53 protein-coding genes, 1 tRNA gene and 2 pseudogenes (2 of these 56 cut by a window edge) are annotated in these 55,589 nt (G+C 64.9%); 33 read left to right on the forward strand and 23 right to left on the reverse strand.

Features of this window, described 5'->3' with window-relative positions; translation table 11 throughout:
• The 3 genes from FG93_RS26630 to FG93_RS26640 all read left to right on the forward strand — a co-directional run.
• Nucleotides 1-228, forward strand: the end of a protein-coding gene (locus FG93_RS26630) for a MarR family winged helix-turn-helix transcriptional regulator (RefSeq protein ID WP_052514244.1). Its footprint begins 273 nt before the window's first position; the window shows 228 of its 501 coding nt (coding positions 274-501); its start codon lies beyond the left edge, outside the window; the stop codon is at nucleotides 226-228.
• Nucleotides 229-409: 181 nt separating this feature from the next.
• On the forward strand, nucleotides 410-1,576 hold the full coding sequence (locus FG93_RS26635) for a DUF2865 domain-containing protein (RefSeq protein ID WP_161783893.1): 1,167 nt from the start codon (nucleotides 410-412) through the stop codon (nucleotides 1,574-1,576).
• 233 nt (nucleotides 1,577-1,809) lie between these two features.
• Entirely contained in the window at nucleotides 1,810-3,129 is a 1,320-nt protein-coding gene (locus FG93_RS26640; RefSeq protein WP_043240788.1) for an MFS transporter, read from the forward strand.
• Nucleotides 3,130-3,281: 152 nt separating this feature from the next.
• On the opposite strand, the gene gltX is transcribed toward FG93_RS26640, so the two are convergent.
• The 3 genes from gltX to FG93_RS26655 form a co-directional block, all read right to left on the reverse strand.
• Nucleotides 3,282-4,622 carry a glutamate--tRNA ligase gene (gene gltX, locus FG93_RS26645; RefSeq protein WP_043240791.1) on the reverse strand — a complete coding sequence of 447 codons (1,341 nt, stop codon included), beginning with the start codon at nucleotides 4,620-4,622 and terminating at the stop codon, nucleotides 3,282-3,284.
• Between the two features lie 41 nt (nucleotides 4,623-4,663).
• Entirely contained in the window at nucleotides 4,664-6,403 is a 1,740-nt protein-coding gene (locus FG93_RS26650) for an NAD+ synthase (RefSeq protein ID WP_043240794.1), read from the reverse strand.
• A gap of 84 nt (nucleotides 6,404-6,487) precedes the next feature.
• Nucleotides 6,488-6,781 (reverse strand): Dabb family protein, encoded by a 294-nt coding sequence (locus tag FG93_RS26655; protein ID WP_043240797.1) that lies wholly within the window; start codon nucleotides 6,779-6,781, stop codon nucleotides 6,488-6,490.
• A gap of 173 nt (nucleotides 6,782-6,954) precedes the next feature.
• Between FG93_RS26655 and FG93_RS26660 the strand changes: the two genes are divergently transcribed.
• Nucleotides 6,955-7,833 carry an outer membrane protein gene (locus FG93_RS26660; protein ID WP_043240800.1) on the forward strand — a complete coding sequence of 293 codons (879 nt, stop codon included), beginning with the start codon at nucleotides 6,955-6,957 and terminating at the stop codon, nucleotides 7,831-7,833.
• A gap of 95 nt (nucleotides 7,834-7,928) precedes the next feature.
• Here FG93_RS26660 and FG93_RS26665 read toward each other — a convergent pair whose 3' ends face one another.
• The 3 genes from FG93_RS26665 to FG93_RS26675 form a co-directional block, all read right to left on the reverse strand.
• Entirely contained in the window at nucleotides 7,929-9,314 is a 1,386-nt protein-coding gene (locus tag FG93_RS26665; protein ID WP_043240804.1) for a class II 3-deoxy-7-phosphoheptulonate synthase, read from the reverse strand.
• 246 nt (nucleotides 9,315-9,560) lie between these two features.
• Nucleotides 9,561-10,925 (reverse strand): glutathione-disulfide reductase, encoded by a 1,365-nt coding sequence (gene gor, locus FG93_RS26670; protein WP_043240807.1) that lies wholly within the window; start codon nucleotides 10,923-10,925, stop codon nucleotides 9,561-9,563.
• Nucleotides 10,918-12,201, reverse strand: a complete 1,284-nt coding sequence (locus FG93_RS26675) for an O-antigen ligase family protein (protein ID WP_052514246.1) — start codon at nucleotides 12,199-12,201, stop codon at nucleotides 10,918-10,920. The genes gor and FG93_RS26675 overlap by 8 nt, the downstream gene beginning before the upstream one ends.
• 281 nt (nucleotides 12,202-12,482) lie before the next feature.
• Between FG93_RS26675 and FG93_RS26680 the strand changes: the two genes are divergently transcribed.
• The 4 genes from FG93_RS26680 to FG93_RS26695 all read left to right on the forward strand — a co-directional run bounded on the left by FG93_RS26680 (nucleotide 12,483) and on the right by FG93_RS26695 (nucleotide 16,973).
• Nucleotides 12,483-13,355 (forward strand): tripartite tricarboxylate transporter substrate binding protein, encoded by an 873-nt coding sequence (locus FG93_RS26680; RefSeq protein ID WP_244448757.1) that lies wholly within the window; start codon nucleotides 12,483-12,485, stop codon nucleotides 13,353-13,355.
• A gap of 92 nt (nucleotides 13,356-13,447) precedes the next feature.
• A complete protein-coding gene (locus tag FG93_RS26685) occupies nucleotides 13,448-13,924 on the forward strand; it encodes a tripartite tricarboxylate transporter TctB family protein (protein WP_043240814.1) in 477 nt (158 codons plus the stop codon).
• A gap of 12 nt (nucleotides 13,925-13,936) precedes the next feature.
• A complete protein-coding gene (locus FG93_RS26690; RefSeq protein WP_043240817.1) occupies nucleotides 13,937-15,436 on the forward strand; it encodes a tripartite tricarboxylate transporter permease in 1,500 nt (499 codons plus the stop codon).
• 118 nt (nucleotides 15,437-15,554) lie between these two features.
• Complete coding sequence (locus FG93_RS26695) at nucleotides 15,555-16,973, forward strand: APC family permease (RefSeq protein ID WP_043240818.1); 1,419 nt, start codon at nucleotides 15,555-15,557, stop codon at nucleotides 16,971-16,973.
• A gap of 111 nt (nucleotides 16,974-17,084) precedes the next feature.
• Here FG93_RS26695 and FG93_RS26700 read toward each other — a convergent pair whose 3' ends face one another.
• From FG93_RS26700 to FG93_RS26715, 4 genes are all read right to left on the reverse strand, one after another.
• The gene (locus tag FG93_RS26700) at nucleotides 17,085-17,609 is read right to left on the reverse strand and encodes a DUF2059 domain-containing protein (protein ID WP_043241473.1); all 525 of its coding nucleotides are present in this window, start codon (nucleotides 17,607-17,609) and stop codon (nucleotides 17,085-17,087) included.
• Between the two features lie 185 nt (nucleotides 17,610-17,794).
• Entirely contained in the window at nucleotides 17,795-18,496 is a 702-nt protein-coding gene (gene rpiA / locus FG93_RS26705; RefSeq protein WP_043240820.1) for a ribose-5-phosphate isomerase RpiA, read from the reverse strand.
• A 17-nt stretch (nucleotides 18,497-18,513) separates the two neighbouring features.
• Nucleotides 18,514-19,965: an NAD-dependent succinate-semialdehyde dehydrogenase gene (locus FG93_RS26710; RefSeq protein WP_081881959.1), complete on the reverse strand. Its 1,452-nt coding sequence runs from the start codon at nucleotides 19,963-19,965 to the stop codon at nucleotides 18,514-18,516.
• A gap of 115 nt (nucleotides 19,966-20,080) precedes the next feature.
• Entirely contained in the window at nucleotides 20,081-20,485 is a 405-nt protein-coding gene (locus FG93_RS26715; RefSeq protein ID WP_081881914.1) for a hypothetical protein, read from the reverse strand.
• Between the two features lie 131 nt (nucleotides 20,486-20,616).
• On the opposite strand from FG93_RS26715, the gene gph reads away from it, so the two are divergent.
• The 4 genes and pseudogenes from gph (at nucleotide 20,617) to FG93_RS26735 (ending at nucleotide 24,918) form a co-directional block, all read left to right on the forward strand.
• On the forward strand, nucleotides 20,617-21,318 hold the full coding sequence (gene gph / locus FG93_RS26720) for a phosphoglycolate phosphatase (protein WP_043241478.1): 702 nt from the start codon (nucleotides 20,617-20,619) through the stop codon (nucleotides 21,316-21,318).
• A 644-nt stretch (nucleotides 21,319-21,962) separates the two neighbouring features.
• Nucleotides 21,963-22,788 (forward strand): annotated as a pseudogene (locus FG93_RS26730) (IS630 family transposase).
• A gap of 300 nt (nucleotides 22,789-23,088) precedes the next feature.
• Nucleotides 23,089-23,235, forward strand: coding sequence for a hypothetical protein (locus tag FG93_RS33045; RefSeq protein WP_161783894.1), 147 nt, complete (start codon nucleotides 23,089-23,091; stop codon nucleotides 23,233-23,235).
• A gap of 189 nt (nucleotides 23,236-23,424) precedes the next feature.
• On the forward strand, nucleotides 23,425-24,918 hold the full coding sequence (locus FG93_RS26735) for a D-glucuronyl C5-epimerase family protein (RefSeq protein ID WP_043240832.1): 1,494 nt from the start codon (nucleotides 23,425-23,427) through the stop codon (nucleotides 24,916-24,918).
• A 755-nt stretch (nucleotides 24,919-25,673) separates the two neighbouring features.
• Here FG93_RS26735 and FG93_RS26740 read toward each other — a convergent pair.
• The 3 genes from FG93_RS26740 to FG93_RS32670 form a co-directional block, all read right to left on the reverse strand.
• A complete protein-coding gene (locus tag FG93_RS26740) occupies nucleotides 25,674-25,877 on the reverse strand; it encodes a hypothetical protein (RefSeq protein WP_152579650.1) in 204 nt (67 codons plus the stop codon).
• A 102-nt stretch (nucleotides 25,878-25,979) separates the two neighbouring features.
• On the reverse strand, nucleotides 25,980-26,468 hold the full coding sequence (locus FG93_RS26745; RefSeq protein WP_081881917.1) for an HD domain-containing protein: 489 nt from the start codon (nucleotides 26,466-26,468) through the stop codon (nucleotides 25,980-25,982).
• 75 nt (nucleotides 26,469-26,543) lie between these two features.
• A complete protein-coding gene (locus FG93_RS32670; RefSeq protein ID WP_152579651.1) occupies nucleotides 26,544-27,017 on the reverse strand; it encodes a hypothetical protein in 474 nt (157 codons plus the stop codon).
• Nucleotides 27,018-27,285: 268 nt separating this feature from the next.
• Between FG93_RS32670 and FG93_RS33050 the strand changes: the two genes are divergently transcribed.
• On the forward strand, nucleotides 27,286-29,124 hold the full coding sequence (locus FG93_RS33050) for a hypothetical protein (RefSeq protein ID WP_052514249.1): 1,839 nt from the start codon (nucleotides 27,286-27,288) through the stop codon (nucleotides 29,122-29,124).
• An 84-nt stretch (nucleotides 29,125-29,208) separates the two neighbouring features.
• Nucleotides 29,209-29,688, forward strand: a pseudogene (locus FG93_RS33055) (IS481 family transposase); the annotation flags it as partial.
• A 123-nt stretch (nucleotides 29,689-29,811) separates the two neighbouring features.
• Here FG93_RS33055 and FG93_RS26760 read toward each other — a convergent pair.
• A tRNA-Val gene (locus tag FG93_RS26760) sits at nucleotides 29,812-29,886 on the reverse strand.
• A gap of 352 nt (nucleotides 29,887-30,238) precedes the next feature.
• On the opposite strand from FG93_RS26760, the gene FG93_RS26765 reads away from it, so the two are divergent.
• A complete protein-coding gene (locus FG93_RS26765; RefSeq protein WP_043240837.1) occupies nucleotides 30,239-30,544 on the forward strand; it encodes a hypothetical protein in 306 nt (101 codons plus the stop codon).
• A gap of 83 nt (nucleotides 30,545-30,627) precedes the next feature.
• Here FG93_RS26765 and FG93_RS33060 read toward each other — a convergent pair whose 3' ends face one another.
• On the reverse strand, nucleotides 30,628-30,780 hold the full coding sequence (locus FG93_RS33060; RefSeq protein WP_161783896.1) for a hypothetical protein: 153 nt from the start codon (nucleotides 30,778-30,780) through the stop codon (nucleotides 30,628-30,630).
• Nucleotides 30,781-30,884: 104 nt separating this feature from the next.
• Complete coding sequence (locus tag FG93_RS26775) at nucleotides 30,885-31,085, reverse strand: hypothetical protein (protein WP_043240842.1); 201 nt, start codon at nucleotides 31,083-31,085, stop codon at nucleotides 30,885-30,887.
• 117 nt (nucleotides 31,086-31,202) lie between these two features.
• Between FG93_RS26775 and FG93_RS26780 the strand changes: the two genes are divergently transcribed.
• On the forward strand, nucleotides 31,203-32,195 hold the full coding sequence (locus FG93_RS26780) for a lytic transglycosylase domain-containing protein (RefSeq protein WP_081881919.1): 993 nt from the start codon (nucleotides 31,203-31,205) through the stop codon (nucleotides 32,193-32,195).
• 171 nt (nucleotides 32,196-32,366) lie between these two features.
• On the forward strand, nucleotides 32,367-32,948 hold the full coding sequence (locus FG93_RS26785) for a L,D-transpeptidase (protein ID WP_043240846.1): 582 nt from the start codon (nucleotides 32,367-32,369) through the stop codon (nucleotides 32,946-32,948).
• Between the two features lie 204 nt (nucleotides 32,949-33,152).
• Here FG93_RS26785 and FG93_RS26790 read toward each other — a convergent pair whose 3' ends face one another.
• The gene (locus FG93_RS26790; RefSeq protein WP_043240849.1) at nucleotides 33,153-33,521 is read right to left on the reverse strand and encodes a gamma-butyrobetaine hydroxylase-like domain-containing protein; all 369 of its coding nucleotides are present in this window, start codon (nucleotides 33,519-33,521) and stop codon (nucleotides 33,153-33,155) included.
• Nucleotides 33,522-33,695: 174 nt separating this feature from the next.
• Between FG93_RS26790 and moaA the strand changes: the two genes are divergently transcribed.
• Complete coding sequence (moaA, locus tag FG93_RS26795; protein WP_052514304.1) at nucleotides 33,696-34,697, forward strand: GTP 3',8-cyclase MoaA; 1,002 nt, start codon at nucleotides 33,696-33,698, stop codon at nucleotides 34,695-34,697.
• Nucleotides 34,698-34,973: 276 nt separating this feature from the next.
• Here moaA and FG93_RS26800 read toward each other — a convergent pair whose 3' ends face one another.
• Nucleotides 34,974-36,746 (reverse strand): methyl-accepting chemotaxis protein, encoded by a 1,773-nt coding sequence (locus FG93_RS26800; RefSeq protein ID WP_081881921.1) that lies wholly within the window; start codon nucleotides 36,744-36,746, stop codon nucleotides 34,974-34,976.
• Nucleotides 36,747-36,958: 212 nt separating this feature from the next.
• Here FG93_RS26800 and solA point away from each other — a divergent pair, with 212 nt between their 5' ends.
• The 5 genes from solA to FG93_RS26825 all read left to right on the forward strand — a co-directional run bounded on the left by solA (nucleotide 36,959) and on the right by FG93_RS26825 (nucleotide 42,789).
• Nucleotides 36,959-38,101 carry an N-methyl-L-tryptophan oxidase gene (solA, locus tag FG93_RS26805; protein ID WP_043240856.1) on the forward strand — a complete coding sequence of 381 codons (1,143 nt, stop codon included), beginning with the start codon at nucleotides 36,959-36,961 and terminating at the stop codon, nucleotides 38,099-38,101.
• 63 nt (nucleotides 38,102-38,164) lie between these two features.
• Nucleotides 38,165-39,067: a DMT family transporter gene (locus FG93_RS26810; RefSeq protein WP_152579653.1), complete on the forward strand. Its 903-nt coding sequence runs from the start codon at nucleotides 38,165-38,167 to the stop codon at nucleotides 39,065-39,067.
• Nucleotides 39,064-40,254, forward strand: coding sequence for a multidrug effflux MFS transporter (locus FG93_RS26815; protein ID WP_081881922.1), 1,191 nt, complete (start codon nucleotides 39,064-39,066; stop codon nucleotides 40,252-40,254). Before FG93_RS26810 ends, FG93_RS26815 begins: the two co-directional genes overlap by 4 nt.
• 118 nt (nucleotides 40,255-40,372) lie before the next feature.
• A complete protein-coding gene (locus tag FG93_RS26820; RefSeq protein ID WP_043240859.1) occupies nucleotides 40,373-40,972 on the forward strand; it encodes a TRAP transporter small permease subunit in 600 nt (199 codons plus the stop codon).
• Nucleotides 40,973-41,100: 128 nt separating this feature from the next.
• Nucleotides 41,101-42,789, forward strand: coding sequence for a TRAP transporter large permease subunit (locus FG93_RS26825; RefSeq protein ID WP_152579674.1), 1,689 nt, complete (start codon nucleotides 41,101-41,103; stop codon nucleotides 42,787-42,789).
• Nucleotides 42,790-42,864: 75 nt separating this feature from the next.
• On the opposite strand, the gene FG93_RS26830 is transcribed toward FG93_RS26825, so the two are convergent.
• The 3 genes from FG93_RS26830 to FG93_RS26840 all read right to left on the reverse strand — a co-directional run bounded on the left by FG93_RS26830 (nucleotide 42,865) and on the right by FG93_RS26840 (nucleotide 45,975).
• The gene (locus tag FG93_RS26830) at nucleotides 42,865-43,245 is read right to left on the reverse strand and encodes a hypothetical protein (protein ID WP_043240864.1); all 381 of its coding nucleotides are present in this window, start codon (nucleotides 43,243-43,245) and stop codon (nucleotides 42,865-42,867) included.
• 258 nt (nucleotides 43,246-43,503) lie between these two features.
• Nucleotides 43,504-44,598 (reverse strand): TRAP transporter substrate-binding protein, encoded by a 1,095-nt coding sequence (locus tag FG93_RS26835; protein WP_043240868.1) that lies wholly within the window; start codon nucleotides 44,596-44,598, stop codon nucleotides 43,504-43,506.
• Nucleotides 44,599-44,889: 291 nt separating this feature from the next.
• Nucleotides 44,890-45,975, reverse strand: a complete 1,086-nt coding sequence (locus FG93_RS26840) for a TRAP transporter substrate-binding protein (RefSeq protein WP_043240871.1) — start codon at nucleotides 45,973-45,975, stop codon at nucleotides 44,890-44,892.
• A 326-nt stretch (nucleotides 45,976-46,301) separates the two neighbouring features.
• Between FG93_RS26840 and speB the strand changes: the two genes are divergently transcribed.
• From speB to FG93_RS26855, 3 genes are all read left to right on the forward strand, one after another.
• A complete protein-coding gene (speB, locus tag FG93_RS26845) occupies nucleotides 46,302-47,354 on the forward strand; it encodes an agmatinase (RefSeq protein ID WP_043240873.1) in 1,053 nt (350 codons plus the stop codon).
• On the forward strand, nucleotides 47,351-47,836 hold the full coding sequence (locus tag FG93_RS26850; RefSeq protein ID WP_043240876.1) for an Lrp/AsnC family transcriptional regulator: 486 nt from the start codon (nucleotides 47,351-47,353) through the stop codon (nucleotides 47,834-47,836). Before speB ends, FG93_RS26850 begins: the two co-directional genes overlap by 4 nt.
• Before the next feature lie 204 nt (nucleotides 47,837-48,040).
• Nucleotides 48,041-49,261 carry an MFS transporter gene (locus tag FG93_RS26855; protein WP_052514253.1) on the forward strand — a complete coding sequence of 407 codons (1,221 nt, stop codon included), beginning with the start codon at nucleotides 48,041-48,043 and terminating at the stop codon, nucleotides 49,259-49,261.
• A 30-nt stretch (nucleotides 49,262-49,291) separates the two neighbouring features.
• On the opposite strand, the gene FG93_RS26860 is transcribed toward FG93_RS26855, so the two are convergent.
• A complete protein-coding gene (locus FG93_RS26860; RefSeq protein ID WP_043240880.1) occupies nucleotides 49,292-49,894 on the reverse strand; it encodes a TetR/AcrR family transcriptional regulator in 603 nt (200 codons plus the stop codon).
• A gap of 103 nt (nucleotides 49,895-49,997) precedes the next feature.
• Between FG93_RS26860 and FG93_RS26865 the strand changes: the two genes are divergently transcribed.
• The 7 genes from FG93_RS26865 to FG93_RS32685 all read left to right on the forward strand — a co-directional run bounded on the left by FG93_RS26865 (nucleotide 49,998) and on the right by FG93_RS32685 (nucleotide 55,505).
• On the forward strand, nucleotides 49,998-50,216 hold the full coding sequence (locus tag FG93_RS26865) for a hypothetical protein (RefSeq protein ID WP_052514305.1): 219 nt from the start codon (nucleotides 49,998-50,000) through the stop codon (nucleotides 50,214-50,216).
• Between the two features lie 132 nt (nucleotides 50,217-50,348).
• A complete protein-coding gene (gene rocD, locus FG93_RS26870) occupies nucleotides 50,349-51,569 on the forward strand; it encodes an ornithine--oxo-acid transaminase (RefSeq protein ID WP_043240883.1) in 1,221 nt (406 codons plus the stop codon).
• A gap of 220 nt (nucleotides 51,570-51,789) precedes the next feature.
• A complete protein-coding gene (locus FG93_RS26875) occupies nucleotides 51,790-52,566 on the forward strand; it encodes a transporter substrate-binding domain-containing protein (protein WP_043240886.1) in 777 nt (258 codons plus the stop codon).
• Between the two features lie 80 nt (nucleotides 52,567-52,646).
• The gene (locus tag FG93_RS26880; protein ID WP_043240888.1) at nucleotides 52,647-53,375 is read left to right on the forward strand and encodes an ABC transporter permease; all 729 of its coding nucleotides are present in this window, start codon (nucleotides 52,647-52,649) and stop codon (nucleotides 53,373-53,375) included.
• Nucleotides 53,372-54,088 (forward strand): ABC transporter permease, encoded by a 717-nt coding sequence (locus tag FG93_RS26885; protein WP_043240891.1) that lies wholly within the window; start codon nucleotides 53,372-53,374, stop codon nucleotides 54,086-54,088. The genes FG93_RS26880 and FG93_RS26885 overlap by 4 nt, the downstream gene beginning before the upstream one ends.
• A gap of 123 nt (nucleotides 54,089-54,211) precedes the next feature.
• The gene (locus tag FG93_RS26890) at nucleotides 54,212-55,078 is read left to right on the forward strand and encodes an NAD(P)-dependent oxidoreductase (protein WP_043240894.1); all 867 of its coding nucleotides are present in this window, start codon (nucleotides 54,212-54,214) and stop codon (nucleotides 55,076-55,078) included.
• A gap of 40 nt (nucleotides 55,079-55,118) precedes the next feature.
• Nucleotides 55,119-55,505 carry a hypothetical protein gene (locus FG93_RS32685; protein ID WP_152579656.1) on the forward strand — a complete coding sequence of 129 codons (387 nt, stop codon included), beginning with the start codon at nucleotides 55,119-55,121 and terminating at the stop codon, nucleotides 55,503-55,505.
• Here FG93_RS32685 and FG93_RS26900 read toward each other — a convergent pair.
• Nucleotides 55,492-55,589: the final stretch of a uracil-DNA glycosylase family protein gene (locus FG93_RS26900; protein ID WP_052514254.1), read on the reverse strand. It continues 556 nt past the right edge of the window; the window shows 98 of its 654 coding nt (coding positions 557-654); its start codon lies off the right edge, out of view; it ends in the stop codon at nucleotides 55,492-55,494. The genes FG93_RS32685 and FG93_RS26900 overlap by 14 nt on opposite strands.

Below are 55,589 nucleotides of genomic sequence, written 5' to 3' on the forward strand. Positions count from 1 at the left end.
CTGACCTCGCGCAGCGAGAATCGCGAGGACCGGCGCGAGGCCTTCATCAGCCTCACTCCCCGCGGCTCCCGGACCTATGCCGAGATCGTGCCGCTGGCGCTCGCCTTCCAGGCGCGCTGGACCGAGGGACTGCCGGCCGACGACCTGCGCGTGTTCGAGCGCGTGCTTTCGATTCTCGCCGAACGGGGCCGCCATCTCGCGGGTGGCTATCACGAAAGCGAAGCCTGAATTGCCGCTCGCCGCCAAATATGGCATGCCGGGCCTCGCCATGGCCGTCCGCCCGAATCCGCGCCGCGCCGTCGCAGGACCCGTCCTTAGTTCCGTCGCGTTTGGCAGGTGAAATTCCCGCAAAGCGATTGCCCGGTTTCCGGGACGGATCGAACAAGCAGGTAATATGGCCCAACCGGCGATGAGACTACGACTAACCCGGCGCCTCGGCGCGATGCTGCTGGCCTTCTCGGCGATGGGTGGTGCGGCGCTGGCGCAATCGCCCGCGTGCAATGCCTGGCGCAGCGAACTGGCGAGTCTGCAGGGCCAGCGCGGCGGCGATCCGCGCGCCGCGCAACAGGCGCAGCGCGTCGGCGCCCAGCTCTCGCAGAGCACCAGCCAGTTCCGCGCGATGGGCTGCGAACGCGGCGGCTTCCTCTTCTTCGGCGCTCAACCTCCCCCACAATGCGGCGGCCTGCGGGCGCAGATCAATCAGTTGCAATCCCAATACGCGGCACTCCAGCGCCAGGCGCAGGGGGGAGCCGCCGAGCAGCGCCGCATGCAGCTCGCCGCGGCGATCGAGACCAATTGCCGGGGGGGACAACAGCAGCGCGGCTTCTTCGAGACGATCTTCGGCATCGAGCCTCGCCGCGGCGAAATCGATTCGACCATGCCCGAGCTCGATCCGGACATGCAGCCGCTCGATTCGGAGAAGCCCCGCCAAGGCGGCCCCAATACGGTCTGCGTCCGCACCTGCGACGGCTATTTCTTCCCGCTCGGCAACAGCCCCGGCGGCCGCGACGGCCAGGATGAGATGTGCCAGGCGCTCTGCCCGGGAACGGAGACGCTGGCCTTCGGCATGAGCACTGGCGGCGACATTCAAAATGCCGTCGCCCGCGGCAGCGGAACGCCGTATTCGTCGCTGGAGAACGCCGGAAAATACGTCCGCAGCTTCGATTCCGCCTGCACCTGCCGGGCGCCCGGCCAGAGCTGGTCGCAGGCGCTGCGCAATGCCGAAGAGCTTCTCGACAAGCGCAAGGGCGACGTCATCGTCACAGAACAACGCGCCGCCGAGTTGTCGCGGCCCAAGGCCGATCCGAAGCGCAGGACCGCAACACCCGCGCCGGCTCAACAGCAGCCCATCCTGCCCGATGCCGCCGACGACAGGCCGATGCCGTCCGAGAATTCGCCGACATCGGGCACGGAGTCGGCCGGCATGGGTCCGCAGAGCGTCGAGCCCGAAAAGGTCGTGCAGCAGGGCGACGGCGTGAAGAAGGAGAGCCGCAGCGTCACCGGCGAACGACGCACGGTCAGGATCGTCGCGCCCAATCTCGCCCCCAATCTGGGACCGGCCGTCGCCCGTCCGTGATGCCGGGCCCAGAGGGACGGCTCTCGGCGACGCACATCTCGTCATGCGTCCAGCGGGTGAAGACCCTTAAAATCCACCGCGTCAAGCGCTGGACGCATGACGTCAGCCGGCGCATATACGGGCAACTTCAATCCGGCCGGCCTGGATAAGCGCCAGACTTCGCTGCGATTGCACTCCTACGGTGCGATCCTGCCTCTGACCGCCTCCTTGGCAGAGCCCAGCAGAGGCGTCCCATGTCAGAGACTACCGCCGACATACAGACCGGAATGGATCTGGCCGATACCCGCCGTCGCCTGAAGGCGATCTTCATGGGCTCGGTCGGCAATCTGGTCGAATGGTATGATTTCTACGCCTACACGGCCTTCGCGCTCTATTTTGCGCCGCATTTCTTTCCCTCGCACGATCCCGTGGTCCAGCAGCTCAACGCCGCGACGCTGTTCGCCGCCGGCTTCATCGTCCGCCCGATCGGCGGATGGCTGTTCGGCCATATCGCCGACCGCTATGGCCGCCGGCTTTCGTTGACGATCTCGGTGCTGATGATGTGCTTCGGCTCGCTGATCATCGCGCTGACACCGACCTATGCGACGATCGGATTTGCCGCGCCCGCACTGCTCGCGCTGGCGCGGATCATCGAAGGCCTGAGCCTCGGTGGCGAGTACGGGGCAAGCGCGACCTATCTCACCGAGATCGCCGACCCGAACCACCGCGGATTCTATTCAAGCTTTCAATACGTCACGCTGATCGGCGGCCAGCTCACCGCCATCGTGGTGCTGCTGCTGCTCCAGAACGTGTTCCTGACCCATGAACAGCTCGTCGCCTGGGGCTGGCGGATTCCCTTCGTGATCGGCGCGCTGCTCGCGATCACCGCGATGTTCATGCGCCGCCACATGCACGAAACGGAATCCTTCGTCGAAGCCAGCAAGACGAAGAAGCGCGAAAGCTCGCTGCGCGGGCTGCTGAAATACCCGCGCGAGGTTGCGATCGTGGTCGGCCTGACGGCCGGCGGCACCGCGGCCTTCTACACCTTCACCACCTATATGCAGACCTTCGTGAAGCAGACTGTCGGCCTGTCCGACATCACGACGACCTATGTCATCGCCGGTTCGCTGATCTTCGCCTCGATCCTGCAGCCGATCTATGGCGCCATCTCGGACAGGATCGGCCGCAAGCCGCTGCTGATCTTCTTCGGCATTGCAGGCTCGCTGCTGACGGTACCGATCCTGACGGCGCTGTCCCAGACCAAATCGCCCTGGATGGCGTTCCTGCTGATCTCCGGAGCCTGGATCTTCGTCGCCGGCTATACCTCGATCAACGCGGTGGTGAAGGCCGAGCTGTTCCCGACCGCGATCCGCGCCACCGGCATCGCCGTGCCTTACGCCGTGACGGTTTCAATTTTCGGCGGCACGGCGCCTGCGATCGCCCTGTTCTTCAAGCAGCAGGGCCACGAGCAGTGGTTCTTCTACTACCTGGCGGGCGTGATCTTCCTGTCTCTGCTGGTCTACGCGACCATGCGCGACACCAAGCATGAATCGGCGATGCACCGGCACGAGTGAGGGGCATCGGCCTCGCGCCCCCCTCCCCCGTCATTGCGAGCGTAGCGAAGCAATCCAGTCCTCACGCAATCCCTCTGGATTGCTTCGTCGCTTCGCTCCTCGCAATGACGTGGAGGTTCAGGGCGCGAAGCCCCGGGATGACGTGAGGCACTTCAGGCCGCCTCGCCCGCGAGCCGCTTCAGCGCCTTGTCACGGCCGATGAGCGGCAGCAGGGCAGCCAGCTCCGGTCCGTGATCGAGGCCGGTCAAAGCCTGGCGAAGCGGCATGAACAGCGCCTTGCCCTTGGCGTTGGTCGCAGCGCCGACAGCCTGCGTCCAGCTTTTCCAGGTTGTCGCATCGAAGGGCTCGGCCGGGAGCAGCGCAGCTGCGCTGGCCGCAAAGCCAGCATCAGTGATCACGGGCACGATCGGGCCGCGAACGACCTGCCACCAGGCCTCCGCCTCCGAGAGCTTCGCGAGATTGCCGCGCACCGCAAGCCAGAAGGGTTCGCCGGCCGCGATCCCAAGCGCCTGCAACCGGTGCGACACCGCGTCGAACGGCAGCTGATGCAGCGTGCGCGCGCTCAGGGCTTCGAGCTCGTGCTCATCGAACTTGGCCGGAGCGCGCGAGACATGGGCGAGCTCGACGAGGCCGGCCAGTTCATCCAGACTGGAAACCGGCCTGACCGCATCGGAGGAACCGACCAGAACGGCCAATGCCGCGACGGCGAGCGCCTCCACCCCGGACTCGCGCAAGCCGCGCAGCGAGAGATGGCCGAGCCGCTTCGAGAGCCCCTCGCCGCTCGCCGTGGTCAGCAGGTTGTGGTGGCCGAAGGCCGGAAGGGCAGCGCCCAGCGCCTCGAAGATCTGGATCTGGACCGCCGTGTTGGTGACGTGGTCCTCGCCGCGAATGACATGGGTGACGCCGGTCTCGATGTCGTCGACGACCGAGGGCAGCGTGTAGAGATAGCTGCCATCCTCACGCACCAGCACGGGGTCGGAGAGCGAGGCGCAGTCGACATGCGAAGCGCCGCGCACGAGGTCGTCCCAGGCGACTTCACGGGCCTCGAGCAGGAAGCGCCAATGCGGCTTGCGTCCCTCGGCCTCGAGCGCCGCCCGCTGCTCGGCCGTGAGCTTCAGCGCAGCACGATCATAGATCGGCGGCAGACCGCGAGCGAGTTGGCGCTTGCGACGGCGATCCAGTTCGTCGGCTGTCTCGAAGCAGGGGTAAAGCCGTCCGGCGGCCCGCAGCCCGTCGGCTGCCGCATCATAGATCGGGAGCCGCTCCGACTGGCGAATGACGAGATCGGGCGTGATGCCGAGCCAGCCGAGATCCCCGGCGATCGCATCCGCGAATTCGGGCTTCGAGCGCGCAAGATCGGTATCGTCATAGCGCAGCAGGAAGCGCCCGCCATTGCGGCGGGCATAGAGCCAGTTGAACAGCGCCGGCCGGGCATTGCCGATATGGAGAAAGCCGGTCGGCGACGGCGCGAAGCGAACGAGTGGCGTTGTCATGACGAGGCTTATGACGCCTTTGCGCGAGGCCGACAATCGGCTCAGAAATCGAAGCTCTCGCCCCCGGACTTGCCAACGCCCTTGACCAGTGCAGCGTCGGGTCGGTGCGCCGCGTCGCCCGGATCACGGAAGCGATTGACGATCGGGTAGCGCCGGTCGCGGCCGAAATTCTTGCGTGTCACCTTCACGCCGGGAGCGGCCTGGCGGCGCTTGTACTCGGCGAGATAGAGCAGGCGTTCGACCTTCTTGACCGTCTCGATGTCGTGGCCGCGGGCGACGATATCGGCGAGGCGCATCTCATGCTCGATCAGGCAGGCGAGGATATCGTCCAGCACGTCATAGGGTGGCAGCGAATCCTGGTCCTTCTGGTTCTCGCGCAATTCGGCCGTCGGCGGCTTGACGATGATATTGTACGGAATGACCTCGCCATCGGGCCCGAGCGCACCGGCGGGCTTCCAGCGGTTGCGCAGCTCCGACATGCGAAAGACCTCGGTCTTGTAGAGGTCCTTGATCGGGTTGTAGCCGCCATTCATGTCGCCATAGAGCGTGGCATAGCCGCATGACATCTCGGACTTGTTGCCGGTGGTCACCACCATCGGCCCGAACTTGTTCGAGATCGACATCAGCAGGGTGCCACGCACGCGGCTCTGCAGGTTCTCCTCGGTGACGCCGCGATTGGTGCCGGCGAAGAGTCCGGCGAGCGCCGCCTCGAAACCCTCGACCGGCTCGGCAATCGGCACGATCTCGTAACGGACGCCGAGCGCATCGGCACAGCGCTTCGCATCATCCAGGCTCTCCTGCGAGGTGAAGCGATAGGGCATCATCACGCAGCGGACCTTGTCGGCTCCGAGCGCATCGACCGCCATCGCCGCGCAGATCGCGGAATCGATGCCGCCGGAGAGGCCAAGCACCACGCCGGGAAAGCCGTTCTTCTCGACATAGTCGCGCAAGCCCAGCACGCAGGCGGCGTAGTCCGCCTCGTCGCTGCTCTCGACGGGCGTGATCTCGCCCGGCAGGCAGCGCCACGACCCGTTCTCACGCACCCAGTCGGTGAGGCGCAGCGCCTCGCGGAAAGCCGGGAGCTGATGCGCAAAGGTCTTGTCTGCATTCAGCACGAAGGAGGCGCCCTCGAAGACAAGCTCGTCCTGGCCGCCGAGCTGGTTGAGATAGACCATCGGCAGCCCGGCCTCGACGACGCGGGCGACCGCGACGTTCAGGCGCTCCTCCGTGACGCCGCGCCGGTAAGGCGAGCCGTTGGGAACAAGCAGGATCTCGCCGCCGGTCTCGGCGATGCACTCGACGACCTCCTCGCCCCAGATATCCTCGCAGACCGGCAGGCCGAGGCGGAGATGATTGCGGAAGACGACGGGACCGGGCAGCGGGCCGGGTTCGAAGACGCGCTTCTCGTCGAACACACCATAATTCGGCAGGTCGACCTTGAAGCGCACCGACTGGATCATCCCGGCGTCGAGCAGCGCATAGGCGTTGTAGAGCTTGCCATCCTCGACCCAGGGCAGCCCGACCAGCACAGCCGGACCACCGTCGGCGGTCTCGCGCGCCAGGTCCTCGCAAGCCTTGCGGCAGGCATCCTGGAAGGCGGGCTTCAGCACCAGGTCCTCCGGCGGATAGGCCGACAGGAAGAGCTCCGGGAACATCACGAGATCGGCGCCGGCGGTTGCGGCGTCGCGCCGCGCAGCGCGCACCTTGTCGGCATTGCCGGCGACATCGCCGACGATGGGATTGAGCTGGGCCAGAGCCAGGCGGAAGGAGGTCGCTGTCATGCTTCGGCTTTACCGCGCGACGAGTGGGCCAGCAACGGCCGCGCAGCCTGCCCTGACCTGCATTTCTGCGTGATCAGCCCTTGATCAACGCAAGGTCGAACGGAAATCGGCGGAATAGCGCAGCTCGCGCAGCGGGCGCACGAGGCGCGTCGTCTCGTCATAGATCGGATCGGCCTTGTAAGCCGCCAGCGCCGCCTCATCGGCAAACTCGGCGTAGACGACGACATCGACGTCATTGCCCAGCGGATCGACCTTGGCATTGGCCACGACCTCGAAGGCGAGCGAATGCGGGATATCACCGAGCCGGGTCAGAGACAGCCGGATCGTCTCGACATCCTCGCGCCGCTTCGCCGTGAAGAATACGATGTGGCGGATCATGCGCCCTCCTTCGCAGGCAGCCGGGAATCGCGCCGCCCTGTCCGGCCGATGTCTTCCCGGCAGCGGGCGAAAGACAACCTTCGTTAACGCCGCATTAGGGTTACCAATGCATCAATAGCCCCCAGAGCAGTGCGAAAGAGGCCGGATTGCGGCCCCTGCTCCGGGGGTCCACGATGCGTATCCGCTCCATTGCGCCGGCCCTGGGCCTTGCAGCGCTCGGACTGTCCATCGCCGCCGCGCCGGCGGTGTCGGCTGACTATCCGGTACTGCGCGGCTCGCAGATCGAAGATGCACCGCCGCCGCCATCGGACTATTTCTCGGGCGGGTTCAACTGGACGGGATTCTATCTGGGTGGCGGCGCCGGCGTCTCGGAAACGCAGTTCGAACCCGGAACCGGGCTGCAGAATCTGGCCAACTTCGCCTTTCGGAATACGCTGCTTGGCGCCGAAAGCGACATGGGTTCGTTCGTCAACAACCTGCCGTCCAAAAGGGACAGCGGCGCGACGTATTTTGGCATGGCCGGCTACAACATAGCCTTTGGCGATGCCGTGCTCGGCATCGAGGTCGACTATACCCGCTCCGATCAGAGCTACAGCATCAACGACTTCATCGCGCGCCGCACGATCACCTCAAACGGCACCGTGAATGACTGGTCCATGACGACCCGCCAGGGAGCGGTGCTGAACGACTACGCCACGGCGCGCATTCGCATGGGTTGGGCCGTTGGCCGCATCATGCCCTTCGCGACGTTCGGTGGCGCTGTTGGTCGCTTCGACACGGTATCGACGGTCACAGCGACAAATTTCATCACCCAGGCGAATCCTGTAACCGGCGCCATCAGTTCCGGCATGGCGGTTGGCTACCCGCTCACGGTCGGGGCCGCCAAGAAGAACGTCTATGGCTTCGGCCTCGCGGTCGGTGCCGGCGTCGACATGGCCCTGACCGACAACCTGTTCCTGCGCGGCGAATACCAGTTGATCCGCTTCGCCGACGTCGAGGGAACAACGACGACGGTCAACACGGCCCGCGTCGCCGCGGGCGTCAAATTCTGATCCGACGAGACGGGCGCAAGTAAGACGAGACGGGCGCAAGAAAAAAGCCGTGGCTCGCGCCGCGGCTTTCTCGTTTCTGACAGGCTGGCGCCGGCTTACTCCGCCGCCTCGACCTCAGGTCGGGCCCGGCCCGAGCGCTCGCGCTTGACCAGTTCGGCGACCAGGAACGCCATCTCCAGCGCCTGCTCCGCATTGAGGCGCGGGTCGCAGACCGTGTGGTAGCGATCGTTCAGGTCGGCGTCGGTCATGCCGCGTGCGCCGCCCGTGCATTCGGTGACGTTCTTGCCGGTCATCTCCAGGTGCAGGCCGCCGGCATAGGTGCCTTCGGCCTGATGCACGGCGAAGAAGTTCTTCACCTCGGTCAGGATCATGTCGAAGGGCCGTGTCTTGTAGCCGCTCGCCGCCTTCACCGTGTTGCCGTGCATCGGATCACAGGACCAGACGACATTGCGCCCTTCCCGCTTGGTGGCACGCACCAGGGCCGGCAGATGGTCGAAGACCTTGTCGGCACCGAAGCGGGCGATCAGCGTCAGGCGTCCGGCCTGGTTCTGCGGATCGAGCGCGTCGATCAGCCTTATCAGGTTGTCCGGGGTCAGGGACGGACCGCATTTCAGGCCGATCGGATTGCGGATGCCACGGAAGAACTCGACATGGGCATGGTCGAGCTGGCGCGTGCGGTCCCCGATCCAGACCATATGGCCGGACGTGTCGTACCAGTCGCCGGTGGTGGAATCGACGCGCGTCAGCGCCTGCTCGTAGCCGAGCAGCAGCGCCTCGTGGCTGGTGTAGAAATCCGTGCTCCGCATCTCGGGATGCGTCTCGGGATCGATGCCGATGGCGCGCATGAAATCGAGCGCCTCGGTGATGCGCCCCGCCACCTCCTGGTAGCGGCCCGACTGCGGACTGTCCTTGACGAAACCGAGCATCCAGCGATGCGCATTGTCGAGATTGGCGTAGCCGCCGGTCGCGAAGGCGCGGATCAGGTTCAGCGTCGCCGCCGACTGGCGATAGGCCTCGAGCTGACGGCGCGGATCCGGAATCCGGGATTCGGCCGTGAACTCGTTGTCGTTGATGATGTCGCCCTTGTAGCTCGGCAGCTCGACGCCGCCGATCGTCTCGGTGGGGGTTGAGCGCGGCTTGGCGAACTGGCCGGCGATACGGCCGACCTTCACCACCGGCGAGCCGCCGGCGAAGGTCAGGACGACCGCCATCTGCAGGAAAAGCCGGAAGAAATCGCGGATGTTGTCAGCCGAATGCTCGGCGAAGCTCTCCGCACAGTCTCCGCCCTGGAGCAGGAAGGCCTCGCCGTTTGCGACTTGTCCGAGAGCCTTCTTCAGCTTGCGCGCCTCACCCGCAAAAACGAGCGGCGGAAAGCCGGCGAGCTGCTGCTCAACCGCCTTCAAGGCTGCCTGGTCCGGATATTCCGGCATCTGCTGGACGGGCTTTGCCCTCCAGCTCTCGGGCGTCCACCGCTCGGACATCTCACTTGCTCCTGGTGATAATATCTCGCGCCCGCCCCTCCCCACGGAAAGGCAGCGTGATCCTGGCGCTATACACCCGCACCGCAGCAAAGACCATAAAGCCGTTGACGGTTACGCATGCGCGAGCCGTGCATCGAAGAGCAGAGCCATTCCGGCGTTCCGGCGACCGGGTCCGAGCGCGTGAACGAGAGCGACCGTGGTGGCGGGTGATGCAAGGCGGCGCCCGAAGGGGCGCCGCCTTGCAGCTCACTGGCGCACTGTGCGCATCGTCACGAGTTCCTCGGCCGCACTCGGATGCAGCGCCACGGTGCGGTCGAAATCGGCCTTGGTCGCCCCCATCGTGACGGCAATGGCCACCGCCTGGATGATCTCGCCCGCGTCGTGACCTAGAATGTGGACGCCCAGCATCCGGTCCGTCTTCGCGTCGACCACGAGCTTCATGTAGATGCGCTCCTGACGGCCCGAGATCGTCGCCTTCATCGGCCGGAAACCGGCTTCGAAGACACGCAGCTCGTAACCGGCGGCGAACGCCTGCTGCTCGGTCAGGCCGACTGTGCCGATCTCCGGCGTGGTGAACACGGCCGAAGCCACCACATGGTGATCCATCGCCCAGGGCTTTCCGCCAAAGGCCGAGTCCGCAAAGGCGTGGCCCTCGCGAATGGCGACCGGCGTGAGATTGATGCGGTTGGTGACGTCGCCAACCGCATGGATCGACGGCACGCTCGAAGCGGAATTCGCATCGACCATGACCTGGCCGATGGGGCCGAGCTTGACCCCCGCGTTCTCCAGGCCGAGCCCTACCGTATTGGGACGACGGCCGGTCGCCACGAGCACGACGTCGGCGTCGATCGGCTCGCCCGTGGCGCAATGGGCGCGGCGCGTGCCGTCCGGCAATTGCTCGATACGGTCGATGGTGCAGCCCAGCCGCAATGTGATGCCGGCATGGACGAGCGCATCGCGCAGACGCACGCGGAGGTCCTCCTCGAAGCCGCGCAGGATATTGTCGCCACGGTGCAGCACCGTGACCTCGACACCAAGACGCCGGAACACGCTGGCGAATTCGAGCGCGATATAGCCGCCGCCCACCACCAGCATGCGCCGCGGCAGGCTCGGAAGATGAAAGATCTCGTTCGAGCTGATGCCAAGTTCGCCGCCAGAGATCGGCGGATCGAAGGCAGGGTAGCCTCCGGTCGCGACCAGGATATGCCGGGCCCGGATGGTCTCGCCGGATTTCTGCAGACGCACCGTGTTCGGCCCTTCGACCACGGCGCGCTCTTCGCGGATCGCGACCTTCGCGCCTTCAAGACCCTTGCGGTAGAGGCCGGAGAGCCGGGTCACTTCGTTGGCAACGGCATCCCGCAAGGTCGGCCAGTCGAAACTCGGCGTGCCCACGCTCCAGCCGAAGCCGGCGGCATCCTCGAATTCGTCGGCGAAGCGGCTGGCGTAGACGAAGAGCTTCTTCGGGACACAGCCGCGAATGACGCAGGTGCCGCCGATGCGGTCCTCTTCGGCGATCATGACGCGGGCGCCATGTCCGGCCGAGATCCGCGCCGCGCGCGTGCCGCCGGAGCCTGCCCCGATCACGAAGAGATCGACATCGAAATCAGCCATGCTCTGCTCCCCGGCCGAGATGTCGGCCCGCCTCGAACCAAAGGGTGGCGGCAGCCAGGACGGCGATCCACCAACCCTGCCAGGCGCCATGTCCGACCGAGGCCATGACGAAGGCAGCCGCGAAAAGCGCAAGTCGCGGGGCGAGCTCGCGCGCGGACAAGGCACCAAGCTTCCGGAGGAACAGCAGCCCGGCTGCCAGCAGCAATGCGGCGCCGATGAGGCCGGTCTCCGTCCAGAGCTGAACCGGCGCGCTATGCGGGTGGCCAACCGCCAGGAGCCAGCGACGCGGCGGCGAGACCTGTTCCGCAACAGGATGCGTCTGGAGGGCCGAGGACGAGCCGAAGCCCGAGCCGATCAATGGGCGAGCCGCGATCGCCTCCCCGAAGCTGAGCCAGATGTCGACGCGGTCGCGCGAGTGGGCATCAGCCGTCTGTTGGTAGAGTACCGGCGGCAGAGCCCGGTCGGCCACTTGCCCGATCACTGGCGCGAGCACCAGCGTCGCGGCAAAGCCAAGCGCTGTCGCGGCCAAGGCCAGGCGCGGAAGGAGACGCGCCAGCAGCCAGGACAGGATCAGAATGCCCAATCCCAGTTTCGCGGCGCCGCTCTCGGAATAGAGAACGATGCCGACGACAGCGACGGCTGCTGCCGCTGCGAGCAGACGATCGGCGACGCGTTTGGATTCGCCGGTCCAGAGCAAGTGGGCAACGGGAGCCAGGAGGACCAGGCAGGCGATGACCGGCCGGTTGAAGATGAAGCTCATCTGCTTGCCGACGCCCAGCGCAATGCGCTGCGCGAGGCCGCTCTGCACTTCGAACCACATCAGGGCCGAGGCCAGAATCAGGCAAATGGCCAGGGCCCGCACCAGTGCCCGCTCCGGCTTGAACCAGGCACTTGCCGCAATCACGAGTGCAAAACCAAGTGGCAGAAGCAACTCCGCCCAGGCAGCGAAGCCAAATGCTGGCCGATGCGTCCACAGCAACGAGAACAGCGCCCAGGCAAGGAACGCCGTCAAGGCGAGGCCGAGCGAACTGCGCAGGCCCGCAAGGGTGCGGCGCAACAGGGGTCCGATATCGCCGCCGGCCATCGCGGCGGCCAGGAATGCCGCCGCAGACAGCCCGAGCACCAGCGGCGCGGACCGGTTCGCCGCCCACATGGCAAGCGGCAACGCCACCATCAGGACGCCTCCGAGCGCTGCGAGTCGAACCGCCTGACGCGATGGAGAAGGGGCGGCGATCACAGTGCGCTCGACACCCGGCGAGTTGAGGTTCAGGCTCATGGCCCTGCGATTACGCGATCGCGCCAAGCCCGCCTAGCTCGAATTCGGTCGGCCTGCGTGCATTGCTGCGCGAAAGACCTTGACTTGAGATTATGCAATCAGGCGCAATTGACCGGCGGAGCGTCAAAGTGTCACTCGCGGAGCGCTGACACCATAACAGTGCGGGAATCCGCAAGCGGAGGAACAACATGCTCAAATCCATTCTGTCGCGCGGGGCCGTGACGGCCCTGGCGCTCGTTGGACTGACGACTGCGGCATTTGCGCAGCTCGAGCTCAAGATCATGGCTCCGGCCGCACCGGGTGGTGGCTGGGACGGAACCGCCCGCTCGATGCAGCAGGCGCTGACCGCCTCCGGCATCGCCAAGAGCGTGCAGGTCGCGAACGTCACGGGCGCTGGCGGCACCATCGGCCTCGCCCAGCTGGTGACTGCCGGCAAGGGCGACGGCTCGCAGCTGATGGTCAACGGCTTCGTCATGGTCGGCGCCATCCTGCTCAACAAGTCGCCGGTGACGCTGACCCAGACTACCCCGATCGCGCGCCTTACCGCTGAAGCGCTGGTCATCGTCGTGCCGACCGAGTCCCCGATCAAGAACGCCAAGGACCTGGCCGAGCGCGTCAAGGCCGACCCGGCCAAGGTCACCTGGGCCGGTGGTTCGGCCGGTGGCGCCGATCACATCCTCGCGGCTCTCTTCGCCGGCGCGGCTGGCGGTGACGCCACCAAGATCAACTACATCCCCTTCTCCGGCGGCGGCGAAGCGCTCGCCGCGATGCTGGGCGGGCGCGTCACCGCCGGCATCTCCGGCTATGGTGAGTTCGAAGGCCAGATCAAGGCCGGCAAGCTGCGTGTCATCGGCGTGAGCTCGCCGGCGCGCCTCGCCAATGCTCCGGACGCCCCGACCTTCAAGGAACAGGGCGTCGATCTCGAACTGCTCAACTGGCGTTCGGTCGTTGCACCTCCCGGGCTGAACGCGGCGCAGACCCAGGCGCTGGCGGATGCCGTGGGCAAGATGGCGAAGTCGAAGGAATGGAACGAGATCCTCAAGGCGCGCGGCTGGGATGACGCCTATCTGCCGGCGGCGGAGTTCGCGACCTTCCTCAAGGCCGAAGAGGCGCGTGTCGCCAAGGTCATGAAGGATGTCGGCCTCATCAAGTGAGGTCCGGTTCGACCGATTGATCCACGAAGGGCCGGCCAGCCGGCCCTTCGCTTCTTTTACGCTGATCCTGACGACAACTGGGCGGGCGCGGAATGGCGAATGAAATCTCGACGGGCAAGGTCGACCGGCCTGCTCTCGTAGTGGCAGCACTGCTGCTTGGAAGCGCGGGCCTCGTCGCCTATGACGCGTCGAAGCAGACCATCATCTCGACTTATGGCGTCGGGCCCACCGCGATGCCCTATGTGGTTTGCGTCGGCCTGATCATCCTCGGCCTCGCCCATCTCGTCGTCGCCTTCAGGGAAGGCATTCCGAAGCCTGAACCCGCCGATAACGTCGCCCTGGTCTGGATCACCGCCGGTCTGATCGGACTCGTGGCCTGCATCGCGCTCGGCGGCGGATTCATTCTTGCGACGGCGATCATCTTTGCCTGCACGGCGAGGGGCTTCGGCCGGCGCGCGCTCCTGGTCGATACCGTCATCGGCCTTGTGCTCGGTGTCGCGATCTTCCTCGTCTTTTCGAAGCTGCTGACGCTGAGCATGCCCTCGGGTCCGCTCGAGCACCTGTTCTAGGAGCGGGCGACCATGGACACCTTTCTCGCCCTGCTCAACGGCTTCTCGGTCGCCTTCGAACCGTCGAAGCTGCTTTTCTGCCTCGTCGGTGTGTTCCTGGGCACAGCCGTCGGCGTGCTGCCGGGCATCGGCCCCGCCCTGACGGTGGCGCTGCTGCTGCCCGTCACCTTCAAGCTCGACCCGGCGGGCTCGCTGATCATGTTCGCGGGCATCTATTACGGCGGCATGTATGGCGGCTCGACAACCGCGATCCTGCTGAATGCGCCGGGTGAGAGCGCCTCGCTCGCAACCGCGCTCGAGGGCTCGAAAATGGCCAAGGCTGGCCGCGGCGGCCCGGCGCTCGCGACGGCCGCGATCGGCTCGTTCGTGGCGGGCCTGATCGCGACGATCGGCCTCACCTTCCTGGCGCCATGGCTGGTGCAGATCGCGGTTCAGTTCGGCCCCTGGGACTATTTCGCGCTGATGATCCTCGCCTTCGTCACCGTATCGGCGACGTTCGGCGACTCGCCGCTGCGCGGCCTCACCAGCCTGTTCATCGGTATTGGCTTCGGACTCATCGGTATCGACAAGTTGACCGGCCAGGCCCGGCTGACCTTCGGCGTTCCGGAACTCCTGAACGGCATCGAGGTGACGACGCTGGCGGTCGGCCTCTTTGCAGTGGGCGAGGCGCTCTACGTCGCCTCGAAGCGCTTCCGCGAGCCGGAGGAGATCGTCCCGATCAGGGGCTCGCTCTGGATGAACAAGCAGGACTGGAAGCGCTCCTGGGCGCCCTGGCTGCGCGGCACTGCCTTCGGCTTTCCGATCGGCGCCCTGCCCGCCGGCGGCGCCGAGGTGCCAACCTTCCTGTCCTATTCCACCGAGAAGAAGCTCTGCAAATACCCCGAAGAGTTCGGCAAGGGCGCAATCGAAGGCGTCGCGGGCCCGGAAGCAGCGAATAACGCAGCCGCGGCGGGCGTGCTGGTGCCGTTGCTCACCCTCGGCCTTCCGACGTCGGCGACAGCCGCGATCATGCTCGCCGGCTTCCAGCAATACGGCCTCAATCCCGGCCCGCTGCTCTTTGCCGAGAAGCCCGATCTCGTCTGGGGCCTGATCGCGTCGCTGTTTATCGCCAACGTCATGTTGGTGATCCTGAACCTGCCGCTGATCGGCCTCTGGGTCCGCCTGCTCGCGATCCCGCAGCCCTGGCTCTATGCCGGCATCCTGGTTTTCGCGACGATGGGGACGCTCGCCGTGAATCCTTCGCCCGTCGAGCTCTCGATGCTCTTCCTGTTCGGCTATCTCGGCTATCTGATGCGGCGCTACGATTATCCGGTGGCGCCCATGGTGGTCGGCCTGATCCTCGGGCCGATGGCGGAAGCGCAGCTTCGACGCGCCCTCCAGATCAGCCTTGGCGACCCGATGATCCTGCTGGAGAACCCGATCTCGGCGACGCTGCTCGGCATCGCCTTCCTTGCGCTCGTCGCTCCCTTCGTGATGAAGGGGCTCGACAAGTTCAAGGCCGCCGAGGATTGAACCCGGCGGCTCGTGCTGCGGGCCGTGCGACGGGCTGCCTTGCAACCTGAGCGTTTGACACCCCACGGGGCCGGCATAATCCTTTCATCCGCAACCAACGGGCTGAAAGGATATCTCGATGACCGATATCTCAGCGGCGGGCGCACCGGCCCCCGCAAGCACGGCCGAACCGAGCCTCCACCGGGTGATGGGCCCGTGGCTGCTGCTCCTCTTCATCGTCGGCGACATTCTCGGCACGGGCATCTATGCCCTGACAGGCCAGGTCGCGAAGCAGGTCGGCGGCGTCGTCTGGCTGCCATTCGTGGTCGCGTTCGTCGTCGCCATGATCACCGCCTTCAGCTATCTTGAGCTGGTCACGAAATATCCCAAGGCCGCGGGCGCCGCGCTCTATACGCACAAGGCCTTCGGCATCCATTTCATCACCTTCATCGTTGCCTTCGCGGTGATGTGCTCAGGCATCACCTCGGCCTCGACCGCCTCGCGCGCCTTTGCGGCGAATATGTCGAATGCCTTCGGGCTCGGCCTGTCTGCAGCCGGCGTCACGGGGATCGGCCTCGCCTTCATGGCCGTCGTCGCGGCCGTGAACTTCCGCGGCGTCGGCGAGAGCGTGAAGGCGAATGTGGTGCTGACCTGCGTCGAGCTCACTGGCCTGCTCATCATCATCTTTATCGGACTATGGGCCATCGGCGCCGGACAGGGCGATGTCTCGCGCGTGATGCAGTTCAAGACGGCCGGTGAAGGCGGCGCCTTCTGGCCGGTGATTGCGGCAACCACGCTTGCCTTCTTCGCGATGGTCGGCTTCGAGGACTCGGTCAACATGGCCGAGGAATGCAAGGAACCGAGCCATATCTTTCCCAAGGTGCTGCTTGCCGGTCTGATCATCACCGGCACGATCTATGTGCTGGTCTCGATCTCGGCGATCACCCTGGTTTCCCCGGAACAGCTCGGCGAGGGCGAGACACCACTCCTCAAGGTCGTGCAGGCAGGCGCCCCAAATTTCCCGCTCTGGATCTTCGGCTTCATCACCATGTTCGCAGTCGCCAACAGCGCGCTGATCAACATGCTGATGGCGAGCCGGCTGGTCTATGGCATGAGCCGCGAGCACGTGCTGCCGCCCGCGCTCGGCAAGGTGCATGAAACGCGCCGCACGCCTTACGTGGCGATCGCCTTCACCACCCTGCTCGCCTTCGCGCTGATCACCTTCGTCGGCGAGGTTCCGGCACTGGGCGGCACCACGGCATTGCTGCTGCTCTGCGTCTTCACCGTGGTCAACATCGCCGTGCTCGTGCTCAGGAGCGACCCGGTTGCGCACAGCCACTTCCGGACACCGACGCTGCTGCCGCTGCTCGGCGCCCTGTTCTGTGCCTTCTTCGCCGGGCCCTGGACCGGGCGCGACCCGGTTCAATACAAGATCGCCGGTGTGCTGATCGGCATCGGCATCTTGCTGTGGCTGGTGACGGTGATGGTCAACCGGGCGAGCGGCGTTCGCCCGAGCGAGCCGCATGCGGAAATCGGTGGCGCCGGGCCGGTCAACTGAGGCTGTTCGCAGCAGCGCCAAAGAGAAGCCAAAGAGAAAAAGGCGCCGGCTCTTCCGAGCTGGCGCCTTTCGTATGTGTTGGCTCCCGATGCAGGGGGGCCGGTCGGCAGCTTAGAGCTGGTGGCCGCGCTTGCGCATTTCCTGGCTGAACCGATCGAACAGGAAGTTGCTGGTCTGCAGGGTCCAGGGCTGCAGCACGACAAAGATCTCGTCGATCGCCTGCGGGCGGAAGGCGTTGTAGCGCAGCCCGACCGGCGACTTGAAGAAGGCCGCGACCTCCTTGAGATCGGACTCGGTCATCTTCTTCGCGAAAACTTCCCCCGCCGCGGTGATCATCTCGGCGATCTTCTGATCGGATTCCGGCTTCAGCGTGTCGATCACCTCATTCAGATCCTTCTGGATCTCGGGGCGGGTCGTGCCCACGATCTGACGGACGCGGTCACGGAACTCGCCATAAATCGACTCGAAAGACTGGGCGATACCCGAGGAGATCACGACATCGCGGCCAGCCTGGAGATGCGAAGCCGTCACCGCGGAGGCCGGGGCCGGGGTCGCAGCCGGAGCCTGGGCCTGCGCAGGCACGGCGAAAACGAGCGCCAGACCGACGGCCACGCCGGCGAGGTGGTGACGGAACATTGCGTTGGGCCCCTTCATTATCAGGCTAACTCACACAGCCCGGGCATGACCTTCGCCCGCCTGTCAGCAAGCGAGCCGGCCCACCCGGCGGTTTCGGTATCGCCGCAATCGGCGTGGTTTCATATCCGTCCGGTTCCGGGCGGCGTGGTGCGCGTCTCCTTAGCGCGGTTTGCGTCGGAATGGAATCATTCGATCGTGCCGAGAATCTTCAGGCCCGAGCTGCTGGCGAGAATGGCGCAGGAGGCAATGCCGAGGAAGAGCCCGTGTTCGACCACGCCCGGGACCGCGTTCAAGGCGACGGCAAGCGCCTCGGGCTGTTCAATGCGCCCGAGATGCGCATCAAGGATGAAATGGCCGCCATCGGTGACGAGCGTCGAGCCATCCTGGCGCAGTCGCAGCTTGATCTCGCCTTCCGCCCCCGACGCCGCGATCGCGGACGCGACGGCGCGACGCGTCGCCTCGAGCCCGAAAGGCACGACCTCGATCGGCAGCGGGAAACGCCCGAGCGTCTCGACCAGCTTGGTGTCATCGGCGATGACGACCATGCGTTTCGAGGCCAGCGCGACGATCTTCTCGCGCAGATGCGCGGCACCGCCGCCCTTGATCAGGCGAAGCTGCGGATCGACCTCGTCGGCGCCATCCACCGTGAGATCGAGTTCCGGCGTCTGATCGAGCGTCGACATCGGGATGGCCAGCGCCAAGGCCTGGGCCTGCGTCGCTTCGGAGGTCGCGACGCAGAGCACGTCCAGCCCCGCCGCGACGCGAGCACCGAGCAGGTCGACGAAATGCTTCGCCGTCGAGCCCGTGCCGAGGCCGAGCCTCATGCCCGGGCGGACCAGTTCGAGCGCGCGCGCGGCCGCCTGTTTCTTGAGGTCGTCCGGGCTCATGGGTTTGTCCTGACCTGTCACGCGCCCAGCCCGCCGAGAAGCATGTACTTGATCTCGACGAACTCATCCATGCCGTGGAGCGAGCCCTCGCGGCCGAGGCCGGATTCCTTGACGCCGCCGAAGGGCGCGACCTCGGTGCCGAGAATCGCGGAATTGATGCCGACCATGCCGTATTCGAGTTCCTCGGCGACGCGGAAGGCGCGACCGAGATCCCTGGTGTAGAAATAGGCGGCGAGCCCGAAGGGCGTGTCATTGGCCATGGCCACGACCTCATCCTCGCCGGTGAAGCGATAGACCGGGGCGAGCGGGCCAAAGGTCTCCTCGCGGGTCACCAGCATCTTCGTGGTGACGCCGGCGAGCACGGTCGGCTCGAAGAAGGTGCGGCCGAGCGCATGGCGCTTGCCGCCGACCACGACCTTCGCGCCATTGGCGACGGCATCGGCGACATGACGCTCGACCTTCTCGACCGCGCGCTCATTGATCAACGGCCCCTGCACGACGCCGACCTCGGCGCCGTTGCCGACCTTCATCTTCGCGACCTCGCCGGCGAATTTCGCGACGAAATCGTCATGGATGCCGTCCTGCACGAAGAGCCGGTTGGTGCAGACGCAGGTCTGGCCCATGTTGCGGTACTTGGCGATGATCGCGCCCTGCACGGCGGCGTCGAGGTCGGCATCGTCAAAGACGATGAAGGGTGCGTTGCCGCCGAGTTCGAGCCCGACCTTCTTCACCGTCGAAGCGGCCTGCTGCATCAGGAGCTTGCCGACCGGCGTCGAGCCGGTGAAGCCGATGAAGCGCACCGCCGGGTGCGAGGTCATGACGCCGCCGATCGCCTGCGCGTCGCCGGTGACGAGATTGATGACGCCCTTGGGGAAACCGGCCCGCTCGGCCAGCTCGACCAAAGCCAGCGCCGTCAGCGGCGTATCCGGCGCCGGCTTGACCACGAAGGTACAGCCGGCGGCGAGGCCAGGAGCGCATTTGCGGGTGATCATCGCGGCCGGGAAGTTCCAGGGCGTGATCGCGGCGCAGACGCCGACCGGCTGCTTCTGCACGATGATGCGCGAATTCGGGAAGGGCGAGGGAATGGTCTCGCCATAGATGCGCTTGGCCTCTTCCGCGTAGAACTCGACGAAGGAGGCGGCATAGGCGACCTCGCCGCGCGCTTCGCTCAGCGGCTTGCCCTGCTCGGCGGTCATGATCTGCGCCAGGTCCTCCTGGTTCGCCATGATCAGGTCGAACCATTTGCGCAGGATCACCGAGCGTTCCTTGGCGCTCTTCTTGGCCCAGGGCTTGAAGGCGCGCGAGGCGGCTTCCACCGCCGCCGTCGTCTCATCGGCGCCGAAGCGGGGCACCTTGGCCAGCAGCTCGCCGGTCGCGGGATTGTCGACCGCATCGACGCCCTCGCCGATCCAGGCGCCATCGACATAGCACTGTGATTTCAGCAGCGACGGATCATTCAGCTTCAGCATGGCGGGCCTCGACGCGATTGCGGACATGCCGGGGCCTCTAGCACGAGCGATCGCCTCGCGCCGATTCAAAATGCCGCATGCTGCAGGTGTTCGAAGCGCAGGACGGAGGCCGCCGCTATTTCGTTTGCGGCGTACACACCACCTTGTCGTCGAAGACGTAGCAGATGCTCATCTCGCCCGTGCGGACATTGACGCGGAAGATGCCGCCTTCGCGCTCGTGGCGCGACGGCATGAGCAGGTAGTCACTCGGCGCCTGCGGGCCCGCCCCCTCCCCCGCCGGGAAGCAGACCGTGACGCCGACGCCGCCTTCCTTGAGCTGGAACTGGCAGGCGCCGACCTCGCCGGTGGCGCGATCGACCCTGTAGACGCGGTTGAGATCCGTCTGCGGCGCAGGTGCGAACTCGAAAGGCGCAGCCTGGGCGGAGATGTGCGGCACGATGCAGGCGCCAAGCGCCAGCAGCGCCCCGAGCGCCGACCGGCGGAAGCCGGCGTTTTCAAGATATTCAGACACCACTGCCATCCTTCACGCGAATCACGGCAAAGATAGCACCGTTGCTGCCTGCCAAGATGACGATCCGGCGCGGCTCGCTTGCCAAACCGGACCGGACCGCCTTTAGAGGCCCAAAGCACCTGCGCACCGGAACCCCGCCCATGAGCTTGCTCCCCATCGTCGTCTTCGATCTCGACGGCACCCTCGCCGAGACCGCGCCCGATATCATGCGCACGCTCAACATCATTCTCGAGCAGGAAGAGCTGTCGCCCCTGCCGCTGGAACGCGCGCGCGAACTCGTCGGCGCCGGCGCCCGCGCCCTGATCGAACGCGGCTTCCGCGTCTCCGGGCGCCCACTCGACGAGGAGACGCTGGAGCGGCTGTTCCAGGATTTCCTGCGAATCTACGCCGAGGACGTCGCCTCGAACAGCTATCTCTACGAGGGCGTCGTCGCGGCGATGCAGGCATTGGCGGAGGACGGTTATGCGCTCGCCGTCTGCACCAACAAGCCGATCCTGCACACGCGCCTGATCCTCGAGCATTTCGGCATCACCGGGCATTTTGCAGCTGTCGCCGGGCGCGACAGCTTTGCCTTCCACAAGCCGGACCCCCGCCACCTGACGCTGACGATCGAAGCCGCCGGCGGCGACCCCAGGCGCTCAGTGATGATCGGCGATTCACTCACGGACATCGCCACCGCGCGCGCAGCCGGGATTCCGTCGATCTGCGTTCCCTTCGGCTATACCGATGTGCCGATCGAGGAACTGGAGCCCGATCTGGTGATCCAGCATTTCGACGAGCTGCACGGAGCCGTGCGGCAGATGCTGGAGCCGGAGCCCGCGCTCAGCGTAGTCATGAAATAGCGATTGGCGGGGCGTTGTTTAGCCCTGCATTTCGCTGAGCCAGACCTGCGCGGCAATCGCGTCGCAAGGGAACATCGCAGCCTTGATGCCGATCCTAAACGTTGACAGCGACCGCAAGCCTGATGTCGCACCGCTGGCCCCATTGGTACCGAAGAGGGTCAGTAAGGTCCTCGTGCTGGACAACGTCGGCGTCTGGTAGACCGCGCTTGAGACGTTGATCCTGGCGCTGGAGGCCGCAGATATCGAGGTGGTTCGCGACCCAGCGTTCCCGCTCTGGGAGGCTCAGTTTCTCAGTTTCTACGACGCTCTTTGGAATTTCCCGTCTTCGATACTGACGGGCAACACGAAGTCGTTTGATTATCACATGTCCGGGGTGATCGAGGCGGCGAAGATGCGGTCGCGCCTCGCAACGCTCATGGGTGACGCGGATGTCATCCTGACGCCACCCATGCGATCGGGGCGCCGGCATTTACGGTCAGCGGCCTGCCTCCAAACCCCAATATCGCCTATATGTGCATGTCGGTGCTCTACAACATCACGGGTGTCCCGGCGGTCAGCATCCCGCTAGAGCGGCGGATATGAAATCGGAATCGTGAGATTCCCTTCTGGTTGGGTTTGTGATTCACCGTTTGTGGAGGTGGATCATGGGGCGCAGCTATTCGCACGATCTTCGCGAGCGCGTTGTGGGCTTTGTCGAGGCTGGTCATTCGCAGGTTGAGGCGACGCCCGACATCACCATGCCGGAGTTGGCCGCCCGGATGGCGGCGGCGACCGGCATGAAGGCGGACCCTGCGGTTCTGTCGCGCTTTCTATGCCGTTTGGGGTTCACATATAAAAAAGGCGCTGATGGCGTCGGAATGCGCACGCGCGGACGTCCGTGAGCAGCGCCGCCTCTGGATCGAGCGCCACCAACCCCGCATGCGGTTCGAGCCGCACAGGCTCGTCTTCATCGATGAGACCTCGATCAACACCAAGATGGTCCGGCTGCGCGGCCGCAGCCCATGCGGCGAGAGGCTGCGCGCTTCTGCTCCCTTCGGACATTGGGGGACGCAGAGCTTCATCGCGGGCCTGCGCTGCCGTGGCCTGACTGCGCCGTGGATCATCGACAAAGCCATGGATCGCGTCGCCTTCGATATCTATTTCGAGACCCAACTCGCACCCACCCTGTCGAAGGGCGACATCCTCATCCTCGACAATCTCGCCGTCCACAAAAGCAGCCGAGCGGCCCAATCCCTCGCCGAAGGAGGCGCCTGGTTCCTCTTCCTGCCGGCCTACAGCCCCGATATCAACCCCATCGAGAAGGCCTTCGCCAAGCTCAAGGCTCAGTTGCGAAAGGCCGAAGCCAGAACCTTCGACGCCCTCTGGAAAGCCGTCGGCAACATCTGCGACCTCTTCAAGCCACAGGAGTGCCAAAACCTCTTCAGGCACGCAAGGTATGCCCCGCGCGGGTTCGTGCCTCCGACGCTGTAGAGGTAGCTCTTCGCGTCTTCAGCCCAGCCGCCCCCACTCGCCGCGTTGGCACGCTTGTGCTCGTTCACAGCGTGGTGGCGCGTAGCTGGTTGAATCGAGATCCGAAGATCGTGCCTGGCGGCTATCTCAGCCATGACGGGATCTCGTGGCGCAGCGCGATACGCCCCCGTCGCGCGACGGTGCCATGTCTGTCGCTAGGGTGGCAGCCCATTTTCTGTTCATAGAAATGGAATTCATCCAACTCGATAATCTCGCGACCTTCTGTCTGTGATAAAATAAGCAAAATCTGGAGGGATCGCGGTGAGTATTCCACTGTCCGCCGGCTTTGCGACCGCCTCCACAATTTCAGCATTCGCCTTAACCGGAAGCGTCCTTGCGGCGCTCACAATCGGCGCGCTAATTCTCTCCAGCCTCTATTTGGCGGGGCTTGCAGTGAAGGATGATTGACGGCTTCAGGGGCTCTTCGCTTTCAGCCGTTCTTCCCGCCTCCGAAATAGAACAGCTAGTGTGGCGCAACCTCGGATGCCCCTGGGCGTTTCCTCTCTGAGCTCGGTCCGTCGGCACCGCTCCGATGGCGCCCCCCTTTGTTTTGCGCAACCCCCGCTCCAACCGTGAGGACGCATGGGAATTCGGTATATGCGCATTGCAATCTCGGTCACGTCGGTCTCGATCGCTTTGCTCGGCGCGGCGGCGATTTTCGGGATGGTACGACGCGGCAGCGGCGGTCAATGCTTCAACCGCGTGGTGAGTTATTGCATCGCCGGACAGGCGGCCTCCGGCACTGTCCACCTCCCGGAGAAGACAGCCTACTGGCAGTCGTCGCAGCGGCTCGACGAGCAGGGGCTTCCGTTTTCCGAGGCGCCCGACGGCAGCCGGTTCCGCAACATGTCGTCGGTGGCATTTGCGATGTTTTCGCGGGACGCCCGTAGTTTCGAGGACGCATGCGCCGCGTACCAGCCAGATGAGAAGGCACGCGCCGCGCTGGCGTTCTTCGAGCAGAATGCGGTTGAAGTGGGCGGCGGAGCAGTCGTGTGGCGGTATGACTACGACACGCAAATCAACGATGTCCTTCTGAAGGCGCCGTGGGCATCCGCGTTCGGCCAGGCGGCGATCATTGAGCGGCTTCTGATCCACTCCTGTAAAACGGGCGAAGGCAGGTTCGCCGAACTTGCCAGGCGCGCAGGAAAAGCCTTTTTGCTACCGGTCACATTGGGCGGTCTGAGATCTGAAAACGATCAGTTCGTTTGGTTTCAAGAGGTGCCGATGCCTGACCGGCACAACCCCTTCATCGTCAACGCGCATCTCTATTCGATCCAGACGCTGCTCCTGCTCGACCGTCACTTTCCGGGCGAGGGATTTCGTCCCCTCGCTGAGCGCGGGCTCCAGTCGTTTCGTGCTGCGCTCGGCGTCATCGATAACGAGTATTGGAACCGGTACGACCTGCGGCCGCGGTATATGGCAGTCGATTTTCAGATCAGCGGCCGAGGATCGCTGCGTCGGATCGAACTGCGCACAGGGGATAGCTCAGAGTTGCGCACGCATGACGGTCTGGTCCTGACGCGGAGGCCGGCCTTGATTTCCTTCTCGATGCGACATGGCCGGGAATTTGATCCCGAGCAACTCCGCGACGCGCTGGATCTAAGGTTTATTTTCGCAGGCGATGGCGACGTCGAGGTTTCAGTGCCAGGCGGGCGGCCGGGAGATATCGAGTTCTTTCGCCTCGCCAGCCGGGTGAAGGGCGCAACGGGCTCCGGCACGACTGTCGATTTCTCAGTGAGCCTCGGGGATCTGGGCTGGGGCCAGGTCGCCCCAGAGTACCTTCCCTTCCATGCCGCGACGCTGGCATCGATCGCTCGCTCTATCGGCGACAAGCAGCTCTTCCTGCGTGCGCTCCGTTGGCAGATCTTTGCTGATCGTCATGCCAAACGGATCTCGGTCACGGGAGCTCAGAAGCGCTGGCCCTGGGCCGATAATGCGGACCTCGCTGCGGCAATCTGGGACAAATTCGGCAGCATGCGGCCGGCGGACGTCCCTGATCGCAAGATCAGGCTCCTCTTGCTGTCTTTGCCGATGAACGCTTCCGACCGGGCCGCGGCATTCGAGACGCTCCCAATCAAGGCCGAGGACTGATCGTCGCCAGCGGCACCACTGCTCTACCAGCGCTGACCGCGAGCCGGCCGAAGGGGACGACAGCCGTATCGATCGCAGGTGCTCTCCCAGACACGGCCAGTCCCTGCCTCGATGCAGCGGGAGGAATTGCAGTTGAAACCGCCTCCGCCGCCACCACGATAGCCGCGGCCGTCATCGTCCCAACCGCGCCGCCGAGGGCGATCGTCGCCCCCTCTGGGGCCGCCATCATAGCCACGTCCGGAACCGCCAACGCGGCCCACTGGACCGCCGAGCGGCCTGCAGCCGTAGCGGTCGCAGGTCGACTGTGTATAGACGCCGGTACGCTGATCGATGCATCTGCTCGGGTCGCATCGCATCTGCACCTGGATCAGGTCAGATGGAGCATCAATCTCCGCACCGCGTGGCAGCGCCGACGCGGTCCCGGCGAATGCCGTGATCAAAGCTCCTGCTGCGAAAGCGATTGCTCTTAGTCTCATCGCTCTATCCTCCTGCGGACGATACTGTCCGCTGGAGGGTGAACGGCGACTGAAGCGCGATCGTTCCAACATGTCTCCGTCTTGAGCTACCCAGGCAGTTCGATCTGCGTCTTGAGCTCGTTAACGACGGACTCTCCGCGAACGCCCCTGATCCTTTTGCCCGGGGCCCGCCGTCGGTGACGACGACTCGTCGACGGCCGAGCCGGTTCAGCCAGAAGCGGCGATCAGAGAGACGCTGTTCTGATCACGTGAACAAGGCAGCGCGGTGGCGCCGCGCTATCATCCGTTTCCTTTGTCTCCAGCGGCAGCTGCCATTTTTCGAAGATCTTTGGCCCGCTCGAGCATCAAAGTGACCACCCAGCGCTCGAGCTGAGCAATCCGTGTCTCGATGGGGATAGAGCTCTGCTTGGCCGCGTCGACCGCAATCTGGATCGCGTTCTCAATATCGTCGGCCTCAGCAATCAACTTTTCTTCTGGTGTCACGGCAGCCTCCTCCAATCGCGCATTGATCATCTCTCACTTTTGGATCGTGCGCTATGCCTGCGGATTTCAGCCGAAGCGCCCGCCCCACCGCCAAAGCGATCATCAGGACCGCGGAGAGGGCCATCTGGCTGTTAGATGGTCCGAAGCTGAAGCGCATGAGAGCGGCAGTGGCGTTTCGTGGAGTGTACTAAGCCCAGAGGCATATTTCTGGCTCAAGCGCGCACCGTCGCGGACCTTCGACAAATGCGTCATATTGTCGAGGAGATCGGCCTGCTTCACGAAGCGCGCCTGCGGATGACTGGCCGCGCGGCGGATGAAGGCGAGGTACTCCTCGCCATCTTTGCGGGTGAGTGCCTCGATAGCGAACACGACCTCATCGGAGAAGCCTTCGCGCCGCAGATCTTCCAAAGTCCATTCGGAGCGCTCGACGACATCATGTAGCGCCGCAATGATTGCATCCTGCTCTCCGCCGGCTGCGAGAAACCGCGCCATCAGCCGCATCGGGTGCGCGATGTAAGGCTCCCCGGCCTTATCCCGCTGGCCTTCGTGAGCCTCGGCGGCGATCTCAATTGCGCGAGCCAGTGCGCCCATGGACTATTCCTCTACCTCTTCCGCGGGAGCGAGGATGCCGCGCGCACTGCGTGCCTCGCCTTACGAGATGGGAGACTAGTCCCAGTCCTTTTCGGTCGAAGCGGTTCCGCGGAGCGTTCTTAAAAAAATCAGTGTCGTTGTAAGGAAACTGTCAACAGGGATCGGTAGGGGCGAACCTCCGGCCGCAGCAATGGCTTCAGCTACCTCGTCGTGGGTGTTGGCGACGTACTGCCTTTTCCCGCTGATCAGCAACGCTGACAGAGCTCCGCTCACTTTCTGACTGGGCACGAGCCGCAGCGGACCTGAAGCATTCTCCGCGTTGAACCATACTGGGTTCCCGTCCGGGAGACTGAGTTTGGCAAGCGTCGGCGAGTTGGCTTTCACGGTTGAGGCAACGAATTCAGGTAGCTCGATCACAAGCATAGGCTCGACTCCATCGACCCGGGTCTTGGCTTTGGGATTTCCGTCATTCGGTACAGCATGCCGAATGCGAGTAACCCTTCTCGTTCCCACCTGGATTTGTGGTCCAGCCAGCGTCAACGTGATCATCGTCCCTCCCAGGCCCCACAATCATCTTGGTCATTTTTAACTGTCGGAACTCATGCCTTCACTTTTGCATATTTTTCATGAGCTTATCCCGTCCTGCAGCAGTGTAAATGCTTCTTACGGCGACCTTCTGGGCGCTGGCGTAGGTCAACCAGAGCTTGCAGCAACATCGGTCAACAACCAGATTTGGTAAGGAACGGGATCGACACGCAACTGAAAAACCAGATAACGTCTTCGTATTGTATGCCACCACTCGGAAGAGGACTGGCCGGTGTCAACGACTAGGCGCGCGCTCGTTGCTTACTCGAAATGGAGCACCTTCGTTCAGACGACGCTCGATTATCTGAACGCCCTCAAGCAGTTCAGCGGGCACAGCGTCGAATATGTCCATGCCACTCATAATGCGCTCGTGGATTTCGATTTCGGCTATTATGACATCGTTTTTCATAGCTATTGCGCCCGGTTCTGCTGTGATGCTTACGTCTCGGACACGTATCGTCAGAAGCTGAAGGCTTTTCGCGGGATCAAGGTCCTCGCCGTCCAAGATGAGTATGACCGAACGGACACGCTGAAGGCGGCGATCAAAGATATCGGCTTCGATATCGTGTTGACGTGCGTCCCGCAGGATAGCCTAGAATATGTCTATCCCTGCGAAGAGTTCCCCGGCGTGGAATTCCTCACCGTCTTCACTGGATACGCTCCCGACGACTTCGCAGCCAGTATGCCGAAGCCTAAGCCGCTGGCTGAGCGTTCGATCCCGGTTGGCTATCGGGGACGCGATATCGGCGGCGTCTACGGTCGGTTGGGCTTTGAGAAGTTCGAAATCGGCCGACGCATGAAAGAAGTCTGCGACGCGCGCGGGATCAAGTGCAATATCGCGATGGATGAGGCGAGCCGGATCTACGGCACGGCTTGGTTCGATTTCGTCGGCGACTGTCAGGCCATGCTCGGCTCGGAGTCAGGCTGCAATGTCTTCGACTTCGACGGCAGTATCGCGAAGCGTTTCCATGAGATGGCGGCCGCGAATGGCGGCATTGCGCCGAGCTATGAGCAGTTCAAGCCGTTCGTGGCGGCGCGCGAAGCTGAAATCGAGATGGGGCAGATTTCGCCGCGCATCTTCGAGTGCGCGATCATGCGGACGCCTATGGTCCTCTTCAACGGGCGCTACTCGGATGCCATCAAGCCAGACGAGCACTATCTCTCATTGGAGAAGGATTTCTCGAACGTCGATCAGATCCTGGAGCGCCTGAAGGACATTCCTGCTTTGGAGGCGATGACGCAACGTGCTTTTGATCACCTCGTTGCGTCGGGGTCCTTCACATATCGTGCATTCTGCACTCGCATCGCTGCTGCGATCGAGAGCAAAGAGGTTGAGAAGCAGATCGAACCCGCGCAAGCCGCCAGGGTGCCGATCGGCGTGCGCTTTGATGCCTCTGGTCTGATGTACGAGCGGCCGACCGCTATGCCGAAGGCCGCGAAGGATTTCCGGGTCCCTGTCGCCGAGAACTCCTATTATGACAGCGAGATCCAGCGGCTCTCGGATGAGTTCGACCGGCTTGAAGCTTTCTTCCGGGCCGAGTTGCTCCGCATCGACGCTCGATATCCATTGGAAACTGAAACCCTGCTGAGTGTAACGGCCGCGTCAAACATCCGGGTGGAGATACCTTCTTGGGATATCGCCGGCAGCGAATTTGCGCGCGTGGTCGATCGGAACCGGATAGAGATCGGCGAGGATCAAGCCCGGCGCCAGCAGGCGCTCGCGGTGTTCGAGGCCTCGCTGTCAAATGATGATGAAGAGGCGGTAATCGCCGCGGCGAGCCACGCCATGCTTGCGGGCAAACAGGCAACCTATGACAGTTTGGAGAACAGGATCCGAGAACTGAACGAAACCTACGAGGCGGATCGGTCAAAGATTGAACGCGAGCAAAGGGCGATTCGCCGCGCGATCCTCTCTGTCGCGATGAAGGTGCCACTCAAGCACAAGACGGTACTGGGTCTGATCCTGATCAAGTTCGCATTTCGGGTAGTGAGGTCGAGAGCAAGGCGAGTCCTGGCCGGGGCATCTGTGGCTAGGCAAATGATCACGCTTTTCCCGCGCCCGAGGACCTAGCTGTGAGCTCTCAATAGGTTGTCCATCCGGTCCCGAGCGAGGAAGCTGAGGTTTGCGAAGCTTCAGACCCCTCGGAGGAACCGGATAAACATCCACAAGATTGCCCGGCTGACGCTGCTGGGTCGAGAGCGGACCGTGCGCATGGCGGGGCTGGCGGACCGCTCGTCCCGTCCGCACCGGCTGTATCGCCGGACGCCCGCTGGCCAAGTCGAGCAGATCATCGCGCTGCGGTGCCAGCGGCTGAGCGGCAAGGCCATCGCCAAGCAGGCGGACGTCTCGCCGGCCACCGTGAGCCGGATCCTGCGGCGGGCGCGGCTGAGCCGGATGCGTGACCTCGACCCGACCGAGCCGGCGCGCGGCTACGAGCGCGCCCTCCCAGGCGAACTGATCCATCTCGACATCAAAGAGCTCAACCGGTTCAGCGAGCCGAGGCATAGCGTCACCGGGGATCGCAGCGGCGGCCGAAGCGTCGGGGCGGGCTCGGAGTTCGCCCATGTCTGCATCGACGATGCCTCCCGGCTGGCCTTCGTCGAGATTGAGCCGGACGAGAAGGCTAATGCCGCCGCCCAGCCCGAAACGCGACTCAATGGCTTCGCGAAGTTGTGCTGCCCCGTGCTGCCGAGAGACAACCCGAGGGCTGTAACGCACCCGGATCGGTTCGTAAATCTTTGAAATATTTGGATAAAATGGTGGGCGGCACAGGGATCGAACCTGTGACCCCTCCCGTGTGAAGGGAGTGCTCTACCGCTGAGCTAGCCGCCCGGACCGGCGCTTCTCCTAGTCGCGGACACCTGCGCCGTCAAGGAGCAGTTCAGCCGGGTCCGCACGCAGCCGGGGAAATCTCCAGCACCGGTCACATCGCGTCAGCAATGGGACGCCCTCCGGCCCGTTATCATGTGCAACCGTCACACAGCACGCGCGCTATTCCCATCCGGCGTCTCCGCTGGTGCGGATCGCGAAGCTGTGCAGCACGCCACTTTCCCCGGCGAACTCCATTGCCCGGCGAACTCCATTGCCTCGGGGCCATTGCGCCTTCGGTGCTGAGGAAACAGAGCGGGTCACGTTCCGTTCATCCGCAGCGAGCTATTCACGCCCCGAATCGGAGGACCCATCGATGCTGCTCAGAAAACTGATCCTCACGTCGGCGGTGGTCTCGGCCTTGATCCCGGCGGCAGCGGCGCAGGCCCAGTATTATGACCCTTATGACCGCCCGCCGCCGCCGCGTTATGGCTATGATCGGGGCTGGGACTATGATCGGCCGCCGCCGCGCTACGGCTATGACCGCCCCTATCGCCAGCCGCGTTACGGCGACATGTGCGTCACCGCCCGCGGCTCCTGCGAGGCGCCTCCCTCGCCAAGAGGCGCCCCCTGCCGCTGTTATTTTGACGGCTTCGGCCCCAAGCGCGGCGCCATTCAGTAGAAATCTCCGCGAGATCGCGGGCAAGCCGAGCCCGCGATCTTGCCAGGTCCCGTAGTTTCAGAGCGGCCGCCCTCACCCCTTGATCATTTGAAGCCGATCAAGATGCCGTCCGCCCCGAGCGCAAGCTGCAGGCCGCGCTGGCGGCGCGTGTTCAGCTTCATCGTGATGCCATTGCTGTTGCGGAGCCAGACGCTGCCCTTGCCCTGTGCTCCGAGCGCCCCCTTGCGGGCAGACACAGGCGTTTCCTTCGGCGGCTTCGGCTGAAGCAACTGCGCGCGAAGGCCCGATTGGTTTCAGCCCCGCCCCGACACGGCGGCGAGCCCTGCCCTCAGGTGCTCGGTCATGCCCGGTCGCGGGGCCGACGGCTCCGACGCCAGATGGCCAGCGTCGGCCAGAAGGCCGCGAGCGCCACGAAGACCGTCAGCAGGAGAAGCGCGACCACCATCTGAACAAAATCGAAATTGGGAGCGCTGGGAGCAACGAACCACGCGGCGATGATCCCGGCCAACGCCAGCAATGCCTGAATGATCCAGTTGAACATCGTTAGGCCCTTCCGCAGACTTGTCCGGTCAAACACAGATTCCGGACGCGAGATGGATTGTGACCGAGGCCGCCGGGACGTGTCGAGCAAATCAGTGCGACCATGCGATACAGAGCCATGCCGATCCGCCCCTCGCCTCGAACCGGGCCCGCTGACGCGCCAGGATTCGCAACGAAAATCCTGACGCGCCTGCTGCGCTGCCTCGGAGGTTCCTCCTCCTTCGCTGCGCAGCCCTGCCAGCGTCTGGCGTCGGCGGCGTGCATCGCAAGCGCGCTGCTCGCCTGTCCGGCCTTCGCAGCTCCGGCGGAGCCCGCCTCCTCGGGAATCGACCAGGCCCTCTGCCAGCTGATCGACGAAGCGGCGCGGGACGAGGGGGTTCCGGCTGCCTTCCTCACCCGGCTGATCTTTCAGGAATCGAGCTTTCGCCCCGGCGTCACCAGTCCGGCGGGAGCCCAGGGCGTGGCGCAGTTCATGCCGGGCACGGCACGCGAGCGCGGTCTGCTGGACCCGTTCGATCCGGAGCAGGCCGTGCCGAAGGCTGCCCATTTCCTGGCGGAGCTGCGTCGGCGCTTCGGCAATTGGGGACTTGCCGCCGCCGCGTATAACGGCGGCCCGAACCGGGTCGCCTCCTGGCTTGCCGGTCGCGGCAGCTTGCCATTCGAGACCGAGAACTATGTTCTCTCGATCACCGGCGCCGCCGCCGAGACCTGGGCGGAGGATGCGCGCGCCGCAGCCAATGGCGACGGGCGCGACCGCCCTGCCCGGCTCGCGACACGAGACGAAACCTCGTTCTGCGCAACGACGGTCGTGGCGATCCGCGCCGGAAGCAAGCCGCTCGACCTGCGTGAAGCGCCCTTCGCACCATGGGGCGTACAACTGGCTGGAAACTTCTCGAAGGCGCGAGCGCTGGCCTCGTTCCAGCGCGCCAGTGTGAAGCACCGGACGATCATTGCCGAGCTGCAACCGATGATCATCGGCACGCGCCTACGCAGCCGCGGGACGCGGGCCTTCTATCGGGTGCGGCTGCCGGCCGCCACGCGGACTGAGGCAACCGCGCTGTGCCGCCGCATCCAGGCGCAGAATGGGGCCTGCGTCGTGCTCAAGAGCTGAGTGGCCGAATTTATGTTGCAGGTGCGCAACGCGACGGTCGAAAGCCCGCACCTCGCGCCGATGTGATGCCACAATGATTGCACGCCAAACGTGAGTCTGACAGGACATTGAGGAGATGTTGACTTTTTCCGGTCAACTTCATGTCCGCGCGAATCCACGCCTGAGGTTACCATGAACCGCTTTTTCCGAATGGCCATGTTCGCAGGCTTGGGCCTGATGGCTGCCGCGTCGACCGCCAATGCCTATGAAATCGATCCGCTGACGCGCCAGCCATTGATGCAGAACCCGGAGGCCGCCAAGGCGCAGGCCACCGCCATTCCCCGCGAGATCGTGTCCTACGACACCAGGCAGCGGCCCGGCACCATCGTGATCAACACCACCGAGCGCCGGCTCTATTTCGTGCTGCCCGAGGGCAAGGCCGTGCGCTATGGCGTCGGCGTCGGCCGCCCTGGCTTCGACTGGGCCGGTTCGCAGGCCATCACGCGCAAGGCCGAGTGGCCGAGCTGGACCCCGCCGTCGCAGATGCTGAAGCGTCGTCCCGACCTGCCTCGCTTCATGCCCGGTGGCCCGGAGAATCCGATGGGCGCCCGCGCCATGTATCTCGGCTCGACACTGTATCGCATCCATGGCTCGAACGAGCCGGAGACGATCGGCCAGGCCGTGTCGTCGGGCTGCATCCGCATGCTGAACGACGACGTGATCGACCTCTACGAGCGCACCAGGGTCGGCACCCGGGTTGTCGTCGCCCGCTGAGCGCAGCTTCCCGGGATAAGACTGGATAAGAAAGGCCGGCCTCGTGCCGGCCTTTTTGTTATCCGAGCGGTGGCGTCATCCCGGCAAGCGGTCCCAACCGCGCCGCTTCGGGGGTCCTGCCGGAACAGCGCTAAGCCTCCCCGCTCCCCCGCTCCCCGGATCGACGGGCGACGAGCAGCGCAGGGAGCCGGGATCGGAAGCCGGTTACCTCCGTCTCACCGGCTCCCGCGACAGCCCCTTTGCGGCGAGAGCGTCGAGATAGGCCTGCATTTTCTCCGGTGCATGCTCGCCGAGCTCGCGCAGATAGTCCCAGGCAAAGATGCCGGTATCGTGCATGTCGTCGAAGGAGAGCTTGACGGCGTAATGGCCGACGGGGTCGACACCGATGATCTCGACCTCCGCCTTGCCCGGCACCGTCTTCTTCTGACTCGGGTCATGGCCCTGGACTTCGGCGGACGGGCTTTCCACCCGCAGCAGCTCGGCCGCCAGTGCGAAGCTCGCCCCGTCCTCGAAGGCCACGTGGAGGGTGCGCCGATCTTTGGAGAGGCGGATTTCGGTTGGCCAAGCTGACATCTTCGTTTTTCACCAAGGGAATGTGACGATCACGGCTATTGACGCCGCGCACGCCAGTGCCAATGTCTCCGCATGATATAACTATGCGGCTGCCACGACGCACGTGCGAGCAGCGGATGGTGGAAACGCAGCAGAGACGAAACCAGAGTGCTGATCGAACCCCACAAGCCCGTGATGCGCCCGCCGCTGATCGATCCGTTCGGCCGGGAGATCAGCTACCTGCGCATTTCCGTGACGGATCGCTGCGATTTCCGCTGCGTCTACTGCATGTCCGAGGACATGACCTTCCTGCCCAAGCGCGATCTGCTGACGCTGGAAGAGGTCGACCGGGTCGCGACCGCCTTCGTGGCGCGTGGCACCCGCAAGTTGCGCATCACCGGCGGCGAGCCGCTGGTCCGGCGCGACATCATGAGCCTGTTCCGCTCGCTCTCGCGGCATCTGGCCAGCGGCGCGCTGGACGAGCTGACGCTGACCACCAACGGTTCGCAGCTCGAGCGCTATGCGAGCGAACTCGCAGCCTGCGGCGTGCGGCGCATCAATGTCTCGCTCGACACGCTCGATCCGGACAAATTCCGCACGATCACGCGCTGGGGTGATCTGGGCAAAGTGCAGCGCGGCATCGAGGCCGCGCGCGCCGCCGGGCTCAGGGTCAAGATCAATGCGGTCGCGCTGAAGGGCGTCAACGAGAGCGAGATCGAAGGCCTGATGCAATGGGCCCATGGACTTGGCATGGACCTCACCCTGATCGAGGTGATGCCGCTCGGCGAGATCGAGCCCGGCCGCATCGACCAGTTCCTGCCGCTCTCGATCGTCCGCGCAAGGCTGATGGACCGCTATACGCTCGACGACGATCCCTATCGCACCGGCGGCCCGGCGCGCTATGTCCGGGTCCGCGAGACCGGCGGGCTGCTCGGCTTCATCACGCCGATGACCCATAATTTCTGCGAGAGCTGCAACCGTGTGCGCCTGACCTGCACCGGCACGCTCTATATGTGCCTCGGCCAGGAGGACGCCGCCGACCTGCGCGCCGCAGTGCGCGCCTCCGGCGACGACGCCCTGCTCTACCGGGCCATGGACGAGGCGATCTCGCGCAAGCCGAAGGGTCATGACTTCGTCATCGACCGCAGGCATGCCCGCCCGGCCGTCGGGCGTCATATGAGCGTGACGGGAGGCTAGATCGCCATGCGTCCGTTCGGACGCAGGAGGGGCGATCTATCTCTTTGTTTGAGCATCTGATTTTTCCGAAAACCGGATTCCACTTTTCGGTCCGATGCTCTAAGGACCGGCCCTTGATTGGTGAAGCCGACGCTGCCGGGCCTGCCGGCGGCGGAGTGAAAAGGGCCAGTCCATAAGCCGCGACCGTACCGCGGCCCGACTGGCGACGGGCATGGCGAGGGAAACCATTCCTGCGCTTCAGGCCGTCCCGGCCCGTCGCGCAGGCGCCCTGGCCTCTTACATCCGGTAGGCCATTCGCACCCCGCCCCAATGGCGGCCGTTGACACGGAGCGGAGCATCGACCTCGCGCATGAGCTGGGTGACGTCGCCCATGTCGCGCCTGTAGGACTGCACGAGGAAGGGGCGCACCGAGCGGGCCGACATGATGCCGGCGCGATCGTGGAACATGCGGCGGTTGCGACAGTGCGGCGCATTCCAGGCAGGATCGCCCTGGCGTTGCGGATGGGCGAATTCGGGATGGTGCACCGGAATATAGCCGTTGCGATCAATCGGCAGGGCGAAGACCAGCCGCGGGTCGCTGGCCAGTTCCTCGGCAAGCACCGGTGGCAGCAGTGCTTCCAGGACCAGCAATGCGCTGTTGGTATATTGCTGCGGCTCGGTCTCCGGCACAGGCAGGTAGTTGACGTCGAAGAGCTGGGCTTCCGACAGCTTCCCGTCACGCAGCGCCTGCTCGAAGAGCGAGCCAAGGCGTATTGCGAAGAGTTGCGCGCGTTCGATCAGCGGCCGATAGGAATCTTCGATCTCGTCGAGAAGGCGGCGCAGAGGCTCATGCTCCCTGACCGTCGCTTCGCTGAAGGCGACGTGCAGGCCGAGGTGGCTCGCCGCCATCAGGCGGCAGGCCAATGGCGGCAAGCCGCCGATGGTGATCGTCCCGCCCGTGCCTGGACGGATGCCGGGATCGGACTGGGCGAGCAGCAGCGTTCCACCCAGGCCGAGATCGATCGTCTGCGCGCTGAAGGTCGTGGCGCCGAAGCGCCCCTCGACCGGATATTCCGCAGGGAACCGGTCATGCTGGCGGCGGTCGGCGAAGACGGTGTGCCGCAGCAACGGGACGAAACGCCCCATCAGCCCTTCGGCCTGCCGCGCGCCGTCCGACATGGCGGCGCGCGCCTCGGCGCTGCGGGCCGCCGCACCCAAGGCCATTTCGTCGATCTCGCCGACCTGCCGGGAAACCGTATCGATGAAGCGCGCCGTCTCGTCGGCGCTGCGCGAGAGCTCCGCGGCCGCTGCAGCCTGTTCGTGCGAGGCGCTTCCGATCGCCGCGATCACCGGGTTGACGTCCCGTACCATTTGCAGCGCATCGGTGACGATCGCGGCCGAGCCCTGGGCCGTCTGGGTCAGCCGATCGACACGGTTGCGGATATGATCGACCGCGTCGCGCACTTCGATGGAGAGCGCCTTCACTTCCTGGGCGACCACGCCGAAGCCGCGGCCGGCCTCACCGGCGCGCGCCGCTTCGATGGTCGCATTCAAGGCGAGCAGATTGGTCTGGCGCGCAATCTCGGCGATGGAATCGACGATGCTGCGGATCTCGACCGTGGCGGCGGCGAGGCCGGTCATCATCTGCGTCGCCTCGCCGGCGCGCATGGCCGCGGCCTCCAGCATGTCGCGCGCGCCATTCATCGAGCTGCCGACCTGCTCGGCCGCAGCCGAGACCTGCTGGGTTGCGGTCGCGAGCGCGCTCGAATTCATGCTGGCCGTCTCGGCCGCCTGCCTCAGATCGCCGGTGCGCCTGTGGATGCCGATCGAACCGCCCTCGGCCTGGCTCGAGGTATGCTCGGCCTCATACAAGCGTCCGGTGAGGCGCCGCAGGGCGGCGACGACGTCCTGCTCGAGCGCATTGACGGCCTCGCGGATCGAGGCATCGTCGAGCGGATCGGGAAGTTCGATCGCCTCTGCCGGCGAGATTGGCTGCGCGGTGACGACAGGCCCGGCTGCAACGGCACGGTCTTGGGTGCCCAACCAGCGTCGGACCCTTTCGCGAAACATCAGCCAATCCCGGACAGCGCAAAGTCGAACCTTTATGGTCGGGCAATGTTAACAAAGCTTCTCCCGAAGCCATCGCTTGCCCCAGGGAGAGGTCGGAAACGCGAAAGGCCATGCGCCGGAAGCGGGATTCGCCGCCCCGGACTGGCATGGACCCCATGCGAGGCTGCAGCTAAAGCTCTGATCATCCGCTTAGCCCTGCCCCAGGCCAGCCCATGACCAGTCATAGCTACGACGTGATCGTTGCCGGTGTCGGCGCCATGGGCTCCGCCGCATGCTGGCATCTCGCGCGGCGCGGCCTGAAGGTCCTGGGCCTGGAACGCTTCGACCTCGGCCACGCCATGGGATCGTCACATGGCATGACGCGGATCATCCGCCTCGCCTATTTCGAAGGCTCGCATTACGTGCCGATCGTCCGGCGCGCACATCAGCTCTGGTCCGAGACCGGCGCGGAAGCGGGCATGCAGCTGCTGCACGTCACTGGTTCGCTCGATCTTGCGCCGGAAGGCGCGGGGCCGGTCGAGTCCTCGCTGCGCTCCTGTCTCGACCACGGGCTGACGCATGAGGTGCTCTCAGCCCCGGAGATCGCGCGACGCTTCCCGGGCTTCCAGCTGCCGGCGGGCCATGTCGGCCTCTGGCAGCCCGATGGCGGGTTCGTCGCCTCCGAGAAGGCGATCTATGCCCATGTCGGCCTCGCCCAATCGCACGGCGCCGAGATCCGCACCAATGAGCCGCTGCTCGACTGGACACCGACCGCCCAAGGCGGCGTGGTGGTGCGCACGGAGCGCGGCACCTATTCCGCTGGCCGGCTGGTGATCACCTCGGGCGGCTGGATCGCCGACGCGGTCCCGGCGCTGGCCGCGAATGTCTCGACCGTGCGGCAGGCCATCGGCTGGTTCACGACGCGGCGGCCGGAGCTGTATCGCCCGGGCGCCTTCCCTGTCTTCATCCTCAGTGTCGAGGAAGGCACCTTCTACGGCTTTCCGCTTTACGAGCATCCGGGCTTCAAGCTCGGCGGGCCGCATTTCGGGCGCGAGCCGATGGATCCGCGCGAGCCGGACCGCACGCCGAGCCCGCGCCAGGTGGCGCTGATCCGCGATTGCCTTGCCCGCTATCTGCCCGATGCCGCGGGAGAACCGCTCAGCCTGAAGGGCTGCGTGTACACGGTGACGCCGGACGATGATTTCGTGATCGACGCCGTGCCGGGCGTCCCGCAGGCCGTGTTCGCATCGGCCTGTTCCGGCCACGGCTACAAATTCGCCAGCGCCATCGGCGAAATCCTCGCCGACCTCTCCACCACCGGCCAATCCGCGTTCGACCTCAAGCCTTTCTCGCTCAGCCGCTTTCCGCAGGCGTGAGCCGCCGCGAGTCCCGGCGCAGAGTTCTGCGCGACGGCCTCTCGACGCCACCAGGACCTTGCCTTGGCCAGTTCAGCCGAAAACCGTCGCGGAATCATCGCCATGCTGCTGGCGATGCTCCTCTTCACCTGCAACGACGCGCTGATGAAGCTGGCACGCGAAGCCTACCCTGTCGGGCAGGCAATTTCGCTGCGGGCGATTTTTGCGGTGACGACGGCCCTCGCCATGGTCTGGTTCATGGGCGAGGCGCGCAAGCTCGGCGAAATGTTCAGGCCGCTCGTCCTGCTACGCGGGTTGATCGAGGCTGCGATCGCGCTGATCTTTATCTGGTCGCTGGCCAAGCTCCCGCTCGGGAACATCACCGCCATCCTGATGGCCTCCCCGCTGATCATCCTCGTGCTCGCGGTAGCGCTCGGCATCGAGAAGGTCGGCTGGCGCCGGACACTCGCCGTCATGGTCGGCTTCATCGGCGTTCTCGTGGTGATCCGGCCGACGCCCGAGCACATGAACATCGCCGCAATCGCGGCACTGATCAGCGCCATATTGGCCGCGATCCGTGATCTCGTCACCCGCAGGATCGGCAACCACGTCCCTTCGACGGTGATCTCGCTCACCGCGTCGGTCATTGTCGGCCTGTCCGCATTCACGCTCGGTTTCTTCGAAACCTGGGTGCCGATCCGCCGGATCGAGATCCTCTATGTCGGCGGTGCGGCCGTGCTGGTTTCGCTTGGCAGCTTCTGCATCGTCAACGCCTTCCGGAACACCGATGTCGGCGTCGTCACCGGCTACCGCTATTCCGGCGTCGCCTTCGCTGTGCTGATCGGGTACCTGCTCTGGGGAGAGATTCCCGACGCCTGGGCCGTGACAGGCATCGCGCTGATCGCGGGCAGCGGCCTCTACACCCTGCATCGCCAGCGTGTCGTTCCCAGTGCCAAGCTGAAGCTCGAGGGCGGCACTCCGTCATGAGCGGCCAGCCTGTCGCTATGAGGCCCGCCCTGCTCGTCCTGGTCGCGATCTCGACCTTGCAGCCGATCGCACTCAACCTTCTCGCCCCTGCGACACCGGCAGTGGCGCGCCATTTCGGCACGAATTACGCGACAATCCAGCTCACGCTGACGCTGTATCTCGTCTCGGTCGCGCTGATCCAGCTGGTGATCGGCCCACTCTCCGACCGCTTCGGGCGGCGCCCTTGCGTCAATGCCGGGATCATCGTCTTCATTCTGGGCTCGATCCTCGGTGCATTGGCACCGACGACCGAAGTCCTGCTGGCGGCGCGCGTGCTGGAGGGTGCGGGCGCCGGCACGACCTTCGCGCTGGCCCGCGCCATCATTCGCGACAGCGCCCATCGCGACGAGGCAGCAAGCCAGATCGCCAGCGTCACCATGGTCATGGTGGTGGCGCCGATGATCGCGCCCTATCTCGGCGGCCATATCGAAACCTGGTTCGGCTGGCGGATGATCTTTGGGGCAATGACCGCAGCCGGCGTGCTCGTTCTCCTGCTGACGACAGCCCGGCTGCCGGAAACCGCTCCGAATGTCGGCATCAGGACGTCGCTGCTCGGCGTCTTCCGCGCCTTCCCGGCGCTCGCGCTCGACCGGGAATTCATCGTCAATGTCATCGCGCTTTCGATGACATCGGCAGCGTTCTTCGCCTTCGTCGCCGGCGCCCCCTTCATCGTCGTCGAGACGATGGGCCGGGGCTCGGATGTCTACGGCGCCTACTTCATCCTGAGCGCGTTCGGCTACATGGTCGGGAACTTCGCCATGTCGCGGCTTGCGGTCAGGCGCGGCTCTGCCCCCCTGGTTCGGCTGGGCCTGATCATCTCGGTGGTGATGATGAGCGTCGCGATGGTGTTTGCGATGAGCGATTACTGGACACCGCTGACCCTCTTCCTGCCATTGGCGATCAGCTCGTTCGGCAATGGGCTGACGATTCCGGGGGCAGCCGCCGCGGCGCTGTCCGCCAAACCCGAGCTTGCCGGCTCCGCAGCCGGGCTGATGGGAGCCGTCCAGCTCGGTGTCGGGGCGCTGGCAACGATCGCGATCAGCTGGCTTGTCATACTTTGGCCGCAGTCCCTGATCGCGACGATGTGGCTGATGATGGCGATCGGGCTATTTTCCTTGCGTTTCAGCGGCTTCCGGCGACACAGCTGATCCCCAGCCGGTTGCCCTGCGTAATCTTGTGCTGCCCCAGACCTTCGTATAACCAGCGCATAGCCAGCGCGACATGGCCCTCATGCGCCGCGTGCATCAACAAACTGGGAGAGCGGGTGTGCAGGGACTCCTGAAGGTCAGCCGGATCATCGACGCGATCAACAGCCAAATCGGCAAGAAGGTCGCCTGGCTGATCCTGCTGGCCGTCATCGTCGCGACGGTGAATGCGCTCGTCCGCAAGATCTTCAACATGTCGTCGAATGCCTGGCTCGAGCTGCAATGGATGCTGTTCGGCGCCGTCTTCCTGATGTGCGCCTCCTGGACGCTGCAGGTGAAGGAGCATATCCGCATCGACATCCTGAACAGCCAGCTGCCGAAGCGTGTGCAGCAATGGATCGACCTGCTCGGCCATCTCCTGTTCCTGCTGCCGTTCTGTGCGCTGATGGTCTATCATTCCTGGCCGTTCTTCTGGCGCTCCTACGCAGTCAACGAGCAGTCGCTCTCGGCCGGCGGCCTGCCCCAATGGCCCGCCAAGGGGCTGTTGATCGTCGGCTTCTTCATGCTGTTCTGCCAGGGCATTTCCGAAGTCATCAAGCAGATCGCGATCATGCGCGGCCTCATGGAAGACGAAGAGACATTGCGCGGCCATGCGGCCGCCGCGGAGGCGGAAGCGCAACGCCTGCTGGATCAAGCCAAGGCCCAGGGCCTGGCTTCGTGAGCAACCCAGAAGCACACCGGAAACCGCCGATGACCGCCTCCCGTTTCGCGCGCGCCGCCGGGCTTTTGCTCGCGCTCACCCTGACTGCCTTTTTCAGCCTGCATATGGGTGATGCCCATGCCGCAGGGATCGGCGATTTTCTGCGCGTCAACATGGCGCCGGTGATGTTCGCGGCCCTCGTCCTCTTCCTCCTGCTCGGCTACCCGGTCGCCTTTGCGCTTGCCGCCAACGGTCTGCTCTTCGCTCTGGTCGGCATCGAGCTCGGCATGTTCCAGGAGAACTTCCTGCAGGCGCTGCCGGAGCGCATCTACGGCACGATGAACAACGACGTGCTGCTCGCCATTCCCTTCTTCACCTTCATGGGACTGGTGCTCGAGCGCTCGGGCATGGCGGAAGACCTGCTCGACACGATCGGCCAGCTCTTCGGCCCGATCCGCGGCGGCCTCGCCTATGCCGTGATCTTCGTGGGCGCCCTGCTTGCCGCCACGACCGGCGTCGTTGCCGCCTCCGTCATCTCGATGGGCCTGATCTCGCTGCCGATCATGCTGCGTTACGGCTATGATCGCCGGCTCGCCTCGGGCGTGATCGCGGCGTCTGGAACGCTGGCACAGATCATCCCGCCCTCGCTGGTACTGATCGTGCTCGCCGACCAGCTCGGCCGCTCCGTCGGTGACATGTATGAAGGCGCCTTCATTCCGGGCCTCGTACTCGCCGGGCTTTACGCCGGTTACGTCTTCCTCGTCACCATCGTCTACCCCAAGCGCGCGCCGGGCCTGCCGCCGGAGGCACAGACGCTGCGCGACACCGACGGCAAGACGCGCCGGCTCTCGCTGCTGGTCGTCACCATCCTCTCCTTCTGCATCGCCTACGCCTATATGAAGCTCTACACCAAGGTCGGTGCCGGCGCCGATTTCGTCGTGTTGACGATGTCGATCATGGTTGGCGTCTCGCTGGTCATCGCACTGATCAACAAGGTGCTGGGTCTCAAGCTGCTGTCGCGCATGACCGAGCAGGTCATCTTCGTGATGGTGCCGCCGCTGGCACTGATCTTCCTCGTGCTCGGCACGATTTTCATCGGCGTCGCGACACCGACCGAAGGCGGCGCGATGGGCGCCGCGGGCGCGATCCTGCTGGCCTTCAGCAAGCGCCGCCTCTCCTTCGAACTGCTGAAGCAGGCGACGGAGTCGACGGCCAAGCTCTCGGCCTTCGTGCTCTTCATTCTGGTCGGCGCGCGCGTGTTTTCGCTGACGTTCTACGGCGTCAACGGCCATATCTGGGTCGAGCACCTGCTGGTCGGCCTGCCGGGCGGCGCGACCGGCTTCCTGATCGTCGTCAACGTGATGGTCTTCCTGCTGGCCTTCTTCCTCGATTTCTTCGAGCTGGCCTTCATCGTGGTGCCGCTGCTCGGCCCCGCGGCCGAGAAGCTCGGCATCGACCTGATCTGGTTCGGCGTCATCCTGGGCGTGAACATGCAGACGAGCTTCATGCACCCGCCCTTCGGCTTCGCGCTGTTCTTCCTGCGTTCGGTCGCCCCCAAGCACCGCTACAAGGACAAGGTCACGGGCCTGCAGATGGAACCCGTCACCACGGGCCAGATCTATTGGGGCGCCGTGCCCTTCGTGGTGATCCAGTGCATCATGGTGGCGCTCGTCATCATCTTCCCGAAGATGGTGATGCACTACAAGGCGTCCGCCATTCAGCTCGACCAGAAGTCGATCGACAAGCAATTCGACTCGATCCAGATCCCGGGGCTGGGCGGCAGCGGCGGCATGCCGGGCCTCGACCTCAACGCCCCACCGACGCTCAACTTCAAGTAGGCGTCGGTCACCGGAAAACAGAAAAGGCGGGGAGCGATCCCCGCCTTTTTTCTTGCCCGCAAGCCAGCCTCGGGATCAGCGATAGAAGCTGTCGCCCAATACGCCTCGGTCGGATTGAACCTTGCCGCGGACGATCGCACGCACCGGCCCAAGCGTGGACTCGCCGCGCGCCTCGAGCTGGGCCGTGGCGCCGACCGCAGAACCGTAGCGATTATCGGAACGCTTGCCGAATTCAGCTCGAACCGAGCCGCCTGCGCGCACGCAGAAAGAGGAACCATCGACCCTGACATAGCCCGGGCCGTATTCCGGGCAGGGACGTGCCGCCTTGTCCAGCTTGGGGGCTGGCAGCTTGCTGGCCGGGGCGCCGCGACCGGGGATGGGCTCGCCGATCGATTGAGCCGCAGCGGGAACCGCTGCAGCGAACGCAGCGAACAGACCGACAATCAGGCGCGGCATTCGCAAGACTTCCCGAGATGCGCGAGCGCGGCGCGCAAGCAGTGACGATCGCTGAGTCTAGCCTGCAAGCGCGGCAAAGCAATGGCCGGCGGCAGACCTCACGGCATGTCTCTGCGCCCAGGAAAACCCCGGCGCCCACGAAAACCCCGGCGCCCACGAAAACCCCGGCGCCCACGAAAACCCCGGCGCCCACGAAAAACCCCGGCCTCGCGGCCGGGGTTCGACAGGGATCGCCGGTTTCCCGGCGGGTCGCTCTCTTCAGAGCTGGTTGGCCGCGCGCGCGCGGATCAGGAAATTGTCGAAGCTGTATTCGGCGATCTGGAACCAGAGATATTCGTCGCCGCGGAAGGCCGACATCGCCTCATAGACCTTCTTGAAGTCGGGGTTCTTGGCCGAGGTCTCGGCGTAGACCTCCTTGGACGCCTTGAGGCAAGCCTCCATGATCTCCTGCGAGAATGGCCGCAATTGCGCACCGGCACCGACGAGCCGCTTCAGGGCGGCGGGATTCCTGGCATCGTATTTCGCCTGCATGTCGATATTTGCGAGTGCCGCCGCCGTGGTCAGAATCGATTTGTAGACTTTCGGCAGCGCTTCCCATTTCGCCTGGTTGATGAAGAAATGCAGCGCGGCGCCGCCTTCCCACCAGCCCGGGTAGTAATAGAACGGCGCGACCTTGTTGAAGCCGAGCTTCTCGTCATCGGCCGGCCCGACCCATTCGGCGGCATCGATCGTGCCCTTTTCCAGCGCCGGATAGATGTCGCCCCCGGCGATCTGCTGCGGCACGACGCCGAGCTTGCTCATGACCTGCCCGGCGAAGCCGCCGATGCGCATCTTCACGCCCTGCATGTCGGCGACGGTCTTGATCTCCTTGCGGAACCAGCCGCCCATCTGGCAGCCGGTATTGCCACCGGGCACCGCATAGATGTTGTGCTTCTTGTAGAACTCGTTGAGCAGTTCGTTGCCGCCACCATGGTAGAACCAGGCGTTCTGCTGGCGCGCGTTGAGGCCGAACGGCACCGCAGTGCCGAAGGCGAAGGTCGGATCCTTGCCGACATAGTAATAGGAGGCGGTGTGGCACATCTCGACGGTGCCGTTGGCGACCGCATCGGCCGCCTGCAGGCCCGGAACGATTTCGCCGGCCGCGAAGACCTGGATCTGGAAATTGCCGTCGGTCGCCTCCGCCACCGCCTTCGAGAGAATCTCGGAAGCGCCGTAGATCGTGTCGAGAGACTTCGGGAATGACGAGGTCACTCGCCATTTCAATTCAGGCATGGACTGGGCGATGGCCGGGCTGGCAATGGCGCCCGCGGCAGCCCCCGCCCCGGCAACCTTCAAGAAGTGGCGACGCTTCATCTGGATTTTTCTCCCCTCAGAGATGTTCAGCGGCACCGGTTGATCCGGCTTTGCGCGCGCGCTCCAGAAAAGCAGGTCCTGTGATCCGCGCAAGCGGAAAGCATGCCCCCCATGCATTTTTCGCAGGATAGTGTTTTCGTCCCAAGGGAAGCGAGGTTTTATCAAGCAGATCCGCCGGACCCGCCCCAGGGGAGGGCTGATCTTGCGAGGAATCCCATAGAAAAAGCCCGACTTGCGCCGGGCTTTCGCGTTGATCTCGACCGAGAAGAACTCGGCCGGATGTTGCCGATTTCAGCGCGCGCGCGAACGCACCTGGAAGACATCATAAGTCAGTTCCGCGACCTGCCACCAGAGATACTGGTCGGAGCGGAAGGCGGTCATCGTGTCGATGGCCTTCTTGAAATCCGGGTTCTTGGCCGAGATCTCGGCATAGAGCTCGTTCGAGGCCTTGAGGCTGGCTTCGAGGATCTCCTGCGAGAACGGACGCAGCTGCGTGCCGGCACCAACGAGGCGCTTCAGCGCCGGCGGGTTCACGACATCATAGCGCGCGCCCATCTGCGTGTTGGCATAGGTGCAGGCGGCGGTCAGGGCAGCCTGGTAGGCCTTGGGAAGGGCGTTCCACTTCTCCAGATTGACGAAGGCATGGACCGTCGGCCCGCCTTCCCAGAAGCCCGGATAGTAGTAGTACGGCGCGACCTTGGAGAAGCCCAACTTCTCGTCGTCATAGGGGCCGACCCACTCCGCGCCGTCGATCGTGCCCTTCTCCAGCGCCGGATAGATGTCGCCGCCGGCGAGCTGCTGCGGCACGACGCCGAGCTTCGCCAGAACCTGGCCGGCGATGCCACCGATGCGCATCTTCAGGCCCTGAAGATCGGCGACGGTCTTGAACTCCTTGCGGAACCAGCCGCCCATCTGCGCGCCGGTGTTGCCGCAGGGCAGGCCGTAGATGTTGAACTTCTTGAAGAACTCGTTGAACAGCTCATTGCCGCCGTTCTGATAGAGCCAGGCATTCTGCATGCGGGCGTTCAGACCAAACGGCACCGACGCGGCAATCGCGAAGGTCGGATCCTTGCCGACATAGTAATACGAGACGGTATGCGCCATCTCGATCGTGCCGTTGGTGACGGCATCCGCAGCCTGCAGGCCGGGAACGATTTCACCCGCCGCGAAGACCTGGATCTGGAACTTGCCGTCGGTCAGCTCGGAGACCATCTTGGCCATGATCTCGGCGCCGGCATAGATCGTGTCGAGCGACTTCGGGAAGCTTGACGCAAGGCGCCATTTCACTTCCGGGCTCGATTGCGCAACGGCCGGCATGGCGACAGCGGAGGCCGCAGCGCCTGCAGTGGCGGCCTGGATAAATTGACGACGCTTCATTGTGGACATCTCCTCGGATTTCGACTTTGCGATGCGCAGGCGGGTTCGGTCCCGTTACGGCGAAGTTTCAAGGATCATTCTGGCTAGGTGCGCAGTCGATCGTGCGGGCACGTTTGGTTGATCCAAACTTTCATTCCTGCCGCCGACCCATGCCTGCACAAAATTTGCGCAGCTCTCCCCAAACATCGCATCACCGTCAACCAACCCGGACGCCTCGACAATTGCGCTCTAGGCATGGCACGGCTGCACACGAAGCGCATGGTACTTTCGCGGGGCGCGGTCAACCTCCGATCGCGCAATGCAGACAAATTGATGAGAGACGCGACATGGATCAGGACAAACTCGCCAAGCTGAGAGCCCGCTATGCCGGTGCGAGCGGGGGTGACATCCACGACCCGCGCTTCGCCAAGGTCGCCGCCGATCAGTTCAAGGGCGACCGTCGGAAATGGCCCTTCTCCGACGTCGCGACCTTCATCAGCGCGCCCTACCAGCCCGACGCGCTGAGCAAGCCCGATCTCGGCGGGCTCGACGTCGCGATCATCGGCCTGCCGATGGATCTCGGCGTCACGAACCGCGCCGGCACGCGGCTGGGGCCGCGCGCGGTCCGCGCCGTCGAGCGCATGGGGCCGATGGATCACGTCACCGGCATGGCGCCCTTCGGCCAGCTCAAGGTTGCCGATATCGGCGACGTCCCCTTCCGCTCGCGCTATTCGCTCGAGAGCTGCCACGAGGATATCGAAGCAACCTTCAAGACGATCGTGAAGGCCGGCGTCTCGACGCTCGCGGTCGGCGGCGACCATTCGATCACCTATCCGATCCTCAAGGCGGTCGGCGAGAAGCGCCCGGTCGGCATGGTCCATATCGACGCGCATTGCGACACGTCCGGGCCCTATGAAGGCTCGAAGTTCCATCATGGCGGACCGTTCCGCCAGGCCGTGCTCGATGGCGTGCTCGATCCCGAGCGTGTCATCCAGATCGGCATCCGTGGCGGCGCTGAATATCTCTGGGAGTTCTCCTACGAGTCCGGGATGACCGTCATCCATGCCGACGAGGTCGACCGCATGGGGCTCGATGCGGTGATCGCAAAAGCTCTCGCCGTGATCGGCGACGGGCCGACCTATGTCTCCTTCGATGTCGATTCGCTCGACCCGGCCTTCGCGCCCGGCACCGGCACACCCGAGGTCGGCGGCCTGACGCCGCGCGAGGCTCTTGCGATCCTGCGCGGTCTCAAGGGCCGCGATATCGTCGCGGCCGACGTGGTCGAAGTCGCACCGCAATATGACGCGACCTCGAACACCGCCCAATGCGCGGCGCAGGTCCTGTTCGCCGAGCTCTGCCTGATCGCCGAGGCGCGCGCTGCCGGCAAGGGCAGGCCGTGAAACGCAAGGCCGTCCAGCTCGACGCGATCGACCGCAGGATCGTCACGATCCTGCGCGCGGAGGGCCGCATCACCAATCAGGCGCTCTCGGAGCGGGTGGGATTGTCCGCGCGGCCCTGCCTCGAGCGCGTGCGCAAGCTCGAGGCTTCGGGGCTGATCCTTGGCTATGGCGCGAGGCTGTCGCCGGAGATCGCCGGCCACGCCATCGTCGCGTTCGCGCAGATCTCGCTGCGCGACCACTCCGTCGGGCGGCGCGAGCGGGTCGAGAAGGTCTTGAGGGCCTGCCCGGACGTGGTCGAGGTGCAGGTGGTCAGCGGCGAGGCGGATTATCTCGCCCGCATCGTCGCGGATTCGCTGGCGGAGTATGAGGAACTGACGGGGACCTGGCTGGCCGATGCGCAGCTCGGCGTGGCCAAGATCGCCACCACCTTCGCGCTGAAGGCCCTGAAGGATTTCGAAGGCTACCCCTTGGCAGAGCAGTAGCAGCTTGGCAGAGCAGTAGCAGGGCGGCGGGCGCCATGTCCTGAATTCATGGCGCCCCGCCTCACGGATCAGTGAGCACGTAAGCTCTTGCGCCAAGCGCATGCCGGGGACAATATATTGCAGCGCAGCGCAAACCATTGCGCCGCAGCATCACGACGTCATCACACCGGACGAATTTCATGATCTCCTCCAGCACGGGAGCCGCTGTCGCGCGCCCCAGCAGGATCGCTCGCCGCGCCGGCACAACGCTCCGGCCTCGTCCTGTTCGCACTGGCGATGGGTGGCTTCGCCATCGGGACGGCCGAATTCGCGGTCATGAGCCTGCTGCCCTATTTCTCGGTCGGCCTCGGCGTCGATGAACCGACGGCCGGGCACGTGATCAGCGCCTATGCGCTCGGTGTCGTTGCCGGTGCGCCTGTCATTGCGGTGCTGGCGGCGAGGCTCTCGCGGCGGACGCTGCTGATCGGGCTGATGGCGGCCTTCGCCATCAGCAACGGCCTGAGCGCGCTTGCTCCCACCTATGGCTGGATGCTCGTCTTCCGCTTTCTCAGCGGCCTGCCGCATGGTGCCTATTTCGGCGTCGCGGCCCTGGTCGCCGCCGCCCTGGTGCCGACGAACCGGCGCTCGCAGGCGGTCGCCCGCGTCATGCTGGGGCTGACGATCTCCACCATTCTCGGCGTGCCCCTCGCCAACTGGCTGGGTCTGGCACTCGGCTGGCGCTGGGGCTTTGGCGTCGTTGCGGCCCTGGCTCTCCTCACCGTCATTCTGGTCGCGGCCTTCGCGCCGAAGGACAGGCCACAGCCCGGGGCGAGCCCGCTGCGCGAGCTCGGCGCGCTTCGCCACCGGCAGGTCTGGCTGACGCTGGCGATCGGCGCGATCGGCTTCGGCGGCATGTTCGCGGTCTACACCTATGTCGCGTCGACGCTGATGGAGGTCACGCATGTCGCGCCCGGCATGGTGCCTGTCGTGCTCGCGATCTTCGGGCTCGGCATGACCGTTGGCACGCTCGTCAGCGCCTGGGCGGCAGACAGGGCCCTGATGCCGTCGGTCGGTGGCATCCTGCTCTGGAGCGCCGCCTCGCTCGCCCTGTTTCCGCTCGCCGCCGGCAATATCTGGACCGTCTCGATCGTGGTCTTCATGATCGGCTGCGGTGGCGGCCTTGGCACGCCGCTGCAAACCCGGCTGATGGATGTCGCGGAGGACGCACAGACCCTCGCCGCCGCGCTGAACCACAGCGCCTTCAACCTGGCCAATGCGCTGGGGCCCCTGCTCGCCGGCATGGCGATTGCGGCTGGCTATGGCTGGACGTCGGCCGGCTGGGTCGGCAGCGCGCTCGCGCTCGGTGGTTTCGCGATCTGGTTGCTGACGCTGTGGGACATGCACATGGGCAGGGCGGGCACGGCAGCCCTCGTTCCGGGCGAATAACACCAGCGCAGCCCCCCGCCGAGCGCTCGGTCAGCGGGGAGCAGGAGCCGCAATCAGACGCATGGCTGCAGCAATCTCGGCGCGCCCTTCGTCGAGGCGGTCAGTCAGGACATAGTACCAGTTGAAGCCGATAAAGAGCGCGAGCCGCGCCGCGATGCCGGCCTCGGCAAGCTCGCCGCGTTCGACGGCAGCGGCGAAAAGCGTGCGCAGATGCCGTGTCCGCTCCGGCAGGAACTTCAGGCGCAGCGCCTCGAGTGCTTCGCTGTTCGATTGCGCTTCCGCGATCAGGGCGCGAAAGGTCCGGCCCGACGGCGTGGCGGACCAGAAGTCCCAGAGCCCCCCGGTATAGATTGCAAGATCGCCCGCCAGGTCCCCGGTGATTGGCTGCGTCAGCATCGCCGCCTTCTCCGCGGCATAGACATCCATGAGCAGATCGGCGCGCGTCTTCCACCAACGATAGATCGTCGGCTTGCCGGCCCCAGCGCGCCGCGACACGGCGTCGATCGAGAAGCCCCCATACCCGTCTTCGGCCAGCACGGCACGGGCCGCGGCGAGTATCGCAGCCTCCGAGGCCGGATTGCGCCTGGCTCCAATCGAGGCGCGGCGCGGCCTGGCCTGATCGATCCCGCCCATGAGTGACGACGCAGCTCCCCTTATGTCATCCGCCCGCTTGCATAACGAAACGGGTCGTGCATATCAATATATCGAAACGATACGTTTCGTTTTGGAGAAAACCATGCCTCAATCGCCATCGCTCCCCGCCATCCTCGGCAGGCTGCGCTTCCTGGGCACGCTCATGCTGGGCGCCTATCTGCTTATCAACGCCCTGCTGGCCCTGCTCTCCCCCCTGACCGCCGGCTGGTCGACCTGGTCGGTCACCGCACTGGCCGTGCCGCCCATGGTGCTCGGCATGGTCTATCTCGTGATACCGATCGCGCGTCGCGGCACGGCCTAGCCACGCCCAATCCGACGCTCGCGTGTCCGATTCTGTCGCCCACTCGACAGAATCGGCCGCCGACCTGGGCGATTCCAGCCCTAACCGGTCGTCCCGCCAGATTTACCCTCGTTGGAACGAGGGAGAACGACCATGGATGCAATCGCGCTCGAGCAGCAGGTCTGCGCCGCCAATTACGCGCCGCTGCCGATCATGCTCTCGCATGGCGAGGGCGTCTGGCTCACCGATACCTCCGGGGTGAAGCGGCTCGACATGATGAGCGGCTACTCGGCCGTCAGCCTGGGTCACGGTCACCCGCGCATCCTCAAGGTCCTGGCCGATCAGGCGCGCAAGCTCGCGGTGACCAGCCGGGCCTTCCACTGCGAACCGCTCGGCCCCTTCCTCGAGAAGCTCTGCGCGGTGTCGGGCCAGGAGATGGCGCTGCCGATGAATACCGGCGCCGAAGCGGTCGAAACCGCGATCAAGGCGGCGCGGCGCTGGGGCTACCGGGTCAAGGGTATCGCCAGGGATCAGGCCGAGATCATCGTCGCCGCCGGCAACTTCCACGGGCGCACCACGACGATCGTCGGTTTTTCCTCAGAGGACAGCTACCGTGACGGTTTCGGCCCCTTCGCACCGGGCTTCGCCACGGTCCCCTTCGGCGACACTGCAGCCGTCGAGGCCGCGATCACGCCCCGTACCGCCGCCATCATGATCGAGCCGATCCAGGGAGAGGCCGGTATCGTCATGCCGCCGGCGGGCTATCTCAAGCGGGTGCGCGAACTCTGCGACCAACACAACGTCCTGCTGATCCTCGACGAGATCCAGTCCGGGCTCGGGCGCACCGGGCGCTGGTTCGCGCATCAGCATGAGGGCATCCGGCCGGACGGTCTGATTGTCGGCAAGGCGCTTGGCGGCGGCGTCTACCCTGTCTCGGCCTTCCTTGCCTCTCGTGATGTCATGCGCCTGTTCGAGCCCGGCTCGCATGGCTCGACCTTCGGCGGCAACGCGCTCGCCGCTGCGATCGGGCTGGAGGCGCTCAAGATCATCGAGGAGGAGCGGCTGGTGCAGCGCTCCGCCGAACAGGGCGCCCACATGAAGCAGCGCCTTGCCGCAATGACCCGGGGCATCGCGCGCGACGTCCGCGGCGCCGGCCTGTGGATCGGCGTCGACATCGACCCTGCGGCGGGTTCGGCCAGGGCCCTCGTCAAGGCGCTGGCCAGCGCCGGCGTGCTGACCAAGGAAACCCACGAGACCGTCATCCGATTCGCCCCGCCGCTGACGATCAGCCGGGCAGAACTGGACTGGGGCCTCGACCGCTGCGAGGCGGTCTTCGCCGCCCTCGGGAGCCAGCGCCGAGCCAGCGCAGCCTGAGCACAATGTCGCTGCGCGCAGGCTCAATGCGCACGGAATCTGACAGGGGCATAAACAATCAATAAAATCAGGGATTTGCGCTGCCCGCCCTTTAAGCGGCCTCGCTCAGAAAAGCTGCATGCCCCCACTTGCGGGCAAGGCACAGGATCGCACAATCTGTAAGCACAAGCCGGACACGGGAACTCGAAACGCCCGGCCGGTCAAACCTGTGGGAGGTACCATGAAAGGTTTCGTTCGTTTGATCGCCGCCGCTGCGCTGACGGCTGCCGGCGCCACTGGCGTCCTGGCCCAGGCCAAGGAGTGGAAGGAGATCAGGATCGGCACCGAAGGCGCCTATCCCCCCTTCAACAATCTCAACGCCAAGAAAGAGCTCGAAGGCTTCGAGATCGACTACGCCAACATGATTTGCGAGAAGATGAAGGTGAAATGCACCTGGGTCGTCCAGGACTGGGACGGCATCATCCCGGCGCTGCTCGCCAACAAATACGACATCATCATCGCCGGCATGAACGCCACCGACGAGCGCAAGAAGCAGGTCGACTTCACCACGGTCTATACCAAGACCCCGATCTGGGCGATCAGCGGCAAATCGGCTGGAACCGACATCTCGCCGGCGGCGCTGAAGGGCAAGGCCATCGGCACGCAGGGCTCGACCATCCACGCCAATTTCCTCGAGAAGTTCTACAAGGATTCGACCATCCGCCTGTATCCGACGCAGGAAGAGGCGAATCTCGATCTGGCCAATGGGCGGCTCGACTACATCATCGCCGACTCGCTCTCGCTCGAGGACTTCCTCAATGGCAAGGGCAAGGATTGCTGCAAGAAAGCGGGCGACGTGCCGCGTGACGCAACCATCCATGGCCCCGGTACGGCCGGTGCGGTGCGCAAGGCCGATACCGAGCTGAAGGCGATGTGGGACAAGGCGATCACCGAATCGATCGCCGACGGCTCGCACAAGAAGATCCAGGACAAGTGGTTCAAGTTCCCCGTCCTCTGACGGCAGCCGGCTGACCGAACCCCGTCGGCGTGCCCTGCACGCCGACGGAGGTCCATTTCCCTCCCCTCGCCGGCTCATCCATGTTCGACAAACTCGCACTGCTCGGCTTCGGCGATGGCGGCTGGGGCCTCGCCCTGCTCCAGGGCGCCGGAATCACGATCGCCATCGCTCTGGCAACCCTGCCTTTCGGCCTGCTGCTGGGCCTGATCGTCGCGCTCGGCAAGCGCTCCGAGAACATCGTTCTGCGCTGGCTGGCCACCGTCTACACGACGGTATTCCGCGGCGTGCCGGAGTTGCTGACGCTCTACATCATCTATTTCGGCATCCAGATCGTGCTGCAGCAGGCCTGGATCTCGCTCGGCCTGCCCGGCAATTTCAGCATGCCGCCCTTCGTCGCCGGCATGGTGGCGCTTGGCGTGGTGCTCTCCGCCTTCTCGAGCGAGGTCTGGGTCGGTGCCCTCAACTCGATCCAGAAGGGCCAGCGCGAGGCTGCCGCCGCGCTCGGCCTGAGCAAGGGGCAGGCCTTCCGCCTCGTGGTGTTCCCTCAACTCATCCGGGTGGCGCTGCCCGGGTTGGGCAATAACTGGATGGTGCTGCTGAAGGAGACCTCGCTCGTCTCGGTCATCACCCTGCCCGACATCATGTTCATCACCACCCGCGCCAATGTCGCAACGAAGGAACCGTTCCTGTTCTTCGGTGCCGCGATGCTGATCTACCTGTTCTTCTCGCTGATCTCGGCCTGGGGCGTCGGGCGTCTCGAGATCCGCGCCAATCGCGGCTTTGCGACCTTCGGCGGAGCGACGCGATGAACTGGTGCGAATATCCGGGCTATCTCCTCGGCAGCGAGGTTTTCCAGAACTACGGCTGCCGGATGGCGAGCGGCCTGTGGGTGACCTTCGAGCTTGTCGTGATCTCGGTCGCAATCGGCTTTGTGCTGGCACTTGGGCTCGCCATCGCACGGCTCTATGGGCCGCGCTGGGCCAAGGTCGCGATCAACGGCTACACCACGTTCTTCCGCGGCACGCCGCTGCTCTGCCAGCTCTTTCTGGTCTATTACGGGCTCGGCCAGTTCCGGCTGTTCTGGCAGGATGTCGGGCTATGGTGGTTCTTCCGCGAGCCGTTCTACTGCGCGCTGCTGACCTTCACCGTGAACACGGCCGCCTATCAGGCCGAAATCCTGCGCGGCGCGATTCAGTCGATCCCGCGCGGCCAGTTCGAAGGCGCCATGGCGCTCGGGCTGCATCGCTGGTCGACCTTGCGCCTTGTGATCATGCCCCAGGCCATGATCCTGGCGCTCAGGCCACTCGGCAACGAGTTGATCGTGATGATCAAGTCGAGTGCGATCGCCTCCCTGGTCACGCTGTTCGACCTGATGGGCGCGACGAGGCTCGCCTTCGCCCGGTCCTTCGACCTCACGATCTATCTCTACGCCGCGCTGATCTATCTCCTCCTGGTCGAGGTGATCCGGCGGGTCTGGGACCGGCTGGAACTCAGGTTGACGCGGCATATGGCCTTGCGCTGAGCGGGGCGCGCTGCGCCCCCTCTCCATTCCCGACAAAGGGCCTTGGCATCCACGCGACTTCCCCCGATGGGTTGCGCACGCTACAGGCCGGAGCGAAACCAGAACCTATCAGCGGAGCGGAACATGGCTAAGGTTGCCTTCCTCGGTCTCGGTGTCATGGGCTACCCCATGGCCGGCCATCTCAAGACCAAGGGCCACGACGTCACCGTCTACAACCGCAACGCGGCCAAGGCCCAGGCCTGGGTGGCGCAGCATGGCGGCACGTCTGCCCCGACACCGGCCGAAGCGGCCAGGGGCCAGGAGATCGTCTTCGCCTGCGTCGGCAATGACGACGACCTGCGCTCGGTGACCACGAGCGAAGCCGGAGCCTTCTCGGGCATGGCGAAGGGCGCTGTCTTCGTCGACCACACCACGGCCTCGGCCGGCGTGGCCCGCGAACTCGACGCGGCCGCGAAGGCGGGCGGCTTCGGTTTCATCGATGCGCCGGTCTCCGGCGGCCAGGCCGGCGCCGAGAACGGCGTGCTGACCGTGATGTGCGGCGGCACCCCGGAGACCTATGCCAGGGTCGAGCCCGTGATCGGCTCCTTCGCGCGGATGTGCAAGCTGATGGGCCCGGCCGGTTCAGGCCAGCTCACCAAGATGGTCAACCAGATCTGCATCGCCGGGCTGGTGCAGGGGCTGTCCGAGGGCATCCATTTCGCCAAGCGTGCCGGCCTTGATGTCGAATCCATGCTGGACGTGATTTCCAAGGGTGCCGCCGGCTCGTGGCAGATGGAGAACCGCGGCAAGACCATGAATGCTGGAAAATTCGATTTCGGCTTCGCCGTCGACTGGATGCGCAAGGATCTCGGCATCGTGCTCGAGGAGGCGCGCCGCAACGGGGCCCAGCTCCCGGTCACCGCGCTGGTCGACCAGTTCTATGCCGAAGTGCAAAAGATGGGTGGCAAGCGCTGGGATACGTCCAGCCTGATTGCCCGGCTCGAGGATTAGTGCATGCTGACCCCGGGGACGCTCCCCGGGGGGATACAGAATGGCCGTTACGAGATTGGGGCTGGCAGCAGGACTGCTGCTGGCCATGATGGTTGACGCGAGCGCAGCCAACGTCAAGGCAAAGAGTGGCGTCGAACGGATGATTGGTCGGAACGGTTCGATAAACAGTCGAACCTGCCAAGCAATGAGCCTGCAACCCGCCATCGCCCAAGCCGCGCGCCATGGAAGCGTCGAGTTTCGTCTGAACACTTTCAAGGTAACGAACCGATCCTCGCACTGCCTTGGCCAGGAGTATCGCGGCTTCGGTATCTACTATCGGTCGCAGCCCGGATTTCGCGGCACGGATCAAGTGGTCATTTCCACCTTTCTCAATAACGGCCGCACCGATGTCAGGACCGACTACACCTATGTGATCACGGTGCAGTAGGGCTCAACAGCCGCGCCACCTCCTCGCGCAACACCGGCAGCAATTCCTCCTCGAACCAGGGGTTGCGCTTCAGCCAGGCATTGT

It is taken from the genome of Allobosea sp. LC85 (assembly GCF_000735605.1).
Lineage (GTDB): Bacteria > Pseudomonadota > Alphaproteobacteria > Rhizobiales > Beijerinckiaceae > Allobosea.

Coding starts and splice junctions, on each gene's coding strand:
- FG93_RS26635 (WP_161783893.1), top strand. CDS start 410: ATGAGACTACGACTAACCCGGCGCCTCGGCGCGATGCTGCTGGCCTTC.
- FG93_RS26640 (WP_043240788.1), top strand. CDS start 1,810: ATGTCAGAGACTACCGCCGACATACAGACCGGAATGGATCTGGCCGAT.
- gltX (WP_043240791.1), bottom strand. CDS start 4,622: ATGACAACGCCACTCGTTCGCTTCGCGCCGTCGCCGACCGGCTTTCTC.
- FG93_RS26650 (WP_043240794.1), bottom strand. CDS start 6,403: ATGACAGCGACCTCCTTCCGCCTGGCTCTGGCCCAGCTCAATCCCATC.
- FG93_RS26655 (WP_043240797.1), bottom strand. CDS start 6,781: ATGATCCGCCACATCGTATTCTTCACGGCGAAGCGGCGCGAGGATGTC.
- FG93_RS26660 (WP_043240800.1), top strand. CDS start 6,955: ATGCGTATCCGCTCCATTGCGCCGGCCCTGGGCCTTGCAGCGCTCGGA.
- FG93_RS26665 (WP_043240804.1), bottom strand. CDS start 9,314: ATGTCCGAGCGGTGGACGCCCGAGAGCTGGAGGGCAAAGCCCGTCCAG.
- gor (WP_043240807.1), bottom strand. CDS start 10,925: ATGGCTGATTTCGATGTCGATCTCTTCGTGATCGGGGCAGGCTCCGGC.
- FG93_RS26675 (WP_052514246.1), bottom strand. CDS start 12,201: ATGAGCCTGAACCTCAACTCGCCGGGTGTCGAGCGCACTGTGATCGCC.
- FG93_RS26680 (WP_244448757.1), top strand. CDS start 12,483: ATGGCTCCGGCCGCACCGGGTGGTGGCTGGGACGGAACCGCCCGCTCG.
- FG93_RS26685 (WP_043240814.1), top strand. CDS start 13,448: ATGGCGAATGAAATCTCGACGGGCAAGGTCGACCGGCCTGCTCTCGTA.
- FG93_RS26690 (WP_043240817.1), top strand. CDS start 13,937: ATGGACACCTTTCTCGCCCTGCTCAACGGCTTCTCGGTCGCCTTCGAA.
- FG93_RS26695 (WP_043240818.1), top strand. CDS start 15,555: ATGACCGATATCTCAGCGGCGGGCGCACCGGCCCCCGCAAGCACGGCC.
- FG93_RS26700 (WP_043241473.1), bottom strand. CDS start 17,609: ATGTTCCGTCACCACCTCGCCGGCGTGGCCGTCGGTCTGGCGCTCGTT.
- rpiA (WP_043240820.1), bottom strand. CDS start 18,496: ATGAGCCCGGACGACCTCAAGAAACAGGCGGCCGCGCGCGCGCTCGAA.
- FG93_RS26710 (WP_081881959.1), bottom strand. CDS start 19,965: ATGCTGAAGCTGAATGATCCGTCGCTGCTGAAATCACAGTGCTATGTC.
- FG93_RS26715 (WP_081881914.1), bottom strand. CDS start 20,485: ATGGCAGTGGTGTCTGAATATCTTGAAAACGCCGGCTTCCGCCGGTCG.
- gph (WP_043241478.1), top strand. CDS start 20,617: ATGAGCTTGCTCCCCATCGTCGTCTTCGATCTCGACGGCACCCTCGCC.
- FG93_RS26735 (WP_043240832.1), top strand. CDS start 23,425: ATGCGCATTGCAATCTCGGTCACGTCGGTCTCGATCGCTTTGCTCGGC.
- FG93_RS26745 (WP_081881917.1), bottom strand. CDS start 26,468: ATGGGCGCACTGGCTCGCGCAATTGAGATCGCCGCCGAGGCTCACGAA.
- FG93_RS32670 (WP_152579651.1), bottom strand. CDS start 27,017: ATGATCACGTTGACGCTGGCTGGACCACAAATCCAGGTGGGAACGAGA.
- FG93_RS26765 (WP_043240837.1), top strand. CDS start 30,239: ATGCTGCTCAGAAAACTGATCCTCACGTCGGCGGTGGTCTCGGCCTTG.
- FG93_RS26775 (WP_043240842.1), bottom strand. CDS start 31,085: ATGTTCAACTGGATCATTCAGGCATTGCTGGCGTTGGCCGGGATCATC.
- FG93_RS26780 (WP_081881919.1), top strand. CDS start 31,203: ATGCCGATCCGCCCCTCGCCTCGAACCGGGCCCGCTGACGCGCCAGGA.
- FG93_RS26785 (WP_043240846.1), top strand. CDS start 32,367: ATGAACCGCTTTTTCCGAATGGCCATGTTCGCAGGCTTGGGCCTGATG.
- FG93_RS26790 (WP_043240849.1), bottom strand. CDS start 33,521: ATGTCAGCTTGGCCAACCGAAATCCGCCTCTCCAAAGATCGGCGCACC.
- moaA (WP_052514304.1), top strand. CDS start 33,696: ATGCGCCCGCCGCTGATCGATCCGTTCGGCCGGGAGATCAGCTACCTG.
- FG93_RS26800 (WP_081881921.1), bottom strand. CDS start 36,746: ATGTTTCGCGAAAGGGTCCGACGCTGGTTGGGCACCCAAGACCGTGCC.
- solA (WP_043240856.1), top strand. CDS start 36,959: ATGACCAGTCATAGCTACGACGTGATCGTTGCCGGTGTCGGCGCCATG.
- FG93_RS26815 (WP_081881922.1), top strand. CDS start 39,064: ATGAGCGGCCAGCCTGTCGCTATGAGGCCCGCCCTGCTCGTCCTGGTC.
- FG93_RS26830 (WP_043240864.1), bottom strand. CDS start 43,245: ATGCCGCGCCTGATTGTCGGTCTGTTCGCTGCGTTCGCTGCAGCGGTT.
- FG93_RS26835 (WP_043240868.1), bottom strand. CDS start 44,598: ATGAAGCGTCGCCACTTCTTGAAGGTTGCCGGGGCGGGGGCTGCCGCG.
- FG93_RS26840 (WP_043240871.1), bottom strand. CDS start 45,975: ATGAAGCGTCGTCAATTTATCCAGGCCGCCACTGCAGGCGCTGCGGCC.
- speB (WP_043240873.1), top strand. CDS start 46,302: ATGGATCAGGACAAACTCGCCAAGCTGAGAGCCCGCTATGCCGGTGCG.
- FG93_RS26860 (WP_043240880.1), bottom strand. CDS start 49,894: ATGGGCGGGATCGATCAGGCCAGGCCGCGCCGCGCCTCGATTGGAGCC.
- FG93_RS26865 (WP_052514305.1), top strand. CDS start 49,998: ATGCCTCAATCGCCATCGCTCCCCGCCATCCTCGGCAGGCTGCGCTTC.
- rocD (WP_043240883.1), top strand. CDS start 50,349: ATGGATGCAATCGCGCTCGAGCAGCAGGTCTGCGCCGCCAATTACGCG.
- FG93_RS26875 (WP_043240886.1), top strand. CDS start 51,790: ATGAAAGGTTTCGTTCGTTTGATCGCCGCCGCTGCGCTGACGGCTGCC.
- FG93_RS26880 (WP_043240888.1), top strand. CDS start 52,647: ATGTTCGACAAACTCGCACTGCTCGGCTTCGGCGATGGCGGCTGGGGC.
- FG93_RS26885 (WP_043240891.1), top strand. CDS start 53,372: ATGAACTGGTGCGAATATCCGGGCTATCTCCTCGGCAGCGAGGTTTTC.
- FG93_RS26890 (WP_043240894.1), top strand. CDS start 54,212: ATGGCTAAGGTTGCCTTCCTCGGTCTCGGTGTCATGGGCTACCCCATG.
- FG93_RS32685 (WP_152579656.1), top strand. CDS start 55,119: ATGGCCGTTACGAGATTGGGGCTGGCAGCAGGACTGCTGCTGGCCATG.